Here is a 43,083-nt window from a genome sequence, read left to right on the forward strand (position 1 = left end):
TCACGGCCTCAGGCGACAGCATCTTCACCGCGCGAAGCAAGAACAAGATCCTTCGGCACCACGCCGAATCACCACACGAACTTCCGACTCGGGACGCCTAGGTACAGGAAGGGGTCCTTCACCGGCCCCCCGGGTGTTCTGCACCCGTTCACTCGAACGGTGATGGTGTACCGTCCCGGAATGCGTCACCTGGTACCCCATTCAGCACTGAAGACCTTGCGCCGATCGGCCCGCGGCACACTCGGCCGGGGCCTGCACCGGCTCGCCCGGCGATTCCACGATCCGTATACGGAGGAACTGGAACGGGTCGCCGCGGAACTGCGCGCGGAGATCGTCCGGCAAGGGGATCGCTGTTTCGACCGGGTCGTCGAGTTCGAAATCCGGAGCCGCCGCGACATCATCTACGCGGGTGATCAGGACGCGGCGCGGGACAGCAATCGGTTCGCTCGCGAGCAGCTGACCGGAACCCGGCACTTCGCGCGTCCACAGGAGACTCTCGCGTACGCGCTTTCCCTTGCCCCGTCAGGAGGGATGGCTCTCGAATTCGGCGTCGCGAGCGGGAACACACTGCGGGTGATCGCCAAGGCGCGCGGTGGTGTCGAGACCTACGGGTTCGACTGGTTCCAAGGACTGCCGGAGAACTGGCTCAACGGGATGCCCGCCGGCTCGTTCGCCCGCGACGACCTGCCGGACGTCCCCGGCGCCGAACTCGTCGTCGGTCTTTTCGCCGACACGCTTCCCGGCTTTCTCGAACGGCACGAAGGTGTCGTCGATTTCCTTCATGTGGACGGCGACCTGTACAGCTCGGCGAAAACCGTACTCGATCTGGCGGGCCCGCGACTGCGGCCCGGCAGCATCGTGCATTTCGACGAATTCTTCAATTATCCCGGTTGGCGGCGGCACGAGCACAAGGCGTGGCTGGAATACGTCGAGCGCACCGGCACCGAATTCGAATACGTGGCTTACACGTACGCCGACAACCAGGTCACCGCGCGGATCACCGGCTAAAGCGGTTCGCGCACTTCGATCGTCCCGATCGCGGCCCAGGGGTGGGTTTCGCCGCCTCGACGGCTTAGCGCGCCGCTCCTCCTAGTCGGTCAGTCCGTCTTCGTAGGCGCGCAAGGTGTCGATGAACATGCGCCGTTCGGCCGGGGTCAGCGGTGCGAGCGCCTTCTGCCAGGCGCGGGCGCCCTGCGCGAGCCAGCCGTCGATCGCGGGCCGCATCCGTTCGCTGATGGCGACGATCCGCCGGCGGCGGTCCGCCTCGTCCTCGCGCCGGTCGAGCACGTCCTTCTTGGTCAGTTCGCCGACCATCAGGCTCACCGTGGTCGGGGCGACCTCGAGCCGTTCGGCCAGTTCGTTCACCGTCATCGGCCCGTCGAAGAGCAGGTACGACAACAGCGACAAGTGACGCGGAGCCAGCGACAGCGACTGGAGTTCTTCGGGGATCTTGAGCCGCTTCGCGCGGCCGACCATGCGTGGCATGAGCAGCAGCAAGGCCCGCACGGCGTCGTCGACTTCCATGTCCTCGGTTGACACCGGTCCCCCTCCTGGATACCTTTGCAAGCAAAGAGGCTTTGCTTGCAAAGCAAAATAGCTTTCTCGATGATGTTACCTGGGGAGTACCGTTGCTGATGACCACCGCGGATGCCGGAACCGGCCGTCCTCGCACTGTCGACGTCGACTGCCGCCGCTCCGGGAGCCGGTACCTGGCGTACGCGCCGGACGTCGATTCGCCTTGGTACCAAGATCTCCTCGTCAGTCCACAAGCGACACTCGAGATCGACGGGGTCCCGCATGCCGCGCGGGCGGTGCCGCTCGAAGGCGAGGAACGCGGTGTCTCGCTGCACCTGCTGGAGGTCGACGCCGCCCGCGGCCGGGCGATCGCCGATCAGCTGCTCGTCCATCACGGTGAACTCCGCAAGACGCTGGCGGCCGCGCGGGCCGAACTCGGCGGCGAACAGCTCACGGGCCGACCGGTCCTGCGGCGCGAACTGCTGGGCCATTGCGTGACGTTCTGCAACGGCCTGCGCATGCACCATCTCCGTGAGGACGGCGCGTTCACCGCGATCCAGAAGGCCCATCCCTGGCTCGCGCCGGCGTTGGACCGGCTGCGCCAGGAGCACGAAACGGTGTCCCGCGCACTGCGTGACCTCGACGAGTTGCTGCAGGGCAAGGGGGAAGTCGAAAGTGCAGCGCTGCGCGAGGAGTTCGATCGGGTCGCGAACGGGTTGGAGGAGCATTTCGCCTACGAGGAGGCGAATCTGCTCCCCGCGCTCCGCGGTGACGATACGACGTCACCGTGACCAGGGAACAAGCGGCGCGGTTACTCCGTGCGGGTGAGAGCGCCGGGCCGCTCGGCCGGAGACACCGGTAACGAATGCCGGTTCCTCGGCGACTGATCGTTGTCCGCACCGATCGGCGCGACGCCCCCGACCGGAACAGTGAGAACCCATGAAGCTTCGAAGAGCCTCACTTCTGTCTCTGGTGGCCGCGGTGGCCACGATCATGCTCGTGGCACCCGCTTCCGCGAACGCGGCCCCGCCGACCAGCGCGGTGGAGGTCTCGCCGACCACTGTCCAACGTGGACAGACATTCACCGTCACGCAAACCGTCTACAACGCCGATGCCACGTCGACCATCGAAGGCGGCAAGGCGACGCTCTACGGCAAGGAATCCTCGCTGCCGGGCATCGTCGACCTGGTGTCCTGCCCCGGCGCGTTCGCCTGCGACATGCTCGGCGGCAGTATCCGCGGCGGAGTCGGCACGGTGACCCCCGGCCAGAGCAAGACCGTGGTGTTCACCTTCCGGGTCAAGGACGACGCCCCGTTGGGCAGCGTCACCCTGCAGCACCAGTTCGTCGGTGACAACTACAGTTTCGAGATCCTCGACGGTCCCGTGCTGACCATCACCGGCACACCGAGCGCCGCCGACCTCGGTGTCACGCTGACCGCTTCCCCGCGCGGGATCCTGACGTCGTCGATCGACTACACGGTCAAGGTCACGAACACGGGCCCGGCCGCGGCGTCCGGGATCCGGGTGGTGTCGACCCTCGGCACCGGGCTGGGCTTCACCGGTTCGGCCACCTGCTCGAACCCGAGCGGCACGAAGACCGTCAACTGCGACTTCTCGTCGCTCGCGTCCGGAGCCAGCGTCACGGCCAAGTTCTCGGTGGCCGCCGGACTGCTGTCCCTCGGACAGGTCAAGACGACCGCGAAGATCACGCAGAGCTCCGTCGCCGACCCGAACGCGGCCAACAACACGTCGACGTCGACCTGCACGGCCGTCACCGGGCTGCTGCTGAGCTGCTAGGCCCCGGGCAGGTGATGCGAAAGCCACTTTCGCAACCTTCAAGGTTGCGAAAGTGGCTTTCGCATCACCTCCAGCGTACTTCAGCGCAGGCGCGCGGCGCGTGAGTGCAGATACCGCTGCTGCGGCAGGCTCGCCGCCCGCCGTGCGGCGTCCACATAGGACTCAACGGCCTCGGCGATTTCCCCGGCCATCTCGAGCAGATGCGCTCGGGCGGCGTGGAAGCGGTGGTCGCCGGAGATCCGGTCGCCGAGCTTTTCCAGCGCCGCCAGCCCTTCGCGCGGACCTCGCGCCATCCCGACGGCGACGGCGTGGTTCAGCGCCACCACGGGATTGTCGGAGAGCCGCAGCAGAAGTTCATAGAGGGCCTCGATCTGCGGCCAGTCGGTCTCTTCGGCGCTCGGCGCCTCGTCGTGCAGTGCGGCGATCGCCGCCTGGATCTGGAACTGCCCGGTCGGCCCGTGCGGCAAAGCCTCGGACAGCAGCGCGACGCCCTCGGTGACGTACTCGGTGTTCCACCGGCTCCGGTCCTGTTCGGACATCGGGACCGGCGCGCCGTCCGGCCCCGTCCGCGCCGGGCGGCGCGCGTCGGTGAGCAGCATCAGCGCGAGCAGCCCGGTGACCTCGCTGTCGTCCGGCATCAGCCGGTGGACGATCCGGGTCAGCCGGATGGCTTCGCCGGAAAGATCGCTCCGCACCAGATCCGGGCCGGACGTGCTGGCGTAACCCTCGTTGAAGATCAGGTACAGCACGTGGAGTACCGCGTCGAGCCGAGCGGCGCGGTCCGCCGCCGGTGGCATGCCGAACGGGACACCGCTGGACTTGATGCCGGACTTCGCGCGGGTGATCCGCCGGGTCATCGTCGCTTCGGGGACCAGGAACGCGCGGGCGATCTCCGCCGTGGTGAGGCCGCCGACCGCCCGCAGGGTCAGCGCGATCTGCGACGCGGGCGAGAGCGACGGATGGCAGCACAGGAAGAGCAGGACGAGCGTGTCGTCCGAGTCGGCGGCCCGCCGGTCCGCCGCGGGGGCGAGCTGCTCTTCCGGCAACGCACGGTGGACGACGGTGTCCTCACGACGGCGCCGCGCCTGCTCGGCGCGGAGCAGGTCGGTCAGCCGCCGTGAGGCGACGGTGATGAGCCAGGCGCGCGGATCGTCGGGCCGCCCTTCGGCGGGCCACTGCATCGACGCCGCGAGCAGCGCCTCCTGTGTCGCGTCCTCCGCCAGGTCGAAGTGGCCGTAGCGGCGGACGACGGCACCGAGGACCTGCGGCGACAGCTCGCGCAGCAGGCCCTCGATGCCGGTGTCCGGCACTAGAGCTCCAGTTCTTCGAAGCTGTCGGCACACGGCCGGATGTCGACGTACCAGTCGCGGCCGAGGTCGGTGCCTTCCGGATACGGGGTGTTCGCCAGTTTCGCCGCGATCTCGGTCGCGCGGTCGTAGCTCGCGCAGTCGACGGTCGTGTAACCGACCAGGACCTCCTGCGTCTCGGCATACGGTCCGTCGGTCACCACGGGCGCGCCGTCACGCAGGGAGATCCGGCGGGCGTGCGCCGGCTGGGAGAGGCCCTGCGCGTCGACGAACTCGCCGGATTCGACCAGGTCGTTGTTCCACTTGCCCATGAACTCGTGCAGGGCCGTGATGTCGTCGGCGCTCCAGTTGCCGCCGATGCTGTCCAGGTCCTTCTGCGACCCCATCATCATGATCATGTACTTCATGGCTTGCTCCTCTCGGCGGGCACCGCTTCGGTGCCTTCTGCCGGAGACGTCGGAGCCGCCGGACAGGACCGGACACCGTCCGCCGATGATTCTTCCTCAATTGCGGTCGGCGGCGGTGTTCATCGCGTCGGCCGGTTCGAGGGTCCGTCCGCCGGTGATCTTCGCGTAGAGGTGCGCACCGCCGAGGACCGGCGGATACTTCGGCGGATTCTCGGCGGACCGGCAGGTCGGGAGGCATTCGAAACGCGCGTCGTGGTCGCCGTCGAAGAAGAAAGCCACGCTTCTCCGCTGTGACGGACCAGGCCCGGACGGCGGCACGACCCGGTGCAGGGTGGAGCGCCAGCGGTCGTTGGTCCACTGCGCGGTGAGGTCGCCGAGGTTCACCACCAGCGCGCCCTCGGCGGGGATGACGTCGTGCCAGGTGCCGTCGGGGCCGTGGATCTGCAGGCCGGGGACGGGATCGGCGTAGAGGACGGTGACGATGCCGTAGTCGGTGTGCGCGCCGAGCCGCATCTGCCCCGGGAGTGGTTCGGGTGCGCCGGCGCGGCGCTCGAAGTGATTGACCCGCAGGGTGCGCGTCGGATGCCGCGTGTACGCGCCGAGGTAGCCGTCCGGGAGCCCGAGCGCCTTCTCGAAGATCTCCAGCAGCACTCGTGCGACGCGGTGCGCTTCGGCCTCGTATTCGGTGAGGGCAGGCTGAAGGGACTTCGGCAGCTCAGGCCAGATGTTGGGGGCGAAGAAGCCGTACGGATCCTCGCCGTCGATCTTCTCCGCGCCGATGACGAACGACTCCGACAGGTCAGGAGGTGTCGTCTCGCCGAGGCTGTACGCCAGCCCTTCGGTGCCTTCGGCCGCGTATCCGCGATCCGAGGCGCGGTCGGCAGGCGCGGACCGGAGCTTCTCCTCGACAGGCAGCGCGAAGAAGGCTGCGGTCGCGTCACGCATGTCGTCGATTGTCGATCGCGGGATGCCGTGCCCGACGACCTGGAGGAATCCGACACGCGTCAGGGCCTCGTCGACGGTGTGCGCGAGTTCCGCGCGGTCACCGTCGTTCCAGCTGCTCAGGTCGACTGTCGGTACGAGGGTCATGATGTGACGGTAGCCCGCGCCGGGTGCCTCGCAAGCCCGCCGAACACAGCAGACCGAGGAGCAGTACGCCGACCGGAAGCAGGAAGGCGGCCTTGACCGCGTCCGTGAGCGCCGCCCCGGTGATCTGTGCGGCCAGTTCCCGTGCCTGGCCGGCGACGTCGGACGGCAGGTCGGGCGGTACCGCGGGGGAGCCGCCGAACTCGGTGGCGGCGGCCGCGGACCCGGCCTCACCGGTGAAGCCGCTGACGAAGCGCTGCCGGAATTCGGCGGGCAGCGCGGCCGCCGCCTCGTTCGCCCGGATGGGCATCGAGGCGCTGGTCTGTGCCTGCAGCAGTACGCCGACGGCCGCGCCGCCGAGCACCCCGCCGACCTGGCGCGCGGTGTTGAAGATGCCCGACGCGCTGCCGACCAGCGAACGGCCGACCGAGTTGATGGTCACGTTGTTCATCGGGGAGAAGGTGAAGCCGACGCCGAGACCGCAGAGCAGCAGGGTGGGGATCAGGGCCTGTGGCGAACTCGCCGGGATGATCACCAGCGAGAGGACGCAGAGACCACCGGACAGGGAGAGCAGCCCGAACATCAGCAGGTACTTGGGATTCACCCGGTCCGACAGCCGTCCCGCGAACGGCGCGACACCGCCGGACACCATGGCGAGCGGCGCGATGAGCAGGCCGGCTTCGGCCGGGGACAGGCCGAGTACCGACTGCACGTAGATGACGAGCAGCAGGAGCATGCTGGTCATCCCGAAGCCGACCGCCACCGCGGACGCGGTCCCCAGTGAGAAGTCGCGGTGCCGGAAGATCCGCAGCGGCAGCAGCGGTTCGCGGCGGTTGACGTGTTGCCACAGGACGAAACCGCCCAGCAGCAGCACACCGGCCACGATGATGTCGAAGATCGAGATCCCGGCGCCGACCGTGCCCCAGCCGTAGGTCTGTCCATTTTGGATACCGAAGACGACGCAGACGAGACCCGCGCCGAAGAGCAGGATGCCGGGAACGTCGAAGCGGTGGGAGTTCCCCGGCCGCCAGTCGGGGACGAGGACGAGGGTGAGCACCAGCGCGACCAGCCCGACCGGAACGTTCGCGAAGAAGATCCACTCCCAGCCGAAGTTGTCGACGAGCACGCCGCCCAGCACCGGACCGGCGATCATGGCGAGGCCCGCGACACTGCCCCAGGCGCCCATCGCCGGACCGCGTTCGTCCGGGGGGAACAAATGCGTGATGAAGGCCGTGGTCTGCGGGGTCAGCAACGCGGCGCCGAAACCCTGCACCGCGCGGGCGACGATCAGCGTTTCCACGTCGCCGGAAAGCCCGCACCACAACGAGGCGGCGGTGAACACCAGCAGACCGGCGACGAAGACGCGCTTCGGCCCGAACCGGTCACCCAGCCTGCTGGCAGGCAGGATCGGGACGGCGTAGGCGAGCAGGTACACGCTGGTCACCCAGATCACCGCGGTCAGGTCGGTGCCGAGTTCGCGCACCATCGACGGCACCGCGATGTTCACGATGCTGATATCCAGCATGACCATGAAGAAACCCAGGCACAGTGCGAAAAGCGCGGACCAGGACTTGGTTCGCTTCGGCATCCGTCCTCCTGTTCCCGACGCCGGAGGGGCGGGACGACGAGCAAGGCCACTCGTCGTCCACCCCGGGATCACCCTGCTTGCCGCACCATGCCGGCGGTGCGGGGCAACGGCTTCCTGGTGCTGTCCGGACGGCCGATGCCCTGATACGAGAGCCCCGCCCTGGCCACGGCGACCGGGTCGAGGAGGTTCCGGGTGTCGATGACGGCCCGGCCGTCGAGCCGGTCGGCGATCCGCGGCCAGTCGAGGGCGCGGAACTCCGGCCATTCGGTCAGCAGCACGATCGCGGCCGCGCCCTTCGCGGCGTGATAGGCGGTGCCGGTGATCCGCACGTTGTCGGTCACGCCCGCCACCGGCGCGTGGACGCTGGGGTCGTAGCCGGACAGGTCCGCGCCTTCGGCGGCCAGCCGGGCCGCGATCGCCAGTGCCGGGGAATCCCGCAGATCGTCCGTCCCGGCCTTGAAGGTCAGGCCCAGCAGGCCGATCCGGGTGCCGGCGAGGTTCCCGCCGACGGCCTTGCGTACCTTGTCCACCACCAGATCCTGCTGCTTCAGGTTGGTCTCGATCGCCGCTCGCAGCAGGGCGAAGTCACTGCCCGCGGATTCCGCGATGTGCAGCAGCGCGAAAGTGTCCTTCGGCAGGCAAGAGCCGCCCCAGCCCGGCCCCGGCCGCAGGAACGCCTTGCCGATCCGCGCGTCGTACCCCATCCCGGCCGTCACGTCGTCGACGTTCGCGTCGAGGTACTCGCAGAGTTCGGCGACGGTGTTCACAAAGGACAGACGCGTCGCCAGGTAGCAGTTGGACGCGTACTTGATCATCTCCGCGCTGGCGGAATCGGTCACCAGGACGGCGGTGTCGAGCTTCTCGTACAGATCGGCGACACGGCGGGCGGAGACCGGGTCACGATCCGCCGAGCCGACCACGATGCGGTCGGGGTTCAGGAAGTCGTGGACCGCGAACCCCTCACGCAGGAATTCGGGATTGGACACGACCGCCACGTCGGCCCGGTCGATCAGGCGCGCGACACTGGCCGCCGTGCCGACGGGGACCGTCGACTTGTTCACCACGACGCAGCCGGTCGGCAGCAGATCCCGCACCTCGGTCACGACGGACTCCAGCGTGGTCAGATCCGCCGCGCCGGTGACGCTCATCGGCGTCGGCACGCACAGGATGACGATGTCCGCCCCGGCCGCCGCCGCGCTCGCGCCGAGCACGAAGTCCAGCCGCCCGGACGCCAGTCCGTCCACCACCAGTTCGCAGATACCCGGTTCCCTGATGGTCGCCTCACCGCGCCGCAACGCGTCGACCTTCTCCTGGTCGACGTCCGCGCAGACGACCTGATGCCCCAAGGACGAGAGGCAAGCGGCCGTCGTGAGACCGACATAGCCCGCGCCGATCACGGCGACCTTGGCCCCCGATGTTGAACCCATTCTCTTCACCCTCCAGTTTTTCGATGCCATCGGGCAGGACGGAGCCGCCCTGCCCGATGGCATCGCGAGATACGGATTTCGTGCTCAGCCGAACAAGTGGTGCGTCACGCGTCGTGCGGGATCGCCCGGATTCCCTCGTACGGGGTCTCCTTGCCGAGGTAGTCCACGGTTTCGAACAGGCCGATGGCGTCCATCGGATAGCGAGCGCCCGCTTCCGCGGCGAAAATGCACGGAAGGATCTGCTTGCGCTCCGAGGCGGCGGCCTGACCGCCCTTGCGGATGTGCTTGTGGGTGTGGATCAGGATCGGCATGTAGCCGCCGCCGAGGAACGAACCCGCCTGCAGGACCGCCCCGCCGACGCAGTCGATCACGCAGCCCTTGCCGAGGATCGCGTCGCGGCCCTGGTAGTAGTACGAGGGCGTGGCGAGCGTGCCGTGCTCCACGTGGAAGACGCCTGCCGAGAGGCCGATGATCGAACGGCCGCAGGTCCGCAGCACCGACCGGTAGAAGTCGACCAGGATCGGCCGGACGGTCGTGTCCGGAAGCGAGAATTCACCGCACATCAACGTGATGCGCACCAGTTCCGCGAGGGTGAGGCCGGAGCCGTGCTCCCCGGGGAATTCCTGGTCCCACGGCACGAGGTAGTCCGACGCCACCACCATGGTCGTCCCGACGTCTTCGAGGATCAGCCGCTCCGCGTCGCCGACCGGTTCCGACGGCAGGACGCCGTTCGCGAGGACCCGGACGGCGAACCGGTGCCTGGTCTCCAGCGTCTTCGCCTTGCTGGCCGCGATCAGGAGGTCGAGCCTGCCGGACACCGTTTCCGGGATCTCGAAGAGGTGGTCGATGCCGTCGGTGGGAACGGCGATCTTGGCCTGGAGGCCACGGTTGGGCAACGGTTCGTACGAGTCGACGACCTCCTGGAGGGCGTCGGCGAACTCACCCGTTCCGACCTGGACGAGTTTTTCCGCGGCCAGCGCCCGGTAGTCGTAGGGAATGGAGGGCGACGTCGACAGCACGATGTCGGCGAGCAGGGCGCGATGCCGGTCGTCGTCGAGGGACGCCGCGGCCAGTTCCAGTGACAGGTAAGGGGATTTGTCGCCGGGGCCGTGGATCCAGCTCGCGGTGAAGGGCGCCTCGAATCGGCACACCTTCCCGAACAACGCGCGGGCGGCGTCGTCGTTCTTGAGCTGGCTCGTGACCTCGGTCAGCGCCGCTTCCCGGTCCGAGACTTCGGCCAGCATGTCCTTGGCCGGTCGCAACAGCGTCGAAAGGTCCTCAATGCTACGCGTCATGCTTCGCTCCCAATTCGTGCGAACTCTTCGTGGTCGTTTTCCGTTGTCTGCGGGAAGGTGCCGGTGAACATCGCCGAACCCAGCGCGGCGAGGAACCGGTGCTCGGCCGGCCGGGTCACCGTGGTGCCCTCGTCGAGGTGCCCCAAGAGGTCCAGCTGCGTCAGAAGTGCCTCCTTGAAATGGTTGACGGTGATCAGAAAATGGCGCGCCGCCACCGGTTCCAGCAGGTCGCCGGCGTGCCGGATGTGAACGGCGTGGATGTTCTTGTGGTCGAGGTCCGAGCCGAAGAACGGTTCGAAGACCAGGGTGACGTGTTTGCCGGAGTGGAATTCCACGTCGGCGAAGCGATACCGGAATTCGGAGCCGTAGGGGATGGCGGCGGGGGCGATGAAATCCCTCGACACATCCTCGGGGAACGCGAATCCGGCCAGTGCCGGAAAGGCGACGGCGCCGGTCGACGACGTGTAGAGCTCGACGTCCGGAAGGCCGATCGCCGAGGTCAGAACCCGCATCTCCGCCGTCACCGACGAAGGTGCCGTGCGCAGATACGTCCGATACTGATCGGCCGGCAGGACCGCGCGCAGAATGCTCAACATGTGGAAGCCCTCGTAGCCGGCTTCGCCGTATTGCGTGTCCACGAACCTGCCGTTCGCGACGTCGAACTCGCGGTTCTTGGTGAATTCGATGGTGACCTTCCGGATCGGATCGAATTCACCGGCTTCCCGCACCGACGCCGCGAAACGCTGCACGGCTTCGCTGTGGGAATAGACGTCGTTGACGATGATCCGGGCGCGGGGATGCCGCAGGACCGTGCGGACGAGGGCGTCGAGTTCGTCCGGATAGCAGGCCGGTTTCTCGAGCAGGATCCGCGCGTCGGGCTGAAGCCGCAGGATCTCGTCGACCACGGTGAGGTGGGTCGCCGTCGGGGTGGCGACCACCCAGGCGTCGACGTCCGACGGATCCGGCACCTCGTCCACCCGGTCCCAGTCGGCGCCGTCGCCGAGGTCCACGGTGCGGACCCGGTGGCCCGCTTGCCCGTAGCACGCGGCGTACAGGGACCCGATCTTGCCGAGCCCGACGATGACGATCGTCTTTTCAGCCAGCGACAGTGCCGACACGGGCTTCCCCTCCCCGCGACCGGATGGAGTGACGGGCGGCGGACGTGCCCGCGGCCCGGCCCAGCACGGCCCCCGCCATCAGACCGGTACCGCCCGGGTAGCCCTGGTCGTAAAGGCCGCCGACGATCACACCCGCCGCGTAGAGACCGTCGATCGGTTCGCCGCCGCCACGCACCTCGGCGCCTGGGGTCACGGACAGCCCGCCGTAGGTGAAGGTCAGGCCGCAGACCACCGGAACGAACAGGAACGGAGGCGTGTCGAGCCGCTTCTCCGTGCTGCCGGAATGCAGGCGCTCGATTTCGGCGGCCAGATTCGCGGCGTCGATGCCGAGCCGCCGGGCGCCTTCCTCGATCGACGAGACGGTCACCGACGCCGGATCGCCGAGGTAACCGTTCGGAAGCGACCCGGCCGAGACGACCTTGTCGTCGAAGATCTGGAACGCGATCCGTCCCGGCTGTTCCTGGATCTTCTGCCCGAGCGTGACGTAGGTGAGGTTGCTGTAGCCGCCGTCTTCGTCGAAGAACCGGCGCCCTTCCCGGTTGACCACGACACCCAGCGGGAAGGCGTACCTGGCGAGGCCGTGGGATTTGTGCATCTGCCCTGGCAGCATGTAATCGGGCAGTTTGATGCCCTGCGGCGTGGTGTGGCACTTTTCCCAGTTGCCCGCGGTGTCGGCGCCGAATTCGACGGCGGCCGCCAGCGGGGCGCCTTCGTTGAACGGAACCCCGCGCAGCTTCACGTCCCGCCACTCTTCGCCGAGGTGACGTTCACGCAGCCCGGTGTTCGCTTCGAAGCCCGCCGATGCCAGCACCAGCGCGTCGGCGATCACCGGGAAGGCGGGCCCGGTTCCATGGACCAGGTACCGGCCGTCGGCGGTCTTCTCGAAGCCGGTGACCGCACTGTCGTAGAAGACCGTTCCCCCGAGCTGTTCGAACCGGGTGAAGTTTCGGTCCTGAAGGCTCTGACCGCCGCCGTCGAGCACGATCGGAACGTCACCGGGGAGCGGGGTCGGCCGCGGCGCCCAGCGCTGCCCGAAGTCGCGCATCCAGGTGATCGTTTCCGTCGAACGGCGGACGATCGATTCGATCAGGGCGACGTCCACCTGGTCGCCGCACACCCGCAGCCAGTCGGCGGCGTACTGCTCGTCCGAGTACCCCGACCGGCCGTCCAGGATCTCTTCGACCCGGCCTTTGTCCGCCTCCCGCAACAAGGCCGCGATGAAGGGGCTTCCCTGCCAGGAGAAACGCATGGTCCTGGTCAAGGAGCTGTTCCCGCCGCGCAGTTCTTTCGGCGCGGCTTCGAGGACGCTGACGGAGGTCGCGCCGGCCTGCAGTGCCGCTATACCGGCGCAAAGACCCGCATTACCGGCCCCGACGACGACGACCTGCCTCTCGGCCACATCATTTTGCCCGCTATGCATCAACAACGCTCCACAATCCGATGTTCGCCATTCATGGACGACCGGGTTCGAACGAGACCGGGTCATACCGCCGCGAGGCATGGCTGTTGCTTATGTCCACGCACGGTCACCGGGCCGATACGATCGGCGCGGCGCGTCGGTCTGCGAACCGCCGGTTCGCTGCTGGAATCGCAGCTTTCATTCCTCGTGTGTGCTCAGATGTGCGGCGCACGAGGTTTTCTCTTCGGAATCAGCAGATGCGGCCCCGATGCGGGCGACGTCAGGCGTCATCCGGTCTTCAAAGCAGAGATTTCAGTGGATGCCTTCCGAGATGAACCGGGTGTTTCCGCCGGGTTCACCGTCGCCCTTGACGATGATCGTGCGGACTCTTCCGGTTTGCTCATTTTTCTTCGGGCCCGGTATTCCCGAGCCTCCCCCGAGGTGGCCGGCGTGGGGACCGACTGGGGCCAGCCTGACTTCCTGACCAGCGCGTGGGCAACCTTCGGGTAGTTCGGCCTTGTTCGAAATCGTTCGAGTGGCCCGAACAGCAGATTCCGGCGCCGCTGAATGGCGGTATCAGGGTCGAGATCGGTTCAGTCAATCTAGAGCGATGATCGTTGATGCGGGGGGCGACGACGGGGAGTCGTCGACGGGGGTTCCGTCACCGGACTCAGCGTCTTCACCGGCTGAGTTCACAGCGGCACTGCGTGTATTGAGAACGTGGTCCGGATTGACTTATCGACAACTGGCCGGACGGGCGAAAGAACTCGGGGGAACGCTTCCGGCGAGTACGGTCGCGACCACTCTCGGCCGGACCACACTGCCCCGCGAATCGTTCGTGGAGACGTTCACGCGCGCGTGCGGGCTGAACGACGAAGACGTACGGCGATGGCTCGGCGCCCGGACGCGGATCGCGATGGGGGTTCCGCTGCGGCTCGTCGACGACGTGAAGGTGACCCCCGCGCTCCCCCCGGAACCGGAACCGGAGCCCGCACCGCCGGCGCGGCGGCCTCGGCGCTGGCGTGGGCCGCTGATCGTGGCCGCGGTCGTGAGCATCGTCCTCGTCGGGGCACTCGGCTATCTGACCCGGTCCTTCGGCGCGGCCACGAAGGGCAAGGACACCGCGGCCGTGGTGCCGGGGCTGGACATCCGGGAGGTGGGCAGCTGGGCGCAGATCCGCCCCGCCCGCTCTCCCGAGTTCTGTCTCGCCGAAGGGACGGACCGGACCAGGCTCTACGCCGGCACCGTCGTCGCCCAGCAGCTCTGCGGCAGCGACGCGGCGCCGCATCTGTTCATCGACCCGGTCGGCGAAGAGAACGCCGTGCAGATCCAGTGGCACCATCCGGAAAGCGGGGTCGGCTGCCTCACGGTCGTGAACGAGGGACTGGGGCACGACCTGATCGAACCCCGCGACGACTGCGACGACGATGGTATGGACCAGTTGTTCACCATCGGCTCGGCCGGTCCGACGGAGGAGGGGCGTTTCGTCATCCGTCCCGTCGGCACCAGCCAGTGCCTCGGCCTGCGCGACATGGACACCGTCGCCGGTACGGAGGTCGTCCGGGAACGCTGCTCCGGCGCGCCTGACCAGACGTTCCTCATCGATCTGATCCCGCCTCCCTGAGCGTGCGGCCGGGTCACCGCCAAGTCCGTGAAGGCCTCCTTGAGGGACCCAGAGTCCCTCAAGGAGGCCTTCACGGACTTGAGCCGGGGAGCCACCTGGACCGGCACTCGCGTGATCACTCCACGAGAAAGGCGGCGAAACCGGGAACCGGAGACGACCTTTCGACGACTTGTGGGGCTGAATCCTGTGGCCCGGCGAGCGGAGAGAGATGCACTGGTACGAGGACGACGACCTGTGGGTCGGCTTCGCGGACGTGATGTTCCCGCCCAGCCGGGCCGAAGAGGCCGAACGCCTGACGGCCACGTCACCGCTGCTCCAGGTCGCCGACGGCGCGAAGGTGCTCGATCTGGCGTGCGGTCCGGCGATCCACGTCGTGCCGCTGGCGAAGAAGGGCGCCGACGTGACCGGCGTCGACCTCAGCCCGGCGATGCTCGAACGCGCGCGAGAGGCCTGTGAAAGCGCCGGAGTCGCCGCGAAGCTGATCCAGGCCGACATGCTCGAGTACGCCGAGCCCGGCGCGTACGACCTGATCATCAACATGTACACGTCGTTCGGCTACTTCACCGAGCCCGGCGACAACCTCACCGTGCTGCGAAACGCCTACGCGAGCCTCGCGCCCGGCGGCAGGCTGCTGGTCGACGTGCTCGGCAAAGAGGTGCTCGCGGGCTGGGTCGGCCGTCCGAAAGCGGTCGACGTCGACGGCGGGACGGTGTTCATGCGCGACACCATCCTCGACGACTGGACCCGCCTCAAGACCGAATGGACGCTGGTCCGCGACGGTGCGGCGAAGCAGGCGTCGATCCTGTCCTTCCTGTACAGCGCGGCGGAACTGAAGGCGTTGTTCGAGACGGCGGGTTTCACCGGCGTCGAGTGCTTCGGTGACTTCGACGGTTCGCCGTACGACAACCACGCGCGCCGCCTGATCGTGCGTGGTGAACGTGCCGGCTGAAACGCTCCGCCTGTTCGCGGAACCGGACACCGACACAGCACGCCCGCTCAGGCTCACCGGCCCGGTGCTCCTGCTGTCGGCGGCGCTGGTGATCTCGCTGATCGCGGGCATCGCGCTCGGCCCGTCCAACGTCGCTCTCCCGGATGTCCTGCGCTACCTGGGAAAGGCCATCACCGGGGGCACCATCACCGGCGACGAGGTCACCGGGTACTCGATCGTCTGGCAGGTCCGCACGCCGCGGGTGCTGCTGGCGGCCGTGGTCGGCGCGGGGCTCGCGGTGGTCGGGGTCGCCGTGCAGGCGCTGGTCCGCAACGCCCTCGCCGACCCGTTCGTGCTCGGGATCTCGTCGGGCGCCTCGGTCGGTGCCGCCGCCGTCGTGGTGTTCGGCCTGTTCGCCGGGCTCGGCGTGCTGGCGCTGTCGACGGCCGCCTTCCTCGGCGCGCTCGGCGCGACGGCGCTCGTCTATCTGGCCGCCCGCAGCAAATTCGGCCTGACACCGTTGCGTCTCGTGCTCACCGGGGTCGCGCTCACCTACGCCTTCCAAGCCGTGATGAGCGTGCTCGTCTACCTCTCGCCGAGCGGCCAGGCCGCGCAGACCGTGCTGTTCTGGCTGCTGGGCAGCCTCGGCGCGGCGACCTGGGCGTCCCTGCCGCTGGCCGCGCTCGGGGTGGCCGTGGCGATCGTGGTCCTGCTGCGGTACGGCACCGCGCTCGACGTCCTGTCCATGGGTGACGAGACCGCGATGAGCCTCGGCACCGACGCGGCGGCCTTGCGCCGCTGGCTTTTCCTGCTCACCGCGGTCGTCACCGGTCTGCTGGTGGCGGTCAGCGGCTCGATCGGTTTCGTCGGGCTGGTCCTGCCGCATGTGGTGCGGATGATCGCCGGCTCGGGGCATCGCCGTGTGCTGGCGCTCGCGCCGCTGGTGGGCGCGGTCTTCCTGGTGTGGGTCGATCTGCTCGCCCGCACCCTCGTCGCGCCGGAGGAACTGCCGCTCGGCGTGATCACCGCGCTGATCGGCGTCCCGGTGTTCCTCGTCGTGATGCGGCGCCGCGGCTACGCGTTCGGGGGTCGCTGATGCTGTCCCTGCGCGAACTTTCCGTCGAGGTGGCCGGATCGACGCTGATCCGCGAACTAGGCCTGGACGTCGGCGCGGGCGAGGTCGTCGGCCTCCTCGGCCCCAACGGCAGCGGCAAGTCGACGGCGTTGCGCTGCGTCTACCGGGCGCTGACCCCGTCCGGCGGCGCCGTCCTGCTCGACGGCGTCGACCTGGCGGAACAGGGCCTGCGCGACACCGCCCGCCGGATCGCCGCGCTCACCCAGGACAGCCGGGCGGATCTGGACTTCACCGTCGAGGAGGTCGTCGCGCTCGGCCGGTCGCCACATCAGCGCGGCAACCTCCGGCTGTCGGCCCGCGAACGCGCGCTGTGCCGGGAAGCGTTGCGGCGGATGGACATCACCCATCTCGCCCAGCGCAGTGTGCTGACACTTTCCGGTGGCGAACGGCAACGGGTGCTGGTGGCGAGGGCGCTCGTCCAGGAACCGGAAGTGCTGGTCCTCGACGAGCCGACCAATCATCTCGACGTCCGCCACCAGGTGGAACTGCTGAAGTTCCTGCGTGACTGCGGGCTCACCGTGCTCGTCGCCCTGCACGATCTCAACCTCGCCGCCGCCGTCTGCCATCGGATCGCGTTGCTGCGCGGCGGATCGCTCGCCGCCTGCGGAACCCCGGCCGAAGTGCTCACGCCCGAGACGGTCCGCGCCGTGTTCGGCGTCGAGGTCACCCAGGTGACCCATCCCGTGACCGGGGCGCTCCAGTTGCTGTACGACCTTCCCGCCGATGAAACCGAGGGGATCACACGATGAAGCCGTCCAGGGTGACCGCGCTTTTCGCCGCGGCGCTGCTCCTGAGCGCCTGCGGTGCCCAGGTCGAGGCCGGACCGGCCGCACCGGCACAGGCCACGGTGACCAACTGCGGCGCGCAGGTCACCTTCCCGGCGCCCCAGCGCCCGGTGGCCTACGACGTCTCCGGCGCCGAGAAGATGTTCGCGCTCGGCCTCGCCGGCCGGATGCGCGGTTACGTGATGAACTCGCTCGGCGATCCGTCGATCGCCGGGTCGCCGTGGAAGGACGACTACGCCAAGGCCGAACGGCTCGGCACCTCGCGGGTCACCCGCGAAATCCTGGTCAACGCCAAGGCGGACTGGGTGATCGCGGGCTGGAACTCGGGCTTCAGCGAGGAACGCGGGATCACGCCGAAGCTACTGGAGCAGGTCGGCATCCGGAGTTATCTCCACACCGAGACCTGCTGGGAGTATCCGGCCGCGAAGTCGGAGGTGACGCCACTCGAGGCGCTCTACACCGACCTGCGCAATCTCGGCGACATCTTCGGCGTCCGCCAGCGGGCCGACGAACTGGTCACGGAACTCAAGGCACGCTTCGACAAGGTCCGAGCCGGTGCACCGAAGACCCCGCCCGCCAAGGTGTTCGTCTACGACTCCGGCACCGACCAGCCCTTCACCTCCGGAAAACACGCTGCTCCCAACGACATCATCGACGCCGCGGGCGGGACCAACGTCTTCCGCGACCTCCAGGACGGCTGGGGCAGCGTCGGCTGGGAAGCGGTGGTGAAGGCCGAGCCCGAGGTGATCGTCGTGGTGGACTATGCGGACCAGCCCGCGAAGGACAAGATCGCGTTCATCAAATCGGCGCCACAGCTGAAGAACACGCCCGCCGTGCGCGACAACCGCTTCCATGTCGTCTCCTACGGGGACCTCGTGAGCGGCCCGCGCAACGCGGCGGGCGCCGAATCACTGGCCGCGTACCTGCGCTCGATCGGCCGGTGAACGCGATGTCCGCGCTGGTCCACGAACACGTCACCGACGCGATCAAGACACCGGCGTTGATCCGGCTCAAGCCGAACGTCGTGCTGATCCGCTTCGAAACCCTGAAGGTCTACGCGGCGCTCGGCGCCGTCCGATCGCTGCTCGCCGCCGGTACCGTCCGAAAAGGACAGACGCTGATCGACAGCTCCAGTGGGATCTACGCGCTCGCGCTGGCGATGGCCTGTCACCGTTACGGCCTGCGCTGCCATATCGTCGCGTCCACCACGGTCGACCTCACCATGCGTTCGCAGCTGGAGATCCTGGGCGCGACGGTGGACCAGATGCCGCCGTCGGACGACCTCCGGCTCGACCAGCGGCGCCGTGTCGCGCGCGTGCACGAACTGCTGGAACGCCATCCGGGGATGCACTGGATGCGCCAGTACCACGATCCCGTGCACTACCTGGGGTACGGCGAGGTCGCCGATCTCGTCGCCCGCGCGCTGCCGTCCGGGCCGCTCACCGTCGTCGGCAGTGTCGGCACCGGCGCGTCGACCGGCGGGATCGCGCGGTCGCTGCGCGAACGCGATCCGGACGTCCGGCTCGCCGGCGTCCAGCCGTTCGGCAGCGTCACCTTCGGCAGCGAGCGGTTCACCGATCCGGACGCGATCATCGCGGGGATCGGGTCCGCCATCCCGTTCGGCAACGTCGATCACACACTGTACGACCGGATCCACTGGCTGGACTTCGTGCACGCCATGGCCGCGACCGTCGGCCTGATGCGCGACCACGCCGTCTTCGCCGGGCTTTCCACCGGTGCCGCGTACCTCGTCGCGGGCTGGGAAGCGGCGCGGAACCCGGATCGGACGCACGTCGTGATCGGCGCCGACACCGGGCATCGCTACACGGCAAGGGTTTTCGCCCGGCATCGGGAAGCGGTCGACCCGGCGGGGCTCGCGCCGCGCGAGATCGCTTCACTGGACGAACTCGCCCTGCCGTGGGCGGCGATGGACTGGAGTCGCCGCCGCTTCGGGATACCCGCGCAGCCGCTGTACCGGAAGGAGCGGGCGTCGTGACCGTCGTTTTGTTGGAAGCCTTGACATTCGGCCTGGGCAGGCTGGCCGACGCCGCGGCGGAGGCCGGGCGGAAACTGGTGCTGTTCACCGGAAACCGCGACATCTACCGGTACGAACTCGGCACCCTCGGGCCGGACAGGGTCGAGGTCGTCGACATCGACACCACCGACATCGTGGCCTGCGAAGCGGCATTGCGTGCCATCCCGGACCTCGCCGGGATCATCAACTCGACCGACACGTGGGCGCTTCCCGGCGCGGAACTCACCGCCCGGCTGGGCCTGCCGGGCCCCGACGCGGCCGCCGTCCGTGTCTTGCGGGACAAGGGGGCCGTGCGCGATCTGCTGTACGAACACGGGCTCACCCGCGGCCGCCCGGTACCCGCCTTGGTCGCCGAGGAGCTCGGGTTTCCTTTGGTGGCCAAGGATTCGTCGGGAACGTCGTCACGCGGGGTGTGGCTCGTTCGTGACGAGGCGGAACTCGAGCGAGCCAGGCTGGAGGCGAAGGAAACGCCACTGAAGGGCCATCTGATCGCCGAACCGTATTTCGCCGGACCGCTTTACAGCGCGGAAACCGTCACCTGGCAAGGAAGGACGCGGCTGCTCGGGATCCTCTCCCGTCAGCTGTCGCCCGAACCCGTACGACGTGAGGAGGCCGCCGCGTTCCCGGTGGCGTTCCCCGAGGCCGAATACGCCGGACTGGCCGACTGGATCGGCCGGGTACTCAAGGCCGCCGGACACGACCAGGGCTTCGCGCACACCGAATTCGTGCTCACCGCAGACGGGCCGGAGGTCGTCGAAATCAACATCCGGATCGGCGGGGCGATGCTCGGCGAGGCGCTGTGCCGCTCTTTGGACACCAACGTCTACTCCGCGATGATCGCCATGGCGCTGGGCGAGGAACCCGCTTTGCTGACCCAGGACGTCGGTGGGGGACCTGGGATCGGTTTCGTCCTGGCGTACCCGGCCACGGAAGGTGTGCTGAAGGGTTGGTCGGGGCTCGACAGGCTGCCCGGCCTCCCGGGCGCGCCGGAGTGGTATCCGACGGCGAGCCCCGGTGACGAGATCCGGCACCTCACGGATCAGCGGTCCTGCACCGGGATCGTGCTGGCCGAAGGACCGACGGCGGAACTGGCACTGCATCGCGCGCTCGCCGCGGCGGGCGGGATCACGCCGGAGATCGAGTCTTGAGGGCGTCGCGAAAGCCACTTTCGCGACGCTAGGCGTCCCGAAAGTGGCTTTCGCGACCTAGGGCCGGGCCCCGGAACGCGCCGATCTTGGTCGCTGTCCTTGCCGCTCACGCGAGGTTTGGCGTGATTCGCGTGTCTCGGCACGGGACTCGCGTGATTAGGCGGCGAACTCGCGTGATTAGGCGGCGAACTCGCGTGATTGGAAGGCGAACTCGCGTGATTGGGGGCGGAACTCTCGCCGAGGAGTGGGTCAGGAGGCGGGGACGCACTTCTTGGCGGCCGCGGCGGCGGCTGCCAAGTCCGGGGTGTCCATCTTGACGGCAGCGAAGGGATCGGTCGTTTCCGTCAGCGGTTTCTGGGCCGCTTCAAGGGCTTTGAGTCCCTGGTCCAGCGCGGCCTGTCCCTTCGACGCGTCGAGCTGCCGCTTGCCGTCGGCCGCCGCGTCCCGTGCCGCGGTGTAGCGGTCCACAATGGACTTCTTGGCCTCGTCGCCGCCGGGGACCGGTGACGGCGGCAGCGCGGCCAGCTCGCCGATGACCTTGTCCGCGAGTCCGGCGCGCACCCCGAGGTCTTCGCTCAGCCAGCTTCGCGTCACTTCGACGCCCGACGCCTGTTTGCTCGCGTGATCGTTGCTGGCCTTCACGTAGCCGTACAGCGCGCCGCACATCCCGTCGAGCCACGCGACGGTCTTGGCGTCCGGGGCGGCGGGTACCGAAGACGACGGGGCGGCGGTGACCGTCACAGGTGCGGCGGCAGGCGGTGGCTCGCCCGAGCAGGCCGTCATCGCGAACAGGGCCACGGCAAGGGGAACGAGCAGTACTTTCGTCTTCATCGGAGACTCCGTTCGCGGTGAAGCTTCGGTCAGTGGGGAGAAGCGCAACTCTTGGCCTCGGCCGCGACGGCCATCAGGTCCGGTGTCTCGATTTTGAGCGCGGGCAGGAGATCCGGGGTTTCCGTGACCGGCTTCTGCGTGGCGTCCATCGCCTTGATCGCGGCGTCCATGGCGGCTTCGTTGCCGGACTTCTCCAGGCGCTGCTTGCCCGCGGTCGCCGCGTCCCTCGCCGCGGCGTATCGGTCCACAAGGGACTTCTTCACCCCGTCACCGCCGGGAATCGGTGACGGGGGCAGCGCGGCCAGGTCATCGACGACCTTGCCCGCGAATCCCGCGCGGATCCCGAGTTCTTCCTTCAGCGCGCCACGGGTGACTTCGATTCCCGACTTCTGTTTGCGTGAGTATTCGTCGTGGGCCTTCAAGTAGCCGTACACCGCGCCGCACACGCCGTCGAGCCAGGCGACGGCCTTCGGATCGGCCCCGGCGGGCGACGGCAAAGTCGGTGATGACGGTGATGGCGGGGTGACGGTGACCGTCGCAGGTGCGGCAGACGGCCCACCCGAACAGGCCGAAACCGCGAACAGGGCACCCACCAGGGAAAAGAGCAGGAGTTTCGTCTTCATCGGATCTCCCTCCGGGGTGAACACGCACCGGAGGGCCCGCGGGTTGCCCTCAGCCGCAGTGCCCCATGAGCCGCGCGAGTTCGCCGGGTAGCAACGGCGGTTCCGGCAGTGGGTTCGCGGCCGTGGCCCGCATGCCGTCGAGCAGGAGCGCGAGGTGGCGTCGCCATGCTTCTGGGCGCACGGCCGCGGTCGCCTCCACGGTGCGCGCGATCCCCCAGGTCACGAAGGCCATGTCCTCGAGGGTGAAGTCGGCGCGCAGGTCACCGCTTTCCTTGGCTCGCTCGACGATCCTGGTCATGAGTTCGTAGCCGCGTTCGAGATCTTCGGTCTGCGGCGGACGCGTCGAGGCGAGTTCGTTGTAACCGCGATCGGCGGCCTGGAGTTCGCAGATCCGTTCGGCGAAGTACGTCAACCCGGCCCAGGCGTCGTCGAGGGAGAGCGCGTGTTCGGCCAGTTCCGCGACGATCGCGGTCCGGTCGGCGAACACGGCGTTCACCAGATCCGCGCGCTGGGGGAAGTGGTTGTACAGGGTGCCGATGCTGACGCCTGCCGTCTTCGCGATCTCTTCGAGCGGGACGTCGAGGCCGCGCACCGCGTAGAGCCCTCTCGCGGCCTCCACCAGCAGGTCGCGGTTGCGCTGGGCGTCCTTCCGCAGAGGTTTGGCCATGGCGTCATCGTAGTCAAGTTGAAGGTTCCCTCAAGTTACGGGTATAAGTTGAGGGGAACCTCAACTTAATTCTCCTGGAGGAGCCATGACCAAGACGTTCGCGATCTTCGGCGCCGGACCGGTGCTGGGACTTTCGCTCGCGCGTCGCTTCGGCCGCGAGGGTTTCCGTGCAGCCCTCGTCGCGCGCACCACCGAGAACCTCGACGCGCTCGTCGCCGAACTCGCCGAGGACGGCATCGAAGCGAGCGGGTTCGTCGCCGACGTCTACGAGCCCGAACAGCTCGCGGCCGCCGTCACCGCCATCGGCCGCATCGACGCGGTGGCGTTCAATCCCGGCGGCGGGACCATGGGAGAGGGCATCGTGCCGGTGCTCGACGTGGACCCGGAGAACCTCCGGCTCATCCTCGACCGCTTCCTGGTGTCCGCGGTGGCGCTGGTGCGGGCCGTGCTGCCGGCCATGACCGAACGTGGCGACGGCGCGATTTTGTTCACCGCCGGGCAATCCGGTCTGCACCCGGCGCCCTTCCTCGGCAACGTCGGCATGGCGCAGGCCGCGCTGCGGAACTACTTCCTCAACCTGAACTCCGTGCTCGCCGAGAAGGGCGTTTACGCCGGAGCCGTCAACGTCGGCGCGTTGATCGAGGGCAGTGTGCCGCATCGGGTGCTCACCTCGAGCCCGCTGGACTTCGAGCCCGAGGTGATCCATCCCGACGTCTTCGCCGATGCCTTCTGGAAGCTCTACGAGACGCGCGAAGCTCCCGAGGCGCTGGTCGGTTCGTTCGGGAGGTGACCTACTTTTCGATGGCGTAGGCCTCGATCTCGACCTTCATCTTCGGGTCGAGCAACGCCGAGACCTCGACCATCGTGGCCGCGGGAAGCACGTCACCGAAGGCTTCGCGGTGCGCCCGCGCCACGAGTTCGGCGTCCTTGATGTCGGTCACGTAGGTGACCGTGCGGACCACCGCGACCAGACTCGAACCGGCGTCCCGCAGCGCGGTCTCGATGATCGAAAGCACGGCCGTGGCTTGCTCGTACGCGTCACCCGAACGCGCGGGTTCCCGTGCCGTCGTCCCGGAAACGTGGATGTGCTCGCCGACGCGCACCGCCCGGCTGTAGCCGAAGACCCGCTCGAAGTCCCCGCCGGAGGAGATGTTCACCCGTTCAGTCATGGACCGAACGAAAGCACAAAGCGGCCCCGTACCGAAACCGGTACGGGGCCGCCGATGCTCACTTCTCTTCCTTGTCCTCCGGCGGCTTCTCGTTCACGGCCGGCGGGATGGCCTTCGTCAGTTCGACGATGGTCTTCCCGGCCATGCCCGAAGCGCCGTAGGTCGGGTCGCTGAGGATCTTGGTCGTCTTCTCGATCGCGTCCGCCACCTTCGGGAACCTCTTGTGCAGGTCGCCGATCGGGAAGCTGTTCCAGTAGTCGAACCGCTTCAAGATGTCCGCCGCCTCGGGGCGCCCCTCCAGCACCTTCGTCAGCTTCTCGCGCACGACCCGGAGGGGCATGTCGCTGAGCTTTTCCCGAGGAGGCTTGGGCGTTGCTTCCGGAGTGGTGTCAGACGGTTTGGCGGGCGGGCCTTCGATCGGCTTCTTGCCGCCGGGCATCGGCGTGCCACCACCGGGTTTCGGCTTGGGCAACGTGACCTTGCCGCCGCCGAGGGTCAGCTTCACGACGTCGTCCGCCGCCCCGCGCGTCTTGGCCAGGATCTTGATCATCTCGGCGAGCTTCTTGGCCGTGTCGGCGATCTGTTTGGCGATCTTGGCGATCGCCACGGCGACCGTGGTCATGATGGAGGCGATCGCCGCGATGATCGAACCGCCGAAGGTGATAGGCGCCAGCGCCACCGCCACGATGGCGGCCTTGAGGATGCCGGCCAGCGTCATGGCGATGATGTCGCGGACGATGCCGCGGACCGCGCCGATGACGGCACCGGCGATCCCCATCTGCTTGCCCGCGAAATTGACGTACTCGGCGAGCGCGTCGATCTGGGCGGCGACGCCCTCCATGTCGGCACGGAACTTGTCGGCGGCCTCGCCGTCCCACTTCTCCATGAACTTCTTGGTGGCGGCCGCGTGGTCCTCCGACCACTCCTTCACGGCCTTGCCCTCGTTGTAGATCGCCGTCTTGGCCGCCTCGATGCCCTTCGGGTCACCCATCAGGAAGTCCAGCGGCCAGCGGAAGATGACGATGTGCTCGATCAGCCAGCCGATCCCGGCGGTGAGCAGCGACCCGATCGGGTCGACGACCATGCCGAGGACCTCGATCGCCATCCCCGCCGAGGCCAGCCCGATGCTGAGGCTGTCGCCGTCGTCGACGGCTTTCTTCAGTGAGAACGCGGAATCGAAGAAGCCCGCGCCCGCGGTGTCCCCGCTGCCCGCGAGGAAACTGCGGTTCTCGTCCTTGAAGTCGTCGGCCTTGGTGCCGGTGTTGTTCCCGAAGTCGTTGCGGCTGTATTCGTCGCTCACTTGACCTTCACCTCGTCGATACCCTTGCCGGCGTCGGTGATCAGCTTCTCCGTCTCCTGCTCGTTGGCGTCGTACTTCTTCGCGGCCTCGCGCACCCTGTCCGAGAACTCCTGCACGTTCTCCGAGTACTTGTTGAGGTGGTCCCGCGCCTTCCCGCAGTGCATGCTCGCGCCGGCGCCGTAGATCTGGCCGCCGAAGATGCCGAAAATGCCGGGATCCGCGACGCAACTGCCCACCATGTCGGCGCTCTTCCGCAGCGCGTCCTCGAGTTTGTCGAGGTGACCGGCGAACTCGGTCATGGCTTCCGTCTTGACACCGAATCCGCTCACCACGGGCTCATTTCATCGTCGTCGGGGGAGGCCGGTCGCCGGGTTCGCGGCGCCGGGGGATTCGGCGGCCGTACGGGACGGCCCGGCTGCGGCGGCATCGGGGGGCCTGCCTGCGGCGGGGGCGGCGGCGGCCGGAAGCCCGCCTGCGGACGCGGATCCTCGTGGTGCGCCTCGGGAGCCCACTTGTCCTGCTCGGGGTTCTCCGGGGCGTCTTCCTCGTCCTCGACCTTCGGCAGGAACGTGCGGACCAGTTCGGCGGCCTCGTCGTTGCCGTTGATCTCGGTGTACGACTCCGTCACCTTCTCGACGGTCTTGCGCTGGGCCTCGCGCACCGTCTGCATGACCAGGGAGGAGAGCCGCGCGGGTCCCAGCGCGGTGGCCCGGTTGCCGAACTCGATCGCGCTCAGCGAGCCGTTGGCCTCGACCGTCACCGTCACCGAGCCGTCGGCGGACCGCACGGTGGACGCGGAGGAGGTGAACGCGGCCGTCAGGGCTTCGGCTTTTTCCTGGAGTTTCTTGGCCTCTCGCTCCAAAAGAAGCGCGAAGTCCTCACCTGCGTCGAAATTGGGTTGCATACGTCGCCTTGGCTCGGTTCGGATGGGGTGCGAGGTCGACGAGGCGCTCCGCGGAACTGCCAGAGATCGTCACGTATCGTTACCATCGCGCAGGCGTTCGGACAACCCGGATGATCAGGGATTGCCCGAAAGGTCCTCCGGCGGTGGTAGTTCGGGGCAGAGCCTGGAAGAGGGACCGCGATGGGAACCGGACCGGTCGTGCGGGACGCCGATCGAGACGACGTCATGGCCATCTGCCGCTTCGGCGAGGAGCACGTCCGAGCCCATTACACGCCGCTGATCGGCGAAGAAGCCGCGGCCCGGCAGGTGCGGATGTGGTGGAACGAGACGAACGTCGCGGGCGCCGTGGCCCGCGGTTCGGTGGTGATCGCCGACGACGGCGGGCACCTGGTGGGTGTCGGACAGCGCGGGCTCGACGGTGCGGAGCACGTGATCTACAAGCTGTACGTGCACCCTCGTCACCGAGGCGGCGGGTTGGGCAGGCGACTGCTCGATGTCCTCATCGGACAGTTGCCGCCGGGCACGGAACGGTTGTACATCGAGCATTTCGTGGCCAACGAACGCGCGGGAGCCTTCTACGAGCGCGAGGGTTTCAAGGTGGAGCGGATCGACGCCCGGCTCGGTGTGGTTTGGCGAGTCCGTGAACTTCGCTAGCGGAGGTTGCGGGCGAACGCCCCGTCGAGCCAGCGGTCGACCTGACGCTGGCCACGCAGACGGACGATGACGAGGTCCGGATACCGGTTCTCGGCGATGACCTTGCGCACGCGGGCTCGGATCATCGGGTGATAGCGCCAGGCGAGCTTGACGATGTGGTCGCCATCGGTGAAGAACGTGTACAGAAGGCCTTCGACGTTGCCGCCGGCGATCTTCGATCCGCGCCCCATCCGACGTTTCAGCGTCCGGACGACCGTGCGTGCCACGGTCAGCGCACGGGGATGATCGAGCCAGACGAGGACGTCCAACCGCTCGGTCATCCGCTCCCGGACCTCTTCGCCCTGCCATTCGATGGCCCACTCGTCGCCGGTGAGGAACTCCAGGACGTCGGCCTGCCAGGTCTCCCGCACCGTCCAGCCAGGCGCGTGGAAGAAGGACTCGAACTCGACGAACGGCAACTCCATGCGCTCGCACAGGGTTCGCGCCAGCGTCGACTTGCCGGATCCCGCGGGACCCGCCACCGCGACCCGCCGGATCCGGCGTCCGGGAAGAGCGTCGTCCGGCCCCATGATCTCCATGCCGTGAGCATAGGGACCATCGCTACCGCTTTTCGGCGGCCGTTTTCAGGTCCTTCAACCAGACTTCGAGGCCCTGTCCGAGCATCGCGGTGGAGTTGGGAACGTCCTTGTCGACCTGGGGGCCGGTGTGGCTCTCTTCGGTGCGGACGATGACGCCGCCGGGAACCTTGACGAAGGTCCAGACGTGGACGCCGTCGATGTGCATGCCTCCGGGGCCGTCGAGCGGCCCGGTCCAGCGGATGCACTTGCCGGACTGGAGCTGCCGGACGGTGGAAACGATGGTCACGTCCCCGGGCGGGTACGGCATGCCGGGCGGGACGGGAATGGTCCACTGGAACCGGGAATGCTTGCGGAACGGGCCGTCGTCCAGGCGTTTCATGGTGACGGGGAGGACGGGATTCTGCCACGACGGCCAGGCCTCCACGTCGGTCTGCAGGTTCCAGACGGTGCGCAGCGGCGCCTTGATGAAGGTCTCGGTCCGGTAGTGCACCTTGGCAGCGCGGTCGATGCCTTTTCCTTGGCAGGTCAGGGAAGTCGGTTTGTGGCCGTGAGCTTGGGCGGGTGCGGTGGCGCCGAGCACGCCGGCGAGGGCCAGTGGAACCGTGAGCAGGCCGGCGAGCCGACGGCTTGAGGTACCGAACATGATCCTTCTCCTCTTGTTCGCGAGCCGCTCTGTTAGTCGCTCTCGCTATGGTTAGAGCCTATAGCGAGCCGACGGCTAACGTCAAGAGGAAAGGTGAGAGGGTCTAACGCCGCGAGAGTTCGGGCTCCAGTCACGCGAAGTTTGGCTTCTGGACACAAGGAGCGCCGTCCTGGCAATCGCCTCGGCGGGTAGTGAGGGGCTCCTTCCCTACCCTGAGAGTAGGGAAGGAGCCCCTCACGGACCTACGATCCCGACCCAGCCGCCGTAAGCATCTAGAACACGGCCGGCCCTATCGCACTCACGAGACGCGAAGATGAGCGAGCGGGTCCTTCAGCGCTTCCGAGAGCCCGGCATCGGCATCCCCACCACCGCGACCACTCACGCGAGCGCCCGACCGGAGGCCTTCACGCGCAGCCGCTGTGGCTGCTGGTGCATGCGGGGCGAGTGGCGGTTACCGACCGGGGTTGAGATCAACCGCACCCGGAATCACATAGGTATTTACTGGTCAGACCCAGCCGATCCGCTCGTAGAACGGCGTGATCCACGCTCGGAACCGCTCCCCGTGGACCTCCTGGGCGGCGGCCACGATGGCGTCCGGGTCTTCGGCCGGTGTCAGGCCCCGCTCCTGGAGCCATTTGACGAACTCTTCGTGCGAGCCGCTGTGATCGTCGTCTTCCTCGCGGAAGTAGTCGGCCGAGTCGTGGTCGACCATGACCTCACCGTCGTAGCCCAGCAGCCGCAGGAAATCCCGGAAGTCGCGGGCGACGACCTGTTCGCCGCCCTCGTCGCCGAACACCACGACGGGCGACAGGGCGAGGTCCGTCTCGTCGCCGGTTCGCCAGATCGCGTACGTCGAGCCGCTCCCGTTCGCCTGGGCGAAGGGAATCACGCGGGACAGGAACTCCGGGTCGTCCAGCTCCTTGGGGAAGCGGTCCTTGTCGTCGTAGTCGTGCAGCTCGAAGCCATCGGCGATGAAGTCGCCGGCCGAGTCGTAGAGGTCCTTCAGCTCGTTCAGGACGGGGATCGGTGAGTACACGCCGGGCAGCATAAGCGAGACAGAAGTCCGTGAAGGCCTCCTTGAGGGACCTGGATCCCTCAAGGAGGACCGAACTCACGTGATTGGAGGCGGAACTCGCGTGATTGGAGGCGGAACTCAGGTCGAGCGGCCGAGGAAGGCCAGGAAGCGGGCCTGGGCGTCGGCGTCCGCGGGGGGCTTCAGCCGGGGGCCGAAGGTGCCCGGCGTGCGGCTGATGATCAGCCGGGCGAGGGAGAACGACGGCGCGATGAGATCGGGGTCCATGCGTACGTCCATGCCGAGCGCGGAGCCGATGTCCCAGGTGTGGACCAGGGTGTCGAAGGTGAGCAGGGCCAGGTAGCCGGTGACCGTCGCATCGGGACGGTTGGCCACGTACCACGCCGGGGCGGGCCGGTCGAGTATCTCGCCGGTGACGACGGCGTCGGTCGCGGAGCGTGTCGCGCGCCATTCGGCGAGCGGGTCGTCGCCGGCCAGTTCGCCGGGTTTCTCGGAGCCCGCGGGCCCGTGCTCCGTCGTGAATTCCTGGCCGCCCGCGTGCTGCCGCAGCACCTCCAGGCCCCAGATGACGTGGCCTGTCACGTCTCGCACCGTCCAGTGTTCGCACGCCGACGCCGCGTGCCACCGGTCTTCCGGCACGGCCGCGAGTACGGCGTCGAAGGCGTCCTGTGTCCGCCGGTAGCGGTCCGGAATCTCGTTCACGGGCACCTCATTTCAGCGTCGCGTTGATGGCGGCCAGCAGCTGTTCGGGTCCCGGCACCAGGGCCTTGTCGAGCGCGAGGGCGTACGGGATGACGGTGCCGTCCGGGCGGCACACCCGCCTCGGCGGCGCGACCAGGTCGAACTCCTCGGCCGCCGTCGCGACGATCTCCGCCCCGAGCCCGCACATGCGGTTCGAGTCGTCGATCACGACCAGGCGCCCGGTCTTGTCGACCGATTTGCGGAGGCATTCCCAATCGAAGGGGTATACCGTCCGCGGGTCGATGATCTCGATTTCGGCCCGGCCGCCGAGGCTTTCGGCGACCTCGATCGCCGTACCGACGTGCTGGCCGACCGCCACCACCGTCAGGTCGCCGCCCTCCCGGACGACGTTCGCCTCGCCCAGCGGGACGATGTCCTCTTCGCCCCCGTAGACCACATCCGTCGCTCCCAGCAACGACGACGGGGCGAACACGGCGACCGGGTCGGGATCCTGGATCGCCGACCGCAGCAGCCCGTACGCGTCCGCGGGCAGGCCGGGGACGACCGTTTTGATCCCCGCGTGGGCGAGCAGGCTGTACGGATTGTCCGAATGCTGGCCCGCCCAGCCGAACCGCGAACCCGAACCGGAGACGAGATACGTGACGGGGATCTGCACCTGCCCGCCGGTCATCAGGGAGAACTTGTGGGCCTGGTTCACGATCTGCTCGAACACCAGGTAGATCAGCGAGGAGATCTGGAATTCGATCACGGGCTTCTTGCCCGCCATCGCCGCGCCGGTCCCGAAGCTGGTGAAGGCCTGTTCGGACAACGGCGTGTCCAGCACTCGCTCCGGGCCGAACCGGGGCAGCAGCCCCGAGGTGACCCCGCTCGCGCCGACGCCGACGTCTTCGCCGAGCAGGAACACGTCTTCGTCGGCCGCCATTTCGGCGTGCAGGGCGAGGTTCATCGCGTGCATGTAGCCGAAGTTCGACGGAGAAGGCAGCTCGCTCACAGGATCACCCCAGGCCGGACGGCGGTCGTTCCCGCGTACAGGTACATCAATGCGTCCTTCGGATCGGGCGACGGGGCGTTCTTCGCGAACTCGACCGCCTCGTCGATTTCTTTCTTCACGGCGGCGTCGATCTCGGCGACGACGTCATCGCTGAGCTGACCTCCCAGCAGGGGAATCGGATCCCGCTCGCGCCAGAGGGCGACTTCCTCGGGATCGCGGAACTCGACGCCCAGGAGTTCGAGCACGGAGTGATGCCCGAAGAACCGGTACGTCTGGCATTCCAGGAACGCCGGGCCATGGCCCGCGCGGCATCCTTCGACGAGTTCGGCCGCGGCCTCCGCCACCGCCTCGACGTCCATGCCGTCGACCGTGCGCGCGACCATCCCGAAGCCTTCCGCGCGCCGTGCCGCGCCGCCCGCGAGCCCCGATTCGAGTTTGAGGCTCGTCGCGTACATGTTGTTCTCGCAGACGAACAGCACCGGCAGAGACCAGATCGCGGCCAGGTTGAAGGCTTCCAGCAGGACACCTTGGCTCATCGCCCCGTCGCCGAAGAAGCTGACGACGACCTCCGAGTTCCCGCGCGCCTTGGCGGCCCAGGCGGCGCCGGAGGCGATCGCCCCGCCGGCACCGACGATCCCGTTGGCGCCGAGGATGCCCAGCTTCATGTCCGCGGCGTGCATCGACCCGCCGCGGCCCTTGTTGAAGCCTTCGAGGGTGCCGAGGAGTTCGGCGAGCAGACGGCGCGGATCCGCGCCCTTCGCCAGCACGTGCCCGTGTCCCCGGTGCGTGCTGGTGATGAAGTCCCGGTCGGTCAGGTTCGCGCAGATGCCCACGGCGACCGCTTCCTGCCCGATGTACGGGTGGATGCCGCCGTCGATCTCACCGGCGATGGCCATCGCCAGGCAGCGCTCTTCGAACTCCCGGATCTGTTTCATGGACCGGTACAGGGCCATCCGGTTTTCACTGGTCATTTTCGCGACAGCCCTTCTGTGCCTTCTGCGGAGGTCCGGACGAGCATTCGGTCGACGTAGCGAAGCAGTGCGCCGTCGTCGGGGCTGGGCACGACGATCGAGTCGAACGCGCTGCTCGGCACGCCGTTGCGAGAAGTATCCGAAGTGGACTCGAACAGCAACTTGAGGATGGCGTGCTCCTCGGGGGAATGGGCTTCGAGCAACGAAAGCCAGTCCGCCACCGGCCGGACGCCGATCTCCGTGCCGGTGCTCCGCAGGAGTTCGACCAGGTGGGTGAGCCGCATCGGCCGACGGCTCGCCAGCACGAACCGGCTGCCGTCCTGCTGCTCCTCCATGCCGAGCCTGGCGAGCGCGCCCGCCGTTTCGTCCACCGCGATCCACGGTTCCTCGATCTCGGTGTCGGGTGCGCAGCCGAGTTCGAGAATGATCCGCAGCACTCGCAGCATGATGTCGCGCGTGTTCCCTTGTCCGGTGCGCGAGTCGCCGACGATCCGGGGGAGCCGGTAGATCGCCGCCGGCATCCCACGGTCATACGCGGTGGTGATCAGCTGCTCCGCGTGCGACTTGGTCTCCGCGTAACCGCTGCGGGAACCGTTTTCCTCGCCTGCGGAGATGGTCGACACGAACTGAAGCCGCTTGAGCCGGGTGGTCGCCGCGAGCCGGATCAGTTCGCGGGTGCCGCCCACGTTGGCGCCTGCTAGCTGTTCGTAGCTGGAGAGCGCGTCGACCCACGCGCCGTTGTGGCAGATCAGGTCGATTTCGCCCGCGAGCCGCGCGAAGGTCTCGGCGGTGAGGCCGAGCCCGGGTGCGGCGAGATCGCCAGGAACGACGGTGATCCGCTCGGGGTCGACCTCGTCCCACAGGCCATAGCGGTCCAGGTTCTCGCGTAGCCGTTGCCATCCCGCCTCTTCGTCGGCCGCGCGGACGAGACAGTGCACGCGCACGTTCTTCCGTGCGAGCAACTCGCGGACCAGGTACGCCCCGACGAAGCCGGTGGCCCCGGTGAGCAGGATCCCCGAAGCACCGGGCTCGCGGGGTGGCAGCCGGTCCGGGAGGACCCCGCGCAGTACGGCCTCCGGATCGAACGAGCGAGCGTTGATCCGCCGCTCGCCGTTGATTTCTTCGGCCAGCTTCGCGATCGTGGGCCGCTCGAACAGCGTCCGCAACGGCAGGTCGATCCGGAGGGTCTCCCCGATCCGGACGGCGAGTTGCGCGGCCTTCAGCGAGTGCCCGCCGACGTCGAAGAAGCTTTCGTCCCTGCCGACGGTTTCGCGGCCGAGGACCTGGGCCCAGATCGCCGCCAGCTTCTCCTCGGTCGGGTTGCGCGGGGGAGCGGCGTCGTCCGCCCGGGTTTCGCCCACGGGTTCGGGGAGCGCCCGGACATCCAGCTTTCCGTTGATGGTCAACGGGAGTTCGGGAAGCGACACGAACGCCGCGGGCACCATGTACTCCGGCAGCACGCTACGCAGGCGAGTACGCAATGCGTTGTCGTCGAGAGCGTCCGACACCTTGACGTAGGCGACGAGCTTCTTCTGTCCGGAGCCGTCTTCGCGGGCGATGACGGCAGCCTGCGAGATGTCCTCTGTGGACAGAAGTGCGGCTTCGATCTCGCGGGGTTCGATGCGGAAGCCGCGGATCTTGACCTGGTCGTCGACGCGGCCGAGGTACTCGATGTCGCCGTCGGCGTTGTGGCGGACGATGTCGCCGGTCCGGTACAGCCGATCACTGGTGGTGTCGTGGCGATTGGGGACGAACTGCTTCTCGGTGAGTTCCGGCTGTCCTCGATAGCCCCGCGCGACACCGGGTCCGGCCACGTGGAGTTCTCCCGGCACTCCCGTCGGCGCGAGCTCGCCGCGCTCGTCGAGGACGTACACACGCGTGTTGCCGAGCGGACGGCCGATGGGGATTCCGGTGACGTCCTCGGGAACAGGCGAGGGGATCGGGTGACACGTGGCGAACGTGGTGCATTCGGTGGGGCCGTAGCCGTTGAAGAGCCGCGTGCCCGGCAATGCGGCGACCGCGCGGCGGACGTGGTTGACCGACAGCGCTTCGCCGCCGACGAGCAGACGGCGAAGCCCGCTCAGCGCCGAGGTGTCCTCGTCGACGATGTGGTTGAACAACGACGAGGTCAGCCACGCCGTGCTGATCCGGTGCCGGGTGATCGCGTTCGCGAGCGGCCGGGCGGTGAGCACCCGTTCGGTCGAGATGACGCAGGTGGCGCCGGTGAGGAGGGCACCCCAGATCTCGAACGTGGCGGCGTCGAAGGAGATCGCCGAGGCGTGCAGGACCACTTCGTCCGGGCCGAGGATGCCCTCCGGCAGCCCGGTGACGAGCCGGATGATCGACCGGTGCTCGATTTCCACGCCTTTCGGGCGTCCGGTCGAGCCGGAGGTGTAGATGACGTACGCGAGATCGCGCGGCCCCACGCCGGTCTCCAGCGCGGTCTCCGGCTCCTCGTCGAGGGTCGGGTCACCGATCAGCTCGGTCGCGATCACCAGCCGCGCTCCGCCGTCGGTGAGCAGGAGCCGTTGGCGTTCCTCGGGATACGCGGGGTCGATCGGCAGATACGCGGCGCCGGTCTTGAGGATCGCGAGCAATGCGGTGATCAGCCCGATGGAGCGGGGCAGGCAGACGCCGATGACCGTTTCCGGCCCGGCGCCCAGGGTGCGCAACCGGTGCGCGAGGCGGTTGGACCGGACGTCGAGTTCGGCGTAGGTCAGGGAATCGTCACCGCAGACCAGGGCTGTCGCTTGTGGACGGACGCGGACCTGCTCGGCGAACACCGCGGGCACGGTCGCCGGAGACGGCAACGCCTCGGTCGTGTCGTTCCAGTCATCCGTCAGCCGGCGGATTTCGGAGTCGTCCATCATCGACCACGCCGAAAGCGGCCGCTCCGGTTCGGCGGCGACGGACGCGAGCAGCCGCCGGAAGTGCCCGGTGAAGCGTTCGATCGTGACCCGGTCGAACAGCTCGGCGTTGTAGTCGATCCGCGCTTCCAGCACGCCGCCGGAGTCCGCCACCTGGCATTCGAGATCGAACGGTTCCGCTTTCGAGCCGACCGGCGAGACTTCCGGCAATGGCCCGTCCACCAGCCGGAACACGACCTGGGCGAGCGGGTTGCGGCTGAAGTCCCGCCTGGGCGCCAGTTCCTCGACGAGACGCTCGAAGGGGATGTTCTGGTTCGCGTACGCGCCGACCGTGGTCTCCCGTACCCGGCCCAGCAGCTCCGCGAAGGTGGGATCGCCCGAAAGATCGGTGCGCAGCACCAGCATCTTGGCGTCGAACCCGGTCGGCGGCTCCGTCGTCGGCACACCGACCGTCACGTCCGTGGTGCGCGCGTAGCGGGACAGGACGACGTCGAAGGCCGCCAGCAGCGTCATGAACGGCGTGACGCCGTGACGACCGCTCAGCTCGCGGAGGCTCTCGGCCACGCCGGGATCCACGGTGAAGGGAAGCGAGTCGCCGCGGTAGGCCGCCATCGGCGGGCGTGCGCGATCCGTCGGCAGTTCCAAGGCCGCGGGCACGCCGTCGAGCTGTTTCCGCCAGTAGTCCAGTTGTCCGCGCAGTGCCTCGAAAATCGGCTCGTCGGGGTGCTCCAGCGTGTGTTCGACGAGCCGGACGAGCCTGCCGACGAGCCGCGTGGCGGTGGAGCGGTCGAAAAGACCGGTGCGGAACACCAGTGAACCGTGGAGTTTGCCGTCCTGCAGGTGGGTGACCAGTTCCAGATCGAACCGGGTCGCGACCCCCGCCCACGGCACGCTGGAGATCTCGCCTTCGCCGGGAGTGGGGAGCTCCCCGTTGTGCACCACCACGACGTCGAAGATCGCGTTGCGGCCGGCGTCCCGTTCGGGCCGGACCTCGGCGACCACCTGGTCGAACGGCGCCTGCTGATGCGCGTAGGCGTCGACCATCTTGGTCCGCGCCACCTTCAGCAGCTCGCGGAACGACATCGACGGGGTGATGTGCGTGCGCAGCACCACGGTGTTGACGAAGAAGCCGAGGACGTCGGCGAACCGGCGGTCGTCGCGACCGGCCAGCACCGTGCCGATCGTGACGTCCTCCTGTCCCGAATGGAGGGACAACAGGGCCTGGAACACCGCGGCCACGGCACTGGAGAGCGCGCAGCGATTCCGCAGGGCGAAGGCACTGAAAGCCTTCGTGAGCTCGGCGGGGAATTCGAAATCGACGTGGTCGCCCGCGAAACCGGGATTACCCGTGCGCGGCCGGTCCGTCGGCAGCCGCAGCGGCTCGAAGCCGTCGAGCTCACGCCGCCAGTAGTCGAGATGCTCCGCCCCCGAGCCGGTGCCGGCGCGCTGCACCGCGACGAACTCCTCGTAGGTCACGTCGAGCGGTGCGAGGGTCTCCGACCGGTAGAGCCTGACGACGTCCTCGGTCACGATCTGGATGGACCGCCCGTCGGTGATGATGTGGTGGTTCACCAGGCACAGCACGGCCGATCCGTCGGCGCATTCGACCACCATCGCGCGTACCGGCGGCGCCGCCGCGAGATCGAACGGTTCACTGACCAGGTCGGCCGTGTGCTTCTGCCACTCGTTCTCACCCGGCCCCGCGGTCCGCCGCGCCACCGGGATGCGGAAGCCAGGGGTCGGTACGGCGGCGGGTGTCCCCGATCCGTCCACGACGAACCGCCAGCGGAGCACCGGATGACGGTCGACGAGCGCGCCGAGTGCCTTGTCGAGCGCTTCGAAATCGACGCCGTCGTGGAATCGGAGGACGATCGGGATGTTGTACGCGGCGCTGGTCCGGTCGAGTTGCTGCACCAGCCACAGCCGCTCCTGTCCGAGCGACAACCTCATCGATTTCTCCTTCATCCGGCGTTCGCTCGTGGAGCGGCGACGACCTCGCGGTCCGTCGCGGCTTCGATCAGGGCCTTTTCGTCGACTTTCCCGTTGCGGGTGAGCGGGATCTCGTCGACCACCACCCAGAGGGCGGGTATCGCGTAACTCGGCAGCTGCTGTGACAGGAACGCGCGCAGGCACCGGAAATCCGTGCCCTGCCCGGGGTGCGCGACGACGGCCGCCACGAGCTGAGGGCTCTGGCCCGGCTGCCGGGCGACGACGATCACGGCGTCGCGGAGACCGGGGTGACCGGCGAGGATGGTGCCGATCTCCTCGGTCTCGATGCGGTGGCCGTCGAGTTTGATCTGCTTGTCCGCGCGGCCGAGGAACAGCACGTCGCCGTTCGGGTCGAGCCGGACCAGATCACCCGTGCGGTACAGGCGTTCGTCCACGTCCTTGGAGAAGTGGCCGAACCGCTTGCCCGTTTCGGTCTCGTCGTCGAGATAGCCGTCGGCCAAACCCGCTCCGGCCGCGTACAGTTCGCCGATCCCGCCGGGCGGCACGAGACGCGCGTTCCGGTCGAGAACGAAGACCTTCGTACCGGCGATCGGCCTGCCGATGGGCAGCGGGCCGTCGATCTCCGCGTTGCCGCGCACGGTGTGCGTGGTCGTGAAGGTGGTGTTCTCGGTGGGTCCGTATCCGTTCGTGAGCACCAGACCGGGGTACGACTCGAGGACTTGGGCCGCCGCGTCGTGCGGGACGACCTCGCCGCCGCTCAGGAGCCAGCGGAGTCCGGCGAGCGCCTGCGGCCGTGACTTGACGACCAGCCGGAACAGGCTGGCGGTCAGCCAGGCGACCGTGACTTCCCGTTCGGTGAAGAACTTTTCGAGCTTCCGGACCGTCGGAAGCCTTCCGGGAAAGGCCTCCAGCGTCGCGCCGTTGAGCAAGGTCACCCAGATCTCGTACGTCGACGCGTCGAACGCCAGCGGCGCCATCCGCAGCACCCGGTCACCGGGGCGCATCCGGAGCTCCGGCGTCCGCGCCAGCCGCGTGACCGCGCGATGCGGGACGACGACACCCTTCGGTTCACCGGTGGAGCCCGAGGTGAACGCGATGTACGCCGTCCGGCCCGGATCGCCGGGGCCAGGTGCCGTCGGCTCGGCAGCCGCGCCGATTTCCGTTCCGGGAAGCCAGGAATCGACCCGGACGAGGTCGCGCAGGACGGGATGGCCTGCCGAGGCGGCGTCGACCACCACCGCCGCGGGCGCCAGCTTGCCGACGATCCGCGCCAGCCGTGCTTCCGGTGCGTCCTCGTCGAATCCCGCGTACGCGGCGCCGGCGCGGACGATCGCGAGCAGCGCCACGATCTCGCCGACGGACCGCCGGGTCGCGACGAGCACCGTGTCACCGGGCCGGACCCCGGCCCGCCGCAGCACACCGGCGTATTCACCGGCGGCCCGCGCGAGCTGCCCGTACGTCAGCTCGGCGCTCGCGTCGCGGACCGCGACCGCCTGCGGCCGGAGCTCGACCTGTTCCAGGAACAGGCTTTCGATGCCCGCCGCAGGCGTGTCCGCGCCGACCAGCCCGTCGAGGAAGCGACGGCGTTCCGGCGCGATGCAGCGCACGTCCTCCAGCGAACCCTCAAAGGAGGACAGCTCGTGCACCGCGGCGGCCACGTCGTCGACGAACCCGTGCTCGGCGCCTGGCACCTCGGTGACGAACCGGACCTCGCCGGAGCGCAGATCCCCGTGCAGGGAACTGAGCACGAGATCCACCGGCCCGTCTTCGACGACGCCGACCGGATGGACCGACCCCAGGAAGTCTTCGATCCACACCTCGTCGTCGACCCGAACCCGGATCACCCGCCCCGCGACCGAGATCGCGGCCTCGCCCGCCGCCGTCCACCGGCACAGGGTCACCGCGAACGCGGCCAGCACCAGTGCCGCGCGGCGGTACTCGGAGGGCTCGACCGCGAGCTCGGCCTTCAGCTCGTAGGGAGCGGCGAGCACATCAGGCATCGGCCTCGCTGCTCCCCGCGCGCTTGCGCTCCAGCCGGACATGAAGGTGATCGGGCCGCCGGAAGATGTGGCCCCGCTCCCGCAGGCGCCAGAAACCCTGCCGGACACCGTCGAGCGAACCGCTGAGCCGGACGCCGCCGAACCGCTGCGACAACCGCTCGAACAGCGTGTCGAACTCCGCCAAGGCCAGCTGAATGCCCAGGCAGGTGTGCGGGCCCGCCGAAAAGGCCAGCAGCCGCTGGTCGGTCCGTTCCGGGCGCCAGGAATCCGGGTCCTCGAAGGCGTTCTCGTCGCGGCTGGCACTGCCCAGCGAGAGCAGCAGCGCGGACCGGCGCGGGATGTCCACCCCGTGCAGGTTCAGGTCCTTGGTCGCGTACCTGAGGATGGTGTGGCTCGGCGGTTCCCACCGCAGCGTCTCGCGGACCACCTGAGTGCGGTACTCCTGATCCGCCAATGTCGACAGGTCGACATTGTGCGCCAGGACCGCGTACATGATCTTGCCGATGGTGGCGACGCTCGTCTCGGTGCCGGCCAGCAGGAACAGCGTGGCCGTGCCCAGCATGGACTCATCGAGCGGTTCGCCCGGCGGGAAGACGAGGTCGAGGAACGGCATCCGGTCGCCTTCACGGCGCCGGGCGAGCTTGTCCTTGAGGTAGTCGATCAGCTCCGCCTTGGCCGTGAGCGCCGAGTCCAGCGAGGTCGCCGGGAACTCGATCGCGCCCGCCAGCGGAAGGACCCGGGGGCGCAGCCAGGCCGCGTCCTCCGGCGGCAAGCCGAACAACCGCGTGACCATCGCGTACGGCACGCCGACCGCGACCCGCTCCATGAACTCGACGTCGACCTCGTTCTTGGTGCCCATTTCGGCCTCGATCGAGTCGAGGACCTGGTCCACCGCGGGAACGAGGATCTCCGTGCGCAGCCGCTTCACCGACCCGCCGGCGAACAGCGGCATGAACAGCTTCCGCAGATCGCGATGGCGGGGGCCGTCGGTGTCCAGCAGCGTCCGGCCGAACAGCCGCCTGCTGCTGCGCATCGGGAAGCCGCTGCCGACCTCGCGATCCGACAGCAGGTTCTGGACGTCTTCGAACCTGGTGACCAGGAAGGCGTTGAACGCCTCCGACCAGTACACCGGCTCCGAACGCCGGAGCTCTTTGTAGATGGGCCAAGGGTCGGCGAGGAACTCGTCGGAGCTGAAGTCCAGCTTCACCGTGGTGGGGCTCATTTGTCGCCTCCGTTTCCGACCAGCTCGGTCCGGGACTTCAGCTGACGGGCGGCTTCTTCCGAGGTCAGCCGGATCGACTCGGTGGTGCCGTCGTATCCGCCGGTGAGGGCGGGCAGGACCTCGTGCGCGAGCCCCGTCAGCTGTTCGAGGGTCGCCTGGTGCGAAACCCACCTGGGGACGAAGAAGTTCAGCGACACCGGGTCACCGACGCGGTCGAGGAGATCACGGATCCGGGCGGCGCAGGTCGCGGCGTCGCCGACGATGAACCCGCCCGTGTCGACGAGGTTCTGCAACGTCTTGCGGTGCGCGACGGGGGAATCCGGGATGGGCATGCCCAAGGTGTTGCGGTACAGGCCGCGGCGCAGCGCGGAAAAGCCCTCGAGCAGTTCTTCCACACCCGCGGCGGGGGAGTCGGCGATGTGGACGAAGACGTTGCAGCGGACCCGCGTCCCGCCGGCGGACTTGTTCCGGTACGACTCCACCCGCTCGGTCAGCGCGCCGACCGGATCCGGGTCCATACCGGGCCGGATGGAGCCCCACGGCGGTGCCACGTGGACGGTCGGGGTCGTCGCGGTGTCGGTCAGAAGCTCGATTCCGGCCGGGCTGAGCGAAGACGCGACGACGGTCTCGATGGCGCCCGCGCCCCTGAGCGGCTGGAGCTGCAGGACGGCCTTCTTCGCGGTGAACCACGGTGTCGTGGTGTTGACCGTCTCGCCGTTGAGAAGCGCTTGCACCGTCGCCAGCGCGGCCCGGAAGTGATCGCGGACCGAGGCCGGATCCACCCCGATCATTTCCATGTCGTGGACGTAGGTCCCGGTGCCGACCCCCAGGATCGCCCGCCCGGCGGTGAGGTGGTCGAGCAGCACGATCCGTTCCGCGACATGCAGGGGATGGTGATACGGAAGCGGGATCACGCCGGTGGCGAAGTGGATGCGGCGCGTCTCGCGGGCCAGCGCCGCCATCAGCATTTCAGGGGAGCTGAGCGTGCTCCAGCCGCTGGAATGGTGCTCGCCGAGCCAGATCTCGTCGAAACCCAGGTCGTCGACCAGGCCGCACAGTTCGATATCGCGCTTCAGCGACGCGTGCGGGCTGACCGAAGGGTCGTGGAAGGGAGGCAGGAAGCAGCCGAAGGCCTTGGTGTGCGTGATCACGGGAACTCCTGATCTTGGGTCCGGGAAAGGGCTCAGGCCGACGGGACCTGCTCCAGCAGGTAGTCGCAGAACTTGTCCACAGTGGTCAGATCCTCGTTCTCCTCGAGGTCGATGAACACGTCGAGCTTCGTCTCGATCTTCTCGATGAGCGCGAGGTACTCGATGGAGCTCATACCCGTCTCGGGGAACTCCGTGTCCGCCTCGATGGTCTGGTTTTCCAGAACGCCGCCTGCGACTTCGGTCAGGAGGGAGAAAATCTGCTGACGCAATTCCGTCCGCGCGTCTTCCGCGTTCATGTGTCCCCTTTGCTGAATCCGCGCATACGGGCGCGAATGGATGAGTTCGAAAGGTGTTTCCGCCGCGATCGGGCGCGCCGGACCAGGCCGGTGGTTTCAGACCTGTTTACGTTGGTGTGGCAGAGAAAAGCACCACAGTGTGCACTCCGCCGTTCCGCCCAGTGACTCCATTGTGTCTCGAAGCGTCCGCGATCCGCAACCGTCCCCGTCGCCGGTGTTCTTTGTTCTCCGCGAAAAAGGGGCTTTCCGCGCATCGCGTGCGTGGAAAGCCCCTTCGGATCGGATCAGCGCTTGCGCTTCTGGAGTAGTTCCGCGAACTGCCGCCAGTCCTCCGCCCGCGACTTGGCGAGTTCGGAGATCAATTCCAGCCGGTGTTCGGGGATGTTCCTCGCCACTTGATCCCACTCGTCGCGGTCGTTCAGATGACCGTCGAGCAAACGCACCAAAGTGCGCCCGGACTCGGTGTAGCGAATGGTGGGATCCGAGCGGAGCCGCTCCACCGCCGCTTGATTGTCAGCACCCGATGTCGTGCCGGGGTCGCCGGCTTCGGCCTGCCGGACACGTGGCCTCGCCGAGGTGCGTGCCTCGTTTCGCGTCGCCGTGGGTGACGAGTCCTCGCCGTGGCGGTGCCGATGGCGCACGTCGTGCGCCGTCGCGAGGGAAATCCCCGCACCGCGCGCGATGTCCCGGATCGAGGCGGTGGGATTGCTCGAAATCAGCTCGTGGGCACGCCGCCGTCCTTGGGTCGGATCCAGCGCGCGAACGCGTCCGTCCCGGCCGACGTGGGCGTTCGACTGGGGAACTTCCCCACTCGAACGGCGGCGCAACTTGCCGACCGTCTTGTGCGACAGGCCCGTGACCGCCGCGATCGCGCGGTCGGACCAGTGCGGGCGGACGTCGAGGATCCGGCAGGCGGCGGTCTTGCGGTCGGCGAGGGAAAGCGGCAGGCCGTGCGCGATGTTCGACTTCACCGCGAGGATGAACGCGGCCTGCTCGTCGCCGTCGAAGAACCGCGCGTTGATCACGGTGGCCTTCTTCAGCCGCGCCGCCTGCAACCGATGTGTGCCGTCGATCACTCGCATCGTGGGCCGGTGCACGAGAATCGGCGGAAGCGGGGCGTCCGTTTCGGCGAGCACTCGCACGTACGCCGGATCGATCCCCGCCGCCCTCGGGGAGTCTTCCACGGACAACTCGTCGAGCGGTACCTCGACGACCTCGCCCAGCGGTGGATCCGAGCCCGCGGAGGCCCACTCACCTTCCCTCCTGGCTGTGGGGATCTGCGTGCCGTCCGCAGTTTTCTCCTTATGCCAGTTTAACATCTTCTAGCCCCCAGAGCACTTGGTGAATGTCAAACCTTTTCCACTATTCAAGCGGGCGGGAGTGGTTGTCAAGTGCCGCGAGTCGAGCCTGCTGGTCGCCTGGGTGTTCGACCACGGACTCGGCGGCTTGGTGGGTTTCGTGCGGTGTCGTTGAGTTACTCGTTACTGTGCGTCGCCGTCGGCGTCGCGCAGAACCCTTGAGGGGTAAGGCAAACTCGACAGAGCGCCGTAAGTCGCTTGACGGGAGCACGTCGTCCGCGCAACCTGGTCTGGACCCCCGCGGGCGGAAGGAACCGCAGGAATCGGTCGAACGACGGCTCGGCTGATTCTTCCGTGAACATTCCGGGGATCGGTCGTTAAATGGCGGGATGTTTCTTTCGCGTCTTTCGCAACGTCGGTTCGCCGGGGGAGCGAAGGGCTCACGGCCGCCCGCAGAGCTGACGATGGAGGTTTTGGGACGTTCAGTGTCCCAAAACCTCCATCGTCGCGAAAGCACACCGATCCGGGCCCGGCATCGCGTCGGGGGGGGGCCCCCGGGGGGGCCCGCCCGCCCGGCCGGGGGGGGAGGGGGGCCCACCCGGCGGGCGGGCAGGGGGGGGGGGGGGCGCCCCCCCCGGA

At 68.2% G+C, this 43,083-nt stretch carries 40 protein-coding genes; 12 read left to right on the top strand and 28 right to left on the bottom strand.

Features of this window, described 5'->3' with window-relative positions; translation table 11 throughout:
• Positions 1-180: 180 nt before the first annotated feature.
• The gene (locus ACIHAO_RS41665; RefSeq protein WP_396567644.1) at positions 181-1,008 is read left to right on the top strand and encodes a class I SAM-dependent methyltransferase; all 828 of its coding nucleotides are present in this window, start codon (positions 181-183) and stop codon (positions 1,006-1,008) included.
• 81 nt (positions 1,009-1,089) lie between these two features.
• Here ACIHAO_RS41665 and ACIHAO_RS41670 read toward each other — a convergent pair whose 3' ends face one another.
• Positions 1,090-1,524: a MarR family winged helix-turn-helix transcriptional regulator gene (locus tag ACIHAO_RS41670; RefSeq protein WP_396567722.1), complete on the bottom strand. Its 435-nt coding sequence runs from the start codon at positions 1,522-1,524 to the stop codon at positions 1,090-1,092.
• 110 nt (positions 1,525-1,634) lie between these two features.
• Here ACIHAO_RS41670 and ACIHAO_RS41675 point away from each other — a divergent pair, with 110 nt between their 5' ends.
• Both ACIHAO_RS41675 and ACIHAO_RS41680 read left to right on the top strand, forming a co-directional pair.
• A complete protein-coding gene (locus ACIHAO_RS41675; RefSeq protein WP_396567646.1) occupies positions 1,635-2,306 on the top strand; it encodes a hemerythrin domain-containing protein in 672 nt (223 codons plus the stop codon).
• 148 nt (positions 2,307-2,454) lie between these two features.
• Positions 2,455-3,312: a DUF11 domain-containing protein gene (locus ACIHAO_RS41680; protein ID WP_396567648.1), complete on the top strand. Its 858-nt coding sequence runs from the start codon at positions 2,455-2,457 to the stop codon at positions 3,310-3,312.
• 80 nt (positions 3,313-3,392) lie between these two features.
• Here the strand turns inward: ACIHAO_RS41680 and ACIHAO_RS41685 are convergent, their stop codons facing one another.
• The 8 genes from ACIHAO_RS41685 to ACIHAO_RS41720 all read right to left on the bottom strand — a co-directional run bounded on the left by ACIHAO_RS41685 (position 3,393) and on the right by ACIHAO_RS41720 (position 12,939).
• The gene (locus tag ACIHAO_RS41685; RefSeq protein ID WP_396567650.1) at positions 3,393-4,622 is read right to left on the bottom strand and encodes an RNA polymerase sigma factor; all 1,230 of its coding nucleotides are present in this window, start codon (positions 4,620-4,622) and stop codon (positions 3,393-3,395) included.
• The gene (locus ACIHAO_RS41690; protein ID WP_125792066.1) at positions 4,622-5,026 is read right to left on the bottom strand and encodes a YciI family protein; all 405 of its coding nucleotides are present in this window, start codon (positions 5,024-5,026) and stop codon (positions 4,622-4,624) included. The genes ACIHAO_RS41685 and ACIHAO_RS41690 overlap by 1 nt, the downstream gene beginning before the upstream one ends.
• Positions 5,027-5,122: 96 nt before the next feature.
• A complete protein-coding gene (locus tag ACIHAO_RS41695) occupies positions 5,123-6,115 on the bottom strand; it encodes an isopenicillin N synthase family dioxygenase (protein ID WP_396567652.1) in 993 nt (330 codons plus the stop codon).
• Entirely contained in the window at positions 6,069-7,700 is a 1,632-nt protein-coding gene (locus tag ACIHAO_RS41700) for an MFS transporter (RefSeq protein WP_396567654.1), read from the bottom strand. The genes ACIHAO_RS41695 and ACIHAO_RS41700 overlap by 47 nt, the downstream gene beginning before the upstream one ends.
• Positions 7,701-7,768: 68 nt before the next feature.
• Positions 7,769-9,127 (bottom strand): UDP-glucose dehydrogenase family protein, encoded by a 1,359-nt coding sequence (locus ACIHAO_RS41705; RefSeq protein ID WP_396567656.1) that lies wholly within the window; start codon positions 9,125-9,127, stop codon positions 7,769-7,771.
• A gap of 104 nt (positions 9,128-9,231) precedes the next feature.
• A complete protein-coding gene (locus tag ACIHAO_RS41710) occupies positions 9,232-10,422 on the bottom strand; it encodes a hypothetical protein (protein WP_396567658.1) in 1,191 nt (396 codons plus the stop codon).
• Complete coding sequence (locus ACIHAO_RS41715; RefSeq protein WP_396567660.1) at positions 10,419-11,540, bottom strand: Gfo/Idh/MocA family oxidoreductase; 1,122 nt, start codon at positions 11,538-11,540, stop codon at positions 10,419-10,421. The genes ACIHAO_RS41710 and ACIHAO_RS41715 overlap by 4 nt, the downstream gene beginning before the upstream one ends.
• Positions 11,518-12,939 (bottom strand): FAD-dependent oxidoreductase, encoded by a 1,422-nt coding sequence (locus tag ACIHAO_RS41720; protein ID WP_396567662.1) that lies wholly within the window; start codon positions 12,937-12,939, stop codon positions 11,518-11,520. Before ACIHAO_RS41720 ends, ACIHAO_RS41715 begins: the two co-directional genes overlap by 23 nt.
• Positions 12,940-13,549: 610 nt before the next feature.
• On the opposite strand from ACIHAO_RS41720, the gene ACIHAO_RS41725 reads away from it, so the two are divergent.
• The 7 genes from ACIHAO_RS41725 (at position 13,550) to ACIHAO_RS41755 (ending at position 20,594) form a co-directional block, all read left to right on the top strand.
• Positions 13,550-14,563 (top strand): helix-turn-helix domain-containing protein, encoded by a 1,014-nt coding sequence (locus ACIHAO_RS41725; protein ID WP_396567664.1) that lies wholly within the window; start codon positions 13,550-13,552, stop codon positions 14,561-14,563.
• A gap of 208 nt (positions 14,564-14,771) precedes the next feature.
• Entirely contained in the window at positions 14,772-15,512 is a 741-nt protein-coding gene (locus ACIHAO_RS41730) for a class I SAM-dependent methyltransferase (RefSeq protein WP_396567666.1), read from the top strand.
• Positions 15,493-16,587 carry a FecCD family ABC transporter permease gene (locus tag ACIHAO_RS41735; protein ID WP_396567668.1) on the top strand — a complete coding sequence of 365 codons (1,095 nt, stop codon included), beginning with the start codon at positions 15,493-15,495 and terminating at the stop codon, positions 16,585-16,587. Before ACIHAO_RS41730 ends, ACIHAO_RS41735 begins: the two co-directional genes overlap by 20 nt.
• Positions 16,587-17,375 carry an ABC transporter ATP-binding protein gene (locus tag ACIHAO_RS41740; protein ID WP_396567670.1) on the top strand — a complete coding sequence of 263 codons (789 nt, stop codon included), beginning with the start codon at positions 16,587-16,589 and terminating at the stop codon, positions 17,373-17,375. The genes ACIHAO_RS41735 and ACIHAO_RS41740 overlap by 1 nt, the downstream gene beginning before the upstream one ends.
• The gene (locus ACIHAO_RS41745; RefSeq protein ID WP_396567672.1) at positions 17,372-18,355 is read left to right on the top strand and encodes an ABC transporter substrate-binding protein; all 984 of its coding nucleotides are present in this window, start codon (positions 17,372-17,374) and stop codon (positions 18,353-18,355) included. Before ACIHAO_RS41740 ends, ACIHAO_RS41745 begins: the two co-directional genes overlap by 4 nt.
• Entirely contained in the window at positions 18,352-19,407 is a 1,056-nt protein-coding gene (locus ACIHAO_RS41750; RefSeq protein ID WP_396567674.1) for a cysteine synthase family protein, read from the top strand. The genes ACIHAO_RS41745 and ACIHAO_RS41750 overlap by 4 nt, the downstream gene beginning before the upstream one ends.
• Positions 19,404-20,594 (top strand): ATP-grasp domain-containing protein, encoded by a 1,191-nt coding sequence (locus tag ACIHAO_RS41755; RefSeq protein WP_396567676.1) that lies wholly within the window; start codon positions 19,404-19,406, stop codon positions 20,592-20,594. Before ACIHAO_RS41750 ends, ACIHAO_RS41755 begins: the two co-directional genes overlap by 4 nt.
• 249 nt (positions 20,595-20,843) lie before the next feature.
• Here ACIHAO_RS41755 and ACIHAO_RS41760 read toward each other — a convergent pair whose 3' ends face one another.
• Genes ACIHAO_RS41760 through ACIHAO_RS41770 form a run of 3 tightly spaced genes read right to left on the bottom strand, consistent with a single transcriptional unit; the run spans position 20,844 to position 22,715 of the window.
• The gene (locus ACIHAO_RS41760) at positions 20,844-21,425 is read right to left on the bottom strand and encodes a hypothetical protein (RefSeq protein ID WP_396567678.1); all 582 of its coding nucleotides are present in this window, start codon (positions 21,423-21,425) and stop codon (positions 20,844-20,846) included.
• 29 nt (positions 21,426-21,454) lie between these two features.
• Positions 21,455-22,048 carry a hypothetical protein gene (locus ACIHAO_RS41765; protein WP_396567680.1) on the bottom strand — a complete coding sequence of 198 codons (594 nt, stop codon included), beginning with the start codon at positions 22,046-22,048 and terminating at the stop codon, positions 21,455-21,457.
• A gap of 49 nt (positions 22,049-22,097) precedes the next feature.
• A complete protein-coding gene (locus ACIHAO_RS41770) occupies positions 22,098-22,715 on the bottom strand; it encodes a TetR/AcrR family transcriptional regulator (protein ID WP_396567682.1) in 618 nt (205 codons plus the stop codon).
• 85 nt (positions 22,716-22,800) lie between these two features.
• On the opposite strand from ACIHAO_RS41770, the gene ACIHAO_RS41775 reads away from it, so the two are divergent.
• Positions 22,801-23,505, top strand: coding sequence for an SDR family NAD(P)-dependent oxidoreductase (locus ACIHAO_RS41775; protein WP_396567684.1), 705 nt, complete (start codon positions 22,801-22,803; stop codon positions 23,503-23,505).
• Position 23,506: 1 nt separating this feature from the next.
• Here ACIHAO_RS41775 and ACIHAO_RS41780 read toward each other — a convergent pair whose 3' ends face one another.
• From ACIHAO_RS41780 to ACIHAO_RS41795, 4 genes are read right to left on the bottom strand one after another with little or no spacing between them, the layout of a single operon-like run.
• Positions 23,507-23,884: a RidA family protein gene (locus ACIHAO_RS41780; RefSeq protein ID WP_233599163.1), complete on the bottom strand. Its 378-nt coding sequence runs from the start codon at positions 23,882-23,884 to the stop codon at positions 23,507-23,509.
• 58 nt (positions 23,885-23,942) lie between these two features.
• Positions 23,943-25,184, bottom strand: coding sequence for a hypothetical protein (locus tag ACIHAO_RS41785; RefSeq protein WP_396567687.1), 1,242 nt, complete (start codon positions 25,182-25,184; stop codon positions 23,943-23,945).
• Positions 25,181-25,513 (bottom strand): type VII secretion target, encoded by a 333-nt coding sequence (locus ACIHAO_RS41790; RefSeq protein WP_396567689.1) that lies wholly within the window; start codon positions 25,511-25,513, stop codon positions 25,181-25,183. The genes ACIHAO_RS41785 and ACIHAO_RS41790 overlap by 4 nt, the downstream gene beginning before the upstream one ends.
• Positions 25,510-26,088, bottom strand: coding sequence for a YbaB/EbfC family nucleoid-associated protein (locus tag ACIHAO_RS41795; RefSeq protein WP_396567691.1), 579 nt, complete (start codon positions 26,086-26,088; stop codon positions 25,510-25,512). The genes ACIHAO_RS41790 and ACIHAO_RS41795 overlap by 4 nt, the downstream gene beginning before the upstream one ends.
• A gap of 180 nt (positions 26,089-26,268) precedes the next feature.
• On the opposite strand from ACIHAO_RS41795, the gene ACIHAO_RS41800 reads away from it, so the two are divergent.
• On the top strand, positions 26,269-26,742 hold the full coding sequence (locus ACIHAO_RS41800; protein WP_396567693.1) for a GNAT family N-acetyltransferase: 474 nt from the start codon (positions 26,269-26,271) through the stop codon (positions 26,740-26,742).
• Here ACIHAO_RS41800 and ACIHAO_RS41805 read toward each other — a convergent pair.
• The 12 genes from ACIHAO_RS41805 to ACIHAO_RS41860 form a co-directional block, all read right to left on the bottom strand.
• The gene (locus ACIHAO_RS41805; protein WP_396567695.1) at positions 26,739-27,320 is read right to left on the bottom strand and encodes an adenylate kinase; all 582 of its coding nucleotides are present in this window, start codon (positions 27,318-27,320) and stop codon (positions 26,739-26,741) included. The two genes, ACIHAO_RS41800 and ACIHAO_RS41805, sit on opposite strands and share 4 nt — an antisense overlap.
• Positions 27,321-27,342: 22 nt before the next feature.
• On the bottom strand, positions 27,343-27,963 hold the full coding sequence (locus ACIHAO_RS41810; RefSeq protein WP_396567697.1) for an SRPBCC family protein: 621 nt from the start codon (positions 27,961-27,963) through the stop codon (positions 27,343-27,345).
• A 505-nt stretch (positions 27,964-28,468) separates the two neighbouring features.
• A complete protein-coding gene (locus tag ACIHAO_RS41815) occupies positions 28,469-28,999 on the bottom strand; it encodes a hypothetical protein (protein WP_396567699.1) in 531 nt (176 codons plus the stop codon).
• A 117-nt stretch (positions 29,000-29,116) separates the two neighbouring features.
• The gene (locus tag ACIHAO_RS41820; RefSeq protein WP_396567701.1) at positions 29,117-29,698 is read right to left on the bottom strand and encodes a TIGR03086 family metal-binding protein; all 582 of its coding nucleotides are present in this window, start codon (positions 29,696-29,698) and stop codon (positions 29,117-29,119) included.
• A 7-nt stretch (positions 29,699-29,705) separates the two neighbouring features.
• The gene (locus ACIHAO_RS41825) at positions 29,706-30,689 is read right to left on the bottom strand and encodes an alpha-ketoacid dehydrogenase subunit beta (RefSeq protein WP_396567703.1); all 984 of its coding nucleotides are present in this window, start codon (positions 30,687-30,689) and stop codon (positions 29,706-29,708) included.
• A complete protein-coding gene (locus ACIHAO_RS41830; protein WP_396567705.1) occupies positions 30,686-31,660 on the bottom strand; it encodes a thiamine pyrophosphate-dependent dehydrogenase E1 component subunit alpha in 975 nt (324 codons plus the stop codon). Before ACIHAO_RS41830 ends, ACIHAO_RS41825 begins: the two co-directional genes overlap by 4 nt.
• Positions 31,657-36,477, bottom strand: a complete 4,821-nt coding sequence (locus ACIHAO_RS41835) for an amino acid adenylation domain-containing protein (protein WP_396567707.1) — start codon at positions 36,475-36,477, stop codon at positions 31,657-31,659. Before ACIHAO_RS41835 ends, ACIHAO_RS41830 begins: the two co-directional genes overlap by 4 nt.
• A gap of 11 nt (positions 36,478-36,488) precedes the next feature.
• A complete protein-coding gene (locus ACIHAO_RS41840) occupies positions 36,489-38,477 on the bottom strand; it encodes an amino acid adenylation domain-containing protein (protein WP_396567709.1) in 1,989 nt (662 codons plus the stop codon).
• Complete coding sequence (locus tag ACIHAO_RS41845; protein WP_396567711.1) at positions 38,470-39,699, bottom strand: cytochrome P450; 1,230 nt, start codon at positions 39,697-39,699, stop codon at positions 38,470-38,472. Before ACIHAO_RS41845 ends, ACIHAO_RS41840 begins: the two co-directional genes overlap by 8 nt.
• A complete protein-coding gene (locus ACIHAO_RS41850; protein ID WP_158632639.1) occupies positions 39,696-40,850 on the bottom strand; it encodes an LLM class flavin-dependent oxidoreductase in 1,155 nt (384 codons plus the stop codon). Before ACIHAO_RS41850 ends, ACIHAO_RS41845 begins: the two co-directional genes overlap by 4 nt.
• A 32-nt stretch (positions 40,851-40,882) precedes the next feature.
• On the bottom strand, positions 40,883-41,146 hold the full coding sequence (locus ACIHAO_RS41855; RefSeq protein ID WP_396567714.1) for an acyl carrier protein: 264 nt from the start codon (positions 41,144-41,146) through the stop codon (positions 40,883-40,885).
• 284 nt (positions 41,147-41,430) lie between these two features.
• Positions 41,431-42,465, bottom strand: a complete 1,035-nt coding sequence (locus tag ACIHAO_RS41860; protein WP_396567716.1) for a ParB/RepB/Spo0J family partition protein — start codon at positions 42,463-42,465, stop codon at positions 41,431-41,433.
• Positions 42,466-43,083 lie beyond the last annotated feature (618 nt).

It is taken from the genome of Amycolatopsis sp. NPDC052450 (genome assembly GCF_044547565.1).
Classification (GTDB): domain Bacteria; phylum Actinomycetota; class Actinomycetes; order Mycobacteriales; family Pseudonocardiaceae; genus Amycolatopsis.

What these genes read in the sequence shown, in the direction of transcription:
- ACIHAO_RS41665 (WP_396567644.1), top strand. Translation starts at nt 181, where the DNA reads ATGCGTCACCTGGTACCCCATTCAGCACTGAAGACCTTGCGCCGATCG.
- ACIHAO_RS41670 (WP_396567722.1), bottom strand. Translation starts at nt 1,524, where the DNA reads ATGGAAGTCGACGACGCCGTGCGGGCCTTGCTGCTGCTCATGCCACGC.
- ACIHAO_RS41675 (WP_396567646.1), top strand. Translation starts at nt 1,635, where the DNA reads ATGACCACCGCGGATGCCGGAACCGGCCGTCCTCGCACTGTCGACGTC.
- ACIHAO_RS41680 (WP_396567648.1), top strand. Translation starts at nt 2,455, where the DNA reads ATGAAGCTTCGAAGAGCCTCACTTCTGTCTCTGGTGGCCGCGGTGGCC.
- ACIHAO_RS41690 (WP_125792066.1), bottom strand. Translation starts at nt 5,026, where the DNA reads ATGAAGTACATGATCATGATGATGGGGTCGCAGAAGGACCTGGACAGC.
- ACIHAO_RS41695 (WP_396567652.1), bottom strand. Translation starts at nt 6,115, where the DNA reads ATGACCCTCGTACCGACAGTCGACCTGAGCAGCTGGAACGACGGTGAC.
- ACIHAO_RS41700 (WP_396567654.1), bottom strand. Translation starts at nt 7,700, where the DNA reads ATGCCGAAGCGAACCAAGTCCTGGTCCGCGCTTTTCGCACTGTGCCTG.
- ACIHAO_RS41705 (WP_396567656.1), bottom strand. Translation starts at nt 9,127, where the DNA reads ATGGGTTCAACATCGGGGGCCAAGGTCGCCGTGATCGGCGCGGGCTAT.
- ACIHAO_RS41710 (WP_396567658.1), bottom strand. Translation starts at nt 10,422, where the DNA reads ATGACGCGTAGCATTGAGGACCTTTCGACGCTGTTGCGACCGGCCAAG.
- ACIHAO_RS41725 (WP_396567664.1), top strand. Translation starts at nt 13,550, where the DNA reads ATGATCGTTGATGCGGGGGGCGACGACGGGGAGTCGTCGACGGGGGTT.
- ACIHAO_RS41730 (WP_396567666.1), top strand. Translation starts at nt 14,772, where the DNA reads ATGCACTGGTACGAGGACGACGACCTGTGGGTCGGCTTCGCGGACGTG.
- ACIHAO_RS41740 (WP_396567670.1), top strand. Translation starts at nt 16,587, where the DNA reads ATGCTGTCCCTGCGCGAACTTTCCGTCGAGGTGGCCGGATCGACGCTG.
- ACIHAO_RS41745 (WP_396567672.1), top strand. Translation starts at nt 17,372, where the DNA reads ATGAAGCCGTCCAGGGTGACCGCGCTTTTCGCCGCGGCGCTGCTCCTG.
- ACIHAO_RS41760 (WP_396567678.1), bottom strand. Translation starts at nt 21,425, where the DNA reads ATGAAGACGAAAGTACTGCTCGTTCCCCTTGCCGTGGCCCTGTTCGCG.
- ACIHAO_RS41765 (WP_396567680.1), bottom strand. Translation starts at nt 22,048, where the DNA reads ATGAAGACGAAACTCCTGCTCTTTTCCCTGGTGGGTGCCCTGTTCGCG.
- ACIHAO_RS41770 (WP_396567682.1), bottom strand. Translation starts at nt 22,715, where the DNA reads ATGGCCAAACCTCTGCGGAAGGACGCCCAGCGCAACCGCGACCTGCTG.
- ACIHAO_RS41775 (WP_396567684.1), top strand. Translation starts at nt 22,801, where the DNA reads ATGACCAAGACGTTCGCGATCTTCGGCGCCGGACCGGTGCTGGGACTT.
- ACIHAO_RS41780 (WP_233599163.1), bottom strand. Translation starts at nt 23,884, where the DNA reads ATGACTGAACGGGTGAACATCTCCTCCGGCGGGGACTTCGAGCGGGTC.
- ACIHAO_RS41795 (WP_396567691.1), bottom strand. Translation starts at nt 26,088, where the DNA reads ATGCAACCCAATTTCGACGCAGGTGAGGACTTCGCGCTTCTTTTGGAG.
- ACIHAO_RS41800 (WP_396567693.1), top strand. Translation starts at nt 26,269, where the DNA reads ATGGGAACCGGACCGGTCGTGCGGGACGCCGATCGAGACGACGTCATG.
- ACIHAO_RS41805 (WP_396567695.1), bottom strand. Translation starts at nt 27,320, where the DNA reads ATGGAGATCATGGGGCCGGACGACGCTCTTCCCGGACGCCGGATCCGG.
- ACIHAO_RS41810 (WP_396567697.1), bottom strand. Translation starts at nt 27,963, where the DNA reads ATGTTCGGTACCTCAAGCCGTCGGCTCGCCGGCCTGCTCACGGTTCCA.
- ACIHAO_RS41830 (WP_396567705.1), bottom strand. Translation starts at nt 31,660, where the DNA reads ATGACCAGTGAAAACCGGATGGCCCTGTACCGGTCCATGAAACAGATC.
- ACIHAO_RS41835 (WP_396567707.1), bottom strand. Translation starts at nt 36,477, where the DNA reads ATGAGGTTGTCGCTCGGACAGGAGCGGCTGTGGCTGGTGCAGCAACTC.
- ACIHAO_RS41840 (WP_396567709.1), bottom strand. Translation starts at nt 38,477, where the DNA reads ATGCCTGATGTGCTCGCCGCTCCCTACGAGCTGAAGGCCGAGCTCGCG.
- ACIHAO_RS41845 (WP_396567711.1), bottom strand. Translation starts at nt 39,699, where the DNA reads ATGAGCCCCACCACGGTGAAGCTGGACTTCAGCTCCGACGAGTTCCTC.
- ACIHAO_RS41855 (WP_396567714.1), bottom strand. Translation starts at nt 41,146, where the DNA reads ATGAACGCGGAAGACGCGCGGACGGAATTGCGTCAGCAGATTTTCTCC.
- ACIHAO_RS41860 (WP_396567716.1), bottom strand. Translation starts at nt 42,465, where the DNA reads ATGTTAAACTGGCATAAGGAGAAAACTGCGGACGGCACGCAGATCCCC.